Here is a 57,671-nt window from a genome sequence, read left to right as displayed (position 1 = left end):
CGCCGGTGATCGCGCCGGCGGGGCTGGTCGAGCAGAGGAGATCGGCCCATTCCGGGCGGCCGTTGCAGGTGCCGGTGCCGGTGGCGGACCAGTAGGCGGTTACTCGTGTGCTCGCGTCGGTGCCGGTGGCACCTGGGGGTATCTGCTTGGTGATGCGGCCCTGGCCGTCGTACTCGGTGGTCTCAGTGATCGCCAGCCCGCCTGGGTCCTTCACTGTCTGGGTCGGGACACCCTTGGCCCAGTCGTAGACGGTCTGGATTACTCGGTTCTCGCCCTGGATGCTGGGGTGTTCACGAACCTGGGCGCCTGTGGTGACTCGGGTGATCTGGTCCTTGACTTTCGCTGTGCCGTCGGTCGGGCGTCCTTGGTCGTACTCGTTGACCGTCCAAGTGCGGGCGGAGACCGACGTGCCGGCCGATACCAGGGTGGTGGCACCGGATTTGAGGTCGGCAGTCAGGTCGACACGGCGTAGTGGTCCGAATTCTTCTCGTTCACGGGTGCCGCTCTCGTTGTAGAGCGATGTGGTGGACAAGAGGTCCGCCCGTTCCCCAGTGGTCAGGGAGGCAATGCCGAGCTCTGCGCGGGTCGCGTTGTGGGCTGGGCTGGTCCCGAGGGCCAAGGCCCGGTTCGAAGCGGACAGTTCGCGGATGGTGTTGCCGAAACGGTCGTATTCGGTGGTGGTGATGTGCCCACCGGGTGTTGCCGTGTTGGCTGTGCGCCCCGATACGCCCAGGTAGGTGATGTCGGCGCGGGTGTATGCGGAGGCGGTCAGCGCGTCACCCGAGTGGCTCGCCGGGACTTCGTCCGCAGGGAAGACAGCTGTCGCGTCGGTCGGTGCTTCGGCCTGGCCCCACGTCTTTACTTGGGTAGTGCCCATGACGTAGGGGGCTTTGGCGCCGGTGAGCGGTACGTCGTAAACCACTGATGTGGCCGCGATACCTTGCTCCACGTCGGTGGTTCCCTGTTGGAGGCCTGGACGGGACGCCTTGAGGAGCATGCCAGGGCCGGCGGTGGCTGCGGCACCTGCCTGGCCGTAGGTGAGGGTCCAGGGCAATTCACCGGGAGGGGTGAGGGTGATGACCCGTCCGGCGGAGTCGTAGGTGTACTCGGTCTTCAACGCTGGGGTGATCAGGGGGTTCCATGTCTGGCGCAGGCGGCCGCTGTCGTCGTATGCGTATGTCTGCACGGTTTTGTGTGTCGCTGCGGTGGCGCCGGGCTCGGTGGACCACTGGCGGAGTTCCTTGACCTGCCCGGTGTAGTCGCCGAGGGTGGACCCGCTTGCGGTCGTGGAGGTCGCGTAGACGAATTCCAGTGCCCGGCAGCCCTTCGTCGTGGGCGTCGCGGTGCAAGTCGACGCGCTTGCGGCGGAGGTGGCCGCTATGACCCGCTTGGGACGGGCCAGTGTCTCGCTGCCCACGGTCACGGTCTCGGAGACCACGGTGGTGGTGGAGTTGGTCAGGCCGTCCAGCAAGCTGGTGGAGACCTGCCATGTTGTTACAGCCGGGTCCGGTTTGGTGAAGACCGTGACCGTGCCGCCGGTATCGGTGAGGGTGAACGATCCGGTGACGCTTCCGGTGAGGGTGAGGTCCTCAGCGCCGGGTTCAGGTATCCAGCTCGTCTGCGCGGCGTTCGCGGTGAAATGGATGGAGTCACCAGCGGCCATCACGACGTCGACCGCGGTGTTGGAGACCTTGCGGATGTGGGTGTACTCCGACTCGGTCGCCTCGGCAGCGGTACCTGATACCCACTCCTTGCCGAAGATCGCGGCCTGGCCTTCCTGGCCGCTGCCCTTCTGCGGCTCACGAGAGGAAGATGTGCGGGAGACCGACAGTCCCAAAGAAGAGACATCGGTGGCGGAGATGGAATGGTCGCCTGTCAGTAGGTTCACGGAACCGGGTCCCACCTCCTCGACCGCGGCTCCGCTGGCGTTGCGGTCGACGACCACCGCCAGCGGCTGGGTGGATCCTGTGGCGGAGCTCGGACCGGTGAAGTCGGCCTTGATCTGGATGGTGCCGTCCGGATTGACCGTGTCCGTGGTGTTCCATACCAGCGGTGCGTTCTTGCCACTGGTCATGGCGACCGGCCACGCAGTCAGCGCCGTACCGCCGGAGGTGACGTCCCCTGCGGGGATCTGCGTCCAGGAATCGGCTGCCGAACGGCGCCAGGAGAAGGAAACGGCATTGTAGGTACCGGCGTCGGCTTCGGCTACCAGCGGCAGCCGGCGGGCGGTGCGTTCACCGCTACTGGGCTGGATGAAACCGCCGGGGCCTGCGTGGAAGGTGTAGTCGACCGGCTCGGACTTGTTGTCAGCCTTGTCGACCGCTCTCACCTGCAGGGTGTGGCTACCGTCCTTGGGCGGAGTAATAGAGATCGCCTTCACACCGGAGGCGCCCCCGGTGCCGACCTTCGTCCAGGCAGCACCGTCCAAGGACCACTCGAGCCAGTTGTGATCCGCCGCTGGCGGAGTCACGTTGAACACCCCGGCCTGGCCCTCGCCCTTGACCCAGGCGTTCGACGGGTAGTCCGTGGAGGCAACAGCAGTGGGGGCAGACGGCGCCGCGGTGTCGACGACGAAGGTCTTCCAGGCCGACCAGCCCAGGTTGTAGTGCACTCCGTCGTACGGGTTCGTACGGAACTTGTAGGTCTTGCCATGGGTGAGCACCCCAGCGGGCACCGTGACCGAGGCGACCTTCCCGGACGGCACATACGGCGACACGATCACACTGCCGACCTGCGTATTGGTGACCGAGTCAAAGATCTGGAAAGTGCCGTTGACCTTGTCACCGTTTGCGTCGATGAAGGTGTCCCGCAGGGTGGGGGTGAGCGTGTTCACGGTGTATGCGCCACCGTAGGAGAAATACGGGGGGCCTGCCTCTTGCTTCGTGCCCGTACGTGGTCGGTAGTTGTACGTCACCGTAAGCTTCGGCGGATTCGAGGCGGCGTTGGCGGAGTTGATCCGCTTCCACTGCGCGGTGTCGGTCTCGCTGGTCGCCCTCAGACCCATATGACCGCGGGTGGCCAGCGCAGATGCCCATTCCTGCACCAACGTAGACACATCCGCGTTGATCCAGCCGTCCGGAGTGGACGTGCACGCCGCATTGCCACGGGTCTCGGACGAGGTGGCCTTCTTCGCCGTCCACGCCGGCTGCGCGGTCCAACGTGAAGCGGTCGACGAGGCACCCGCGGACCACACCTCCCACGGCTGGCTGGTGCAGGCAGTATTGCCGGAGTGGAAGTTCCACAGCGACAGCTGCGCGTTCGTCACCAATGCGTCCCGAATCGGGGCGGTGTTCCAGGAGATGAACGAACGGGCGGTACGCGGTGTCCCGTTCGGGTTCGTTGTCCCCGGATTACCCAGGTCCAGCTCGGTGTCCGCCGACCAGTCGACCGTCTCGCCCTGCTGCACATAGGTGTCGAACACGTTACCCAACGCCGAGGTGGACGGATCCACTGTCACCGGGTAGCTGGTCTTCGGGTCAGCGAGGAAAGCCGCGTCTGGAGTGACGACGAGATTGACGCCGCCCTTGACTGGGACCACTTTCATGTCGACCCTGGCGCGCCGGGTGTGTTCCCCTGACGCCTTGTCGACGGTGGCATCCCACATCACTGGTGCGGGCATCACCGCATGCGTCTTGTTCTTACCATCGGTGAACCGCACACTGCCGTCAGGCTGCTGCTTTACTTTCAAGCCCTTGGCCCGCAGCGGCATGGTGTACGTGTACCCAGAACCCGCAGGACGCTGCTTAATCTCGACAAACTGCTCGAACCCGGTTCGGGTAGCCTCCACCACGACGTCAGCACCGGGGACCGCATTCTCGTATTCGGCACGGGTACCACGCAGCTTCGGCGCGGGCAGTCCCCCCTTCCACTGCAACGTGATCTGGCGATCGCCCTCGCCGAGGGTCACGAGGTCAGCAGCCTTGGAGGACTGAGCAGCTCTGAGGGAAGCCGCCGGAACCCCGCTCCTGCCAGCTAACCGCAGACCTTGAGGGTGAGCTTTGGGTGCAACCGAACCATCAGAACCACCGACCAGGGCCAGATCGACATCCCGCCAGTCGTCACTGCCCTCCTCTCGGAACCGCACAGGCCCCGCGCTCAACTCAGTAGTAAGCGAGCCATTCTTGTTTACCCACGTCGTCGACGTCTCCGTACGCTCAGAGAGCGCCTCCACCCGCTTGCCTGACAGCCGCGCTGCTACTCGCGCCGATGGGATATCCGCTGCTTGCGTCACAGTTGGCTTCTTTGGTGCAGCAGCTGCCTGAGAGGGAGCCGCGACCGCGGAACTCGCGCCATCAAGCAAGGTGACACTCAAGGCCAAGGCAAGGCCGCCTGCTATATAGCGCAAGCTCCTGCCTGACCAGACCCGTCCGCGCTCCTCCGGCGCGGATAATTGGATCTTCATGAATCCTTAACCTCCTCGTTGCGTGTGCACCACAAGTGCAGGCACCACGCGAACGTACCCAGGAGGAAAAGAGACAGAATCTGCCCCAATCAGCCACACACCCCGGCGTACCTCACAGACAACACACAGGAGCTTGACCGTTTCGTAATCAACAGCCAACCCCCGTACCCGAGCTACGCACAATTCATGCGCACACCAACGCACCTGATGAAGCCCCCTCACACCCACACCGCACAACAAACAACCACTGAAGAGGTCTCCACTCCCGTGAACCCCGACGAGCCGAACACGGATGAGGCCGCTACGGGCACGAGAGAGCTGTCGACGCAACGGAACGCTGTTCTAGCGCTGTGCAGTAGCCGCCCGACAGTCGATCGTTTCGCAGCGCGAGGGCATGCAAGGCGCTGCGATGTCGCCAGGCCAGGGCATCTGTCTGGATCGAGGCACTGCCGGCCAAGGTCATGAACTGCGCTCCCAAGCGGTCGTGCCGACTTCCCTGCACCCCTTACTCATGGCCCACCGGATCCGATCACGAAGGCATCGACACTGTCGATGATCTCGACTTGTCGTTGCGGTTCGACAGGAACGAGGAGCCAAGGCCATTCCGACTTCGTGAACCCCTGCATCGTTGCTCATCCCAGTGGTTGTTTGTTGTGCGGTGTGGGTGTGAGGGGGCTTCATCAGGTGCGTTGGTGTGCGCATGAATTGTGCGTAGCTCGGGTACGGGGGTTGGCTGTTGATTACGAAACGGTCAAGCTCCTGTGTGTTGTCTGTGAGGTACGCCGGGGTGTGTGGCTGATTGGGGCAGATTCTGTCTCTTTTCCTCCTGGGTACGTTCGCGTGGTGCCTGCACTTGTGGTGCACACGCAACGAGGAGGTTAAGGATTCATGAAGATCCAATTATCCGCGCCGGAGGAGCGCGGACGGGTCTGGTCAGGCAGGAGCTTGCGCTATATAGCAGGCGGCCTTGCCTTGGCCTTGAGTGTCACCTTGCTTGATGGCGCGAGTTCCGCGGTCGCGGCTCCCTCTCAGGCAGCTGCTGCACCAAAGAAGCCAACTGTGACGCAAGCAGCGGATATCCCATCGGCGCGAGTAGCAGCGCGGCTGTCAGGCAAGCGGGTGGAGGCGCTCTCTGAGCGTACGGAGACGTCGACGACGTGGGTAAACAAGAATGGCTCGCTTACTACTGAGTTGAGCGCGGGGCCTGTGCGGTTCCGAGAGGAGGGCAGTGACGACTGGCGGGATGTCGATCTGGCCCTGGTCGGTGGTTCTGATGGTTCGGTTGCACCCAAAGCTCACCCTCAAGGTCTGCGGTTAGCTGGCAGGAGCGGGGTTCCGGCGGCTTCCCTCAGAGCTGCTCAGTCCTCCAAGGCTGCTGACCTCGTGACCCTCGGCGAGGGCGATCGCCAGATCACGTTGCAGTGGAAGGGGGGACTGCCCGCGCCGAAGCTGCGTGGTACCCGTGCCGAATACGAGAATGCGGTCCCCGGTGCTGACGTCGTGGTGGAGGCTACCCGAACCGGGTTCGAGCAGTTTGTCGAGATTAAGCAGCGTCCTGCGGGTTCTGGGTACACGTACACCATGCCGCTGCGGGCCAAGGGCTTGAAAGTAAAGCAGCAGCCTGACGGCAGTGTGCGGTTCACCGATGGTAAGAACAAGACGCATGCGGTGATGCCCGCACCAGTGATGTGGGATGCCACCGTCGACAAGGCGTCAGGGGAACACACCCGGCGCGCCAGGGTCGACATGAAAGTGGTCCCAGTCAAGGGCGGCGTCAATCTCGTCGTCACTCCAGACGCGGCTTTCCTCGCTGACCCGAAGACCAGCTACCCGGTGACAGTGGATCCGTCCACCTCGGCGTTGGGTAACGTGTTCGACACCTATGTGCAGCAGGGCGAGACGGTCGACTGGTCGGCGGACACCGAGCTGGACCTGGGTAATCCGGGGACAACGAACCCGAACGGGACACCGCGTACCGCCCGTTCGTTCATCTCCTGGAACACCGCCCCGATTCGGGACGCATTGGTGACGAACGCGCAGCTGTCGCTGTGGAACTTCCACTCCGGCAATACTGCCTGCACCAGCCAGCCGTGGGAGGTGTGGTCCGCGGGTGCCTCGTCGACCGCTTCACGTTGGACCGCGCAGCCGGCGTGGACGGCGAAGAAGGCCACCTCGTCCGAGACCCGTGGCAATGCGGCGTGCACGTCCACTCCGGACGGCTGGATCAACGCGGATGTGTCTACGTTGGTGCAGGAATGGGCATCTGCGCTGGCCACCCGCGGTCATATGGGTCTGAGGGCGACCAGCGAGACCGACACCGCGCAGTGGAAGCGGATCAACTCCGCCAACGCCGCCTCGAATCCGCCGAAGCTTACGGTGACGTACAACTACCGACCACGTACGGGCACGAAGCAAGAGGCAGGCCCCCCGTATTTCTCCTACGGTGGCGCATACACCGTGAACACGCTCACCCCCACCCTGCGGGACACCTTCATCGACGCAAACGGTGACAAGGTCAACGGCACTTTCCAGATCTTTGACTCGGTCACCAATACGCAGGTCGGCAGTGTGATCGTGTCGCCGTATGTGCCGTCCGGGAAGGTCGCCTCGGTCACGGTGCCCGCTGGGGTGCTCACCCATGGCAAGACCTACAAGTTCCGTACGAACCCGTACGACGGAGTGCACTACAACCTGGGCTGGTCGGCCTGGAAGACCTTCGTCGTCGACACCGCGGCGCCGTCTGCCCCCACTGCTGTTGCCTCCACGGACTACCCGTCGAACGCCTGGGTCAAGGGCGAGGGCCAGGCCGGGGTGTTCAACGTGACTCCGCCAGCGGCGGATCACAACTGGCTCGAGTGGTCCTTGGACGGTGCTGCCTGGACGAAGGTCGGCACCGGGGGCGCCTCCGGTGTGAAGGCGATCTCTATTACTCCGCCCAAGGACGGTAGCCACACCCTGCAGGTGAGAGCGGTCGACAAGGCTGACAACAAGTCCGAGCCGGTCGACTACACCTTCCACGCAGGCCCCGGCGGTTTCATCCAGCCCAGTAGCGGTGAACGCACCGCCCGCCGGCTGCCGCTGGTAGCCGAAGCCGACGCCGGTACCTACAATGCCGTTTCCTTCTCCTGGCGCCGTTCGGCAGCCGATTCCTGGACGCAGATCCCCGCAGGGGACGTCACCTCCGGCGGTACGGCGCTGACTGCGTGGCCGGTCGCCATGACCAGTGGCAAGAACGCACCGCTGGTATGGAACACCACGGACACGGTCAATCCGGACGGCACCATCCAGATCAAGGCCGACTTCACCGGTCCGAGCTCCGCCACAGGATCCACCCAGCCGCTGGCGGTGGTCGTCGACCGCAACGCCAGCGGAGCCGCGGTCGAGGAGGTGGGACCCGGTTCCGTGAACCTACTGACAGGCGACCATTCCATCTCCGCCACCGATGTCTCTTCTTTGGGACTGTCGGTCTCCCGCACATCTTCCTCTCGTGAGCCGCAGAAGGGCAGCGGCCAGGAAGGCCAGGCCGCGATCTTCGGCAAGGAGTGGGTATCAGGTACCGCTGCCGAGGCGACCGAGTCGGAGTACACCCACATCCGCAAGGTCTCCAACACCGCGGTCGACGTCGTGATGGCCGCTGGTGACTCCATCCATTTCACCGCGAACGCCGCGCAGACGAGCTGGATACCTGAACCCGGCGCTGAGGACCTCACCCTCACCGGAAGCGTCACCGGATCGTTCACCCTCACCGATACCGGCGGCACGGTCACGGTCTTCACCAAACCGGACCCGGCTGTAACAACATGGCAGGTCTCCACCAGCTTGCTGGACGGCCTGACCAACTCCACCACCACCGTGGTCTCCGAGACCGTGACCGTGGGCAGCGAGACACTGGCCCGTCCCAAGCGGGTCATAGCGGCCACCTCCGCCGCAAGCGCGTCGACTTGCACCGCGACGCCCACGACGAAGGGCTGCCGGGCACTGGAATTCGTCTACGCGACCTCCACGACCGCAAGCGGGTCCACCCTCGGCGACTACACCGGGCAGGTCAAGGAACTCCGCCAGTGGTCCACCGAGCCCGGCGCCACCGCAGCGACACACAAAACCGTGCAGACATACGCATACGACGACAGCGGCCGCCTGCGCCAGACATGGAACCCCCTGATCACCCCAGCGTTGAAGACCGAGTACACCTACGACTCCGCCGGACGGGTCATCACCCTCACCCCTCCCGGTGAATTGCCCTGGACCCTCACCTACGGCCAGGCAGGTGCCGCAGCCACCGCCGGCCCTGGCATGCTCCTCAAGGCGTCCCGTCCAGGCCTCCAACAGGGAACCACCGACGTGGAGCAAGGTATCGCGGCCACATCAGTGGTTTACGACGTACCGCTCACCGGCGCCAAAGCCCCCTACGTCATGGGCACTACCCAAGTAAAGACGTGGGGCCAGGCCGAAGCACCGACCGACGCGACAGCTGTCTTCCCTGCGGACGAAGTCCCGGCGAGCCACTCGGGTGACGCGCTGACCGCCTCCGCATACACCCGCGCCGACATCACCTACCTGGGCGTATCGGGGCGCACAGCCAACACGGCAACACCCGGTGGGCACATCACCACCACCGAATACGACCGTTTCGGCAACACCATCCGCGAACTGTCCGCTTCGAACCGGGCCTTGGCCCTCGGGACCAGCCCAGCCCACAACGCGACCCGCGCAGAGCTCGGCATTGCCTCCCTGACCACTGGGGAACGGGCGGACCTCTTGTCCACCACATCGCTCTACAACGAGAGCGGCACCCGTGAACGAGAAGAATTCGGACCACTACGCCGTGTCGACCTGACTGCCGACCTCAAATCCGGTGCCACCACCCTGGTATCGGCCGGCACGTCGGTCTCCGCCCGCACTTGGACGGTCAACGAGTACGACCAAGGACGCCCGACCGACGGCACAGCGAAAGTCAAGGACCAGATCACCCGAGTCACCACAGGCGCCCAGGTTCGTGAACACCCCAGCATCCAGGGCGAGAACCGAGTAATCCAGACCGTCTACGACTGGGCCAAGGGTGTCCCGACCCAGACAGTGAAGGACCCAGGCGGGCTGGCGATCACTGAGACCACCGAGTACGACGGCCAGGGCCGCATCACCAAGCAGATACCCCCAGGTGCCACCGGCACCGACGCGAGCACACGAGTAACCGCCTACTGGTCCGCCACCGGCACCGGCACCTGCAACGGCCGCCCGGAATGGGCCGATCTCCTCTGCTCGACCAGCCCCGCCGGCGCGATCACCGGCGGAGGATCCCACCCGGCGAACCTGCCCACCACCACGACCGAATACGACCGATGGGGCAACACAACCCAGGTCACCGAGACAGCCAACGGCACCACCCGGACCACCACCACCGCCCACGACACCGCCGGCCGCCAGACCACGTCCACCATCACCGGCGGCCTCGGCCAGGCAGTACCCACATCGACCACCGGATACGACCCCGCCACGGGCCAAGCGGTGACAGCGACCTCGCCCACCGGCGGAACCATCACCGAAGCATTCGACAAACTCGGCCGACAAATCTCCTACACCAACGCCGACGGCGGGACAACAACCACCGAGTACGACCTGCTCAACCGGCGGGTGAAAATCAGCGACAACGTCCCTTCCAGCGTGACGATCCACTACAACCACACCACCGAACCCCGCGGCCTCGCCACGAAGACCACCGACTCCATCGCCGGCGACTTCCAGGCCACCTACGACGCCGACGGCTCCGTCACCAGCGAGAAGCTACCCGGCGGCTACACCCTCACCACCACCGAGGACACCACCGGCGCAACAGTCGAGCGCACCTACACCCGCGACAGCGACAGCGCCATCGTCGTGTCCGACACAGCGACCGAGTCCATCCACGGCCAAGTCACCGCCCACGCCGGATGGTCCGACCAGAACTACCACTACGACGCAACCGGCCGACTGACCCTCACCGAAGACACCACCGACACCGTCTGCACCCGACGCACATACACCTTCGACAACCGCACCAACCGCACCAACCTGAACACCAACGCGGGTCCCCCAGGAACCGACTGCCCCACCACCGCAGGCACCACCACCAGCCACACCTACGACAGCGCCGACAGACTCACCGACACCGGCTACACCTACGACAACCTCGGCCGGACCACAACCCTCCCCGGCAGCACCATCGGCTACTACGCCAACGACCTCGTACACCAGCAAACCGCAGGCACCAACCGCCAAACCTGGCAACTCGACGCCAACCGACGCTTCCGATCCTTCACCACCGAAACCGGCAGCGGCTCCACCTGGACCCAAACCGCATCAAAGATCAACCACTACGCCAGCGACAACGACAACCCCCGCTGGATCACCGAGAACACCACCACCGGCACACTCACCCGCAACATCGAATCCACCACCGGAGACCTCGCCGCCACCACCAACAAAACCGGCGACACCACCCTCCACCTCACCACCATCCACGGCGACATCGCCCTCCAACTCCCCCTCGACACCAGCAAACCCCCCACAGCCCTCGACAATGACGAATACGGCAACCCCCGCACCAACCAACCCACCACCCGCTACAACTGGCTCGGCGCCAAACAACGCTCCACCGAAACCCCCACCAGCCTCACCCTCATGGGCGCCCGCCTCTACAACCCCCACACCGGACGCTTCCTCACCACCGACCCCATCCCCGGAGGCGGCGACAACCGCTACAGCTACCCCGGCGACCCCATCAACCAACACGACCTCGACGGACAACGATGGTGGAACCCGGCACACCAATGGAGAAAATGGCGCAAGTACAGGCAGCGTCACGCCAGTGCTGACATGCTTCACTCGACGGTCATGTTCGGCGCTGGGATATCCCCCATGGGGTGGGGCCGCAGTTCTATCCGGGGCGCACTCCGTCTACGTAATATCCGGCGGAACTGCAGAGGGTGGAGAGCCGCGAACTGTGCGTGGAACGCCACGGTCGTCGCCAGTGTGGCCGACACCTACTGGTACGGGCGCAACACCTATCGCCACGCCCGCCGCTTTGTTTCGAACGGACACGCGTACGTGTACAACTCAGTCACGCCGCGATGGTATCCGAGGTACGCGTATAGGCCATGGAGGGGGCGATTTTGATACCCCGAAACAAGGGTGAGGGAGCGCTGAGGCTACTGACTTGTTGGGGGCTAGTGGGAGCTATGGCGTGGGACAGCCCTGAGAAGCCTGGGATCGGGGCGCTAGCTCAAATGATGGTCTTCGTCGCGCTCTCCGGACTTGTTCTTCACGTTGTATGTCGCCTGATTCACAGGCGGTGCAGCAGCGCTGATCGCAAACCCAGCCCGTCTCGCTGACTGTGGCACAGCCTCCTGAGGTGATCATCACGACGAGCCGTCAGCTGGTCTCTTAAGAGAATCAGCCATCGAAGCGGTTCCAGCCGATGGCTGAAGAGGTCGGCCAGCGGGCCCAGGGCGCTTCGGTGGGTGGCACCTGCCCAGGCATCGAATGCTTCGCCGTCCTCGTTGCTGACATGCACGACGAGGCCGGGGGCCACATAGAAGTGGGTAGGTGCCCAGGGCCAGAAGGGCGCAGGGGCACAAGGTGCAGCGCTTCGGTGAGTTGCTCGACCTGCGGTGCAGTGAGTTTGCGGGGCAGGGCGAGGTATTCGGCGCCCATGGAGGCCTCGAAGAGGGAGAACTGGATCAGGAAGCCGCTGAGCGGTTCCTGTTCGGGGATCGGCTCCTCGTTGAATTCACGGAACCAGACCGTCGGACGGCTTCTGGTCTCTCCGGCGTCCACAGGAGAGACCAGAAGAAGCCTCCTTGGTTCTCGACGCCGAAATTGAGCGTCTCCCCGAGGCAGTCGGTGTGCAGCTCTGGCTCGGGCAGGATCCTGTTCTGGATTCCGAGGGCACCCGGCCGCTGCTTCGCGAGCCGGTACAGCTGTCTCAGTCCACCGGGAAGGCGTGACGCGGAGTCGCTGGTAGGCGATTCGGTGGCGTCTGCGGTCGGGTACCAGCCGGTGACGAACTGCTCAAGAGTTGCCGCACGGTCACCGTTCACATTCCCCAGCCACTCCAAGTCCGGCAAGTGCTCAGGTGGAAGTGGTGGGCGCACTCGGTTGAGGAGTTCTCTGCTCAAGGGTGCTTCAAAGCGCAGTTCGCAGTCGGTGAGAACGCCATCGGAGGTGCCAGCCTGGCTCACTTGGGCGGTGCCCAGGTACAAAACTTCGCCTCCGACGCGGACCGCGATGTGTATCGGCAACGAGTCTTCGTTCACCCCCCAGGGAGCCTCCATGAGTCGCGCTGTGACCGGTGCTGGTGCGGGCCCGATCAAGCGGACCTCCTCAGCGCTCCACACACCGCTTTTGGCGGGTTTTGGCGGGTGCGTCACTTGCTTCCGCGATGATCAGCATTCCGCCCGGGCCTATGACGACACTGGCACCCCCCACCGTGAAGCGCCCGGCTGCCACCGACCCGCCGACGAGCACGGGGACGTGCTCCCGATCGAACGCCGGCGTTCGAATCACGGCGGGAACCTGATCGTTCATTCCTGCATCATCTTCGACCACCACCGACACCACTCTTAGTGCCCATCGACTGCGACCGTGATCCAAACGAATGTGCCTGCGTGCCGCAGCGGGGCACGCTGGGTGACCGGAACGCCGGGCTAGATGTGACAGGTCGTCTGGAGCTGGGCGGTCATCAGAACTGAACCAGAGGAGAGAATCGGACAAATATCTCGCATTGCCTCAAAAGTGGCTGGCTAGAAGGTGGCATACGGGGCCGATCTCAAGAGCGCTGGTATGACGTGACCTTCCGGTTGCTGACAGGCCGCCAGAAGCCCGCACAGAAGATCTGGCCCCAATCAATGAGCTGTAGAGAGCCCCAAATGGGTGAAGGCCGGGTACCCAGTCGAGTTGCTCCACTCCCCCACGTTCACGACACCGCACCCTTCGGCTGCTTGGTGGCAGAGTCCCTCCCCACAACTCGTCTGCTCCGTCGCCAGCCTGATTGGCTCTTGCTGTCCCGGATGGGGGGAGTACATCTTGGCTCCGTACTAGCCCAAAGCGAGTTCTGTCCTGCCTCACCAACGTGACAGACGCTCCGTGCCGCCATGGCCTCCGTAGATTTGGAGAGGCTAAGGCGGTTGCGGTGGCCTCAGTACCCATCCCGACTGCGACGGATTGTCCTCCAGACCGCCTCACCGATTCGCGCCCGCCTCCACAGATCTCCCGTCGGCGCAATGTGTCCCGCGGAGCAATCAATCCGCACAGCTCGTACAGCCTGCGTTCAACCCGGCCCTTGTCGCCCACCACCGCTGCCCGCTACTGATCGGGCACTGCCTCCTCCAGCGGCACCGCCTTGGCCGCATCGAGCGGCATGCCCAGAAGTGCTCGCGGCTGGGGCAAGGTGTGGAGACGGTAGCGGCTGGCGCAGTGGAACCGGGAAGCCGCGGCCGCCCGGCCTTGACGTTGCTCGGCTCGACACTCCCGTAGGTGACGGACACCAGGCCGTTCCGCAGGCGGGTGTGCTCGTGCTCAGGGGCTTGCCGCGTCTGGGTCCAGATTCTGTTGCTGCGCTGATCGAACTGTGCGAGACGGGTCTGTCGACCCTGGACCGGGCCCGCTTCTACAGTGTGCTGTCCTCCAAAGTGCTTCCTGACTGACAGCCCAAGGGGTCTGGGACTGCTCTACGCCGGGGGCGTTTCGCTCCCCTAGAGACATGCGTCATCAACCGGTGCCCCAGCCTGGTGGGAGGACTGCGGTTTGGACTGCCGCCGACCGATTCTCCCCGGAACAGGCAAACGCACTCGCGGAGAAGGTTGAGATCGCCCATGGTGCAAGGGGTGCGTACATCGCTGCACACGTGGTCTCGGACGCGACCGCTGAGCAGCAAATCCGGCAGCTCCTCGCGCGCATCCTGCAGACAGGCCGGCTGGCCGTAAGGCAGTCAGGGTTCCGTGCCCGCAGTCATAAGGCAGATAGTGAAGGGGATAGCTCGTACACCTTCATCTTGGACCGCGGGTGTCAGCGGGTCGTCGGGTACTCCGGACCGCCCACCTCGTGGTTCGACCGGGAGACCCACATCCCGGTCGACGATTTGCTTGCGACGCTTGAAGAACGACGCCTCAAGGAACTCCAAACCCAGCGCCGCAACGAACAGCAGCGCGCGCAGCTCGAGGAGGCGGAGGCCACCCGTGCGGCGGCGATCCCCGCACCAACGTGGCCGCTGCTCCCCGCTGGTTAGGTGTACGACGGGAACGGTCAGGCCGTACCTCTGCCCACCGCCGGTCGTCCGATCAGGGACGAGACCACCATCCGTCGCGTTGGCCGCCGTCCCTACCTGCTGTTTCACGCAGACGCATTGAACTCACCCTTCTTTCGGAACATAGCTCCTGATCGGCGGCATGAGGCCATCCGCAGAGTCGTTGACAAGCTACTGCGGGCCCCGACCAAGGGGCAGGTGATGGTTGGCCCCGATTGCATCACCGTCACCGGGCAGCGGGTGACTTTCACTATGACCGCTGACTGCGCCATGGTCCGCAGCCTCAACCCACCGCAGCCGGGCGACCTGACGCCAGCCAGCTATCGAGCCGACCGCTGGAAGATCTCGCGTTCCGAAAAGGGAAGGTGACGGCGACACAAATGCAGGCGTGTGGGCTGTCGCGAGACTCACCTGGTGGCGTCTCCGATGCCGCGATCAGTTTGAGTGCATCACCTGATCCACCCCCAGCCTGTGACTGCTTTGAAGCCCAGGCTTCACGCAAAGCGGATCGGCTTCTCTCGCCCGGCTACCTAGTCCCGGTGAGGCGCACGAGGAGGGAAGTAGCATCCCTCGGCGCGCACCCCACGCCCGCGTTGCCCGTGGCTGCGCCGGGAACTTCGGTCACGACGAACCTGGGCTGGCACCATCAAGCCCCGCGGCCGCGTACATGCTTCCCCAGCGCCGCCTGGTTTTTGGTTGCTCCGGTTCGCTGACACTGACGGCTCCGGCGTCGGCAAGGTCTCTGACGAGGATGAGCGTGACGGTGAGCGGATAGTTCAGTTCCTTCGCAATCTCGATGATCGTTCTTGGTTCTCTGCAGAGACGACAGATGCGTTGCACGTCCGGAGGCAAGGTGGGAATCCTGCTGTCGTCGTCTGTAGTGGTGACGATGGAATCGACAGGTAGAAGGTCTGCGGTCAGCGGGGGGAAGACCTCTCGTGCCTCGGGCCCGTGCTTAAGCCGGGGGCGGCGAGGTAGGGGCGGTCTCTGCGTGAGGTGGGTTCCGAAGAGGGTGTCCGCGTCGGATTCCTCTCCCTCATGTTCGTCGTCGGACATTGCCGCGCTGGACCAGGATGCCGGGTCGGCTGGTTGGTTGGCCTCTTGGCTGCGTTGGTGAGCATCGGCGGTGTGGTGCAGAAGATGCTCGGTTGCTGTGCCCAGCGCCTTAAGGGCCCTATGCAGGTACGCGATGTCGTGGCGGGGGCGTTCCCTCAGGGCGATTTTGAGAATCCAGTCAGCGTCTTGGTGATTGGCTGCGGCCAAGATCGGCGGTACTTCGGCCAAGAGTCGGATACGTCCCACCGCCGCCAGTACCTGGTAGGCATCGGATTCGCTGCCTGCCTCGCGGAGCGAGGACACGACGAGCAGGACTTCGTCAGTGTCCCGTGAGCGCCCTACCGCTGTGATGAGCTGTCCCGCGTCGCCGTGGCGCTCGTCTGTCCGCAGCTGGGCTATGAGGAAGGGCATGTCAGTAGGACTGCGTACAGTCCCTGCGGCGATGAGAAGTAGGTCGGCTTCCGCATCGTGACCGACGTTCCGCAGCGCATCGACCGTGACCAGCACGTCCATAGGCCGCAGTTCGTGTGCGGTCTTGGACAGGAAGTCTGCAATGTCGACGCCCTCTGCCAGCCGGGACTCGATCTCTTCTACCGTCGCGCGGGCGACAGCCTCGTCCGAGTTGTTCGAGAAGTTCCCACTGGTGGAAGGGTTGTCCAGGTGTAGTTCATCAGCCAGTCGCTCCAGACGATCCGCACCATCGTCCAGATGCCGGGCAGCCTTGAGTAGGGCAACGTCGATGTCGTCGGCAGGAGTGTCGAAGACCTCTCGGTAGTGAGTGGGAGGCACCCCGGAAGCGCTGGCCCTCTTGCCCCGCAGCAGCTCGAGTTCTTGTGTCAGAGCGCGTACTTGCTCGGCTGCTGTCTCGGCGAGCCGGTCGGCTTTATGACGTTCGCTGCGAGCTCGCTCCAACTCGGACTCCGCAGTTGTCCGCTGTTGTTCACTACGCCTGAGGCGCTCTCGCATCTGCGCGGTCTGCTCCGGCACTGAGGTGCGCAAACGATCGCGCTCCCGCGTCAAAGCAGAGATATTCCTCTGCAGCCCGTCCACCATCGTCAGCAGCAACAACACCAAGTGGTTCGCACTACTTCGCTCCTGCTCCAACTCGGCGGCGCGCTCCATCGCGCGCATCAGCTTGTCCGACAGTTCCAGAGACCGCTGCTGCACCCGCACCAGCTCCGAGGCAGACTCCTCTCTCGCGGGCCCGCTGATGAACTCCCCCGATACGCATCGCTCCTTGAGATCCTTCACCTCCTGGAGGAGCTGCGCGCGGCCAGTGGCGTCGCGCGAGCATGCGTCGGCTACGGCCTCGATGAAGTCCTGGCGCAGACCCACTCCCGCCAACCGCTGAGACACCGTCGACTTCGCTGGTACGCGGCCATCGGTGAAATGGTCCGGCCCCCACAAATCCAAGAGATCGTCCACGCGCATGCCAGCCGCATCCAGCCAGCCGCGTAACAGCACCGCCAGATCGTTGGCCTGATCGTTCGGACCTTTGAGTGGCCCCCACGGACGCGTCCGTCGGCTTCCTCCGGACAACTCATCTCCCCACATCGAACAGACAACTGGCCGTTATCCAGGTTTGTTCAGACGAACCTCGAACAAGTGGACCGGGCCATCTCAACAGACGGAACGTGGTGAGCGCGGGCCGTTGCGACAACGAGCCCGGATGGCACCGTCACCGACGGCGTCCACCAGCACCAAACGTCAGGAGCATCCGATGCCCACTCCAATGCAAAGCGTCCTTGAACTGCTCGCCCGTGGCCTACTCACCGAACTTCCGGCGCAGCTCGTTGCTGCGGCACTAGTCGCTGCCAGTGCTGCCGCGCTTCGTGCCTGGCGACGACGTGCTGTGGAGAACCAGAAGAACACCGCGGACCGTTGACCACGTGGGCACCGGACCCGCAGCCCGGCCGGTGCCCAGCAGCGCGACCCCGACAGCTCTTAGGCCCGCTAAGGGACGGTCGCGCGCCCGCTCTCCTTCCGAGACGAGTGGGCATCCGCAGCGATACGCAGTCCCAACCCAGGGTCTGGTACTCCTGGAGCCTGAAGGCTTGGTTTTCCACTCCATTCCGGCTGGATCAGGATTTCGTACCAACCGACTCTGTTGTCCGCGGACAACAGGAAGCACTCCCCCACCCCACAGCCGAGCTTGTTGTCCGCGGACAACAAGCGGGGCCTCGCCCTCGCGCAAGCGCGAAAGCTGGGATTGGTTGGAGCCCTTCTCCTACTGGGCGACTGGACACAGCCGGTCCGATTCGCCGCTGTCCGTATCCTCGGCTTGGGCGTGGCGTTCAACGCATCGGCCGGAGCGTGGGCGGCAGGGTCTGTCACGGTGGACGAGGACGACCTGCGCGGTGTGCTTCCGGTCCTGAGCCGGCCAGCCACAGACACTCGTTGATGGTTGCGAACAGCACGGTCGCTTCGGAGCGGACGGCGAGCTTGTCGTATCTCGTCGCGACCGCGGGGTGGCGCTTGCAGCGATTGATGCGCAGTCCACCGCGCGGCGACCCTCAGGGTCCCCTGAGCCTCACTCGGTACATCGGCATCCACCTTCCGGAGACCCGCCGCACCGCCATCTGGCCCCGTCCCGGTGCCCCCGTCTCAGACATCGCCGCCGGTTTCCATTGAGCGATAGGCAGTCCCGAGAAGGATGAGGTTCCCAGACTTGGGTCAGGCGACCCCGGCCCTTGCGACCACTGACCGCTCTCTCAACGCTGGGACCCTGCCCAAGCAGGTCATCGGCGAGGCATGAAGGTCTTCTGGTTCACCCTCGAACCTCTCCTCGCCTACCTCGGGCGGGCGACTGTCGACACCACTGTCCCTAGGGCCGCCGCCAAGATCACCCGATGCGAACCCCTTCACCGACGCGGCCTACGCACGCCGGTTCGTGATCATCACCTCGAACTGGCAGAGGACTCGTCGCAGTCAGTAGCGCTCGGTCCTCGTGTCGGTGGTTCCTGTTGTCCGCGGACAACAGGAACCACTCCCCCACCCCCAGTTGAGCTGTTGTCCGCGGACAACAACCTGGAGCCTGTGGCCATGCGTGTACAGATGGCGGTGATCTCAAGTGCGGGAGCGCAGCCGTTTGGTCTATTTGATCTGCTTCTCGTGGGAGGGACTCGCGCCGTTGCCCCAGCCTGAGCGGTGGGAATGCGGTAGGGCTGGCTTGGGGAACTTACGGGCCAGTGCAGGTTGACGTCGACGGCTGTCAGGTCGATGGGGCGCTTCGATTGATCGGATGCGTCGCTTCTCTAGGGGTCGCCTGAGGTGATGTGTGACCGGCCTGTGCCTGCAGCTGACAGCCCGGCCCGCATTCAACAATGGCCTACAGGGTTGGGAGACTAGGTGAGCAGTCTGGCCAGTCGGGCGGCTTGACGTTCAGGTGTTCCTGGCGGATTGCGAGGATGCTGGGGGTCGTCGAAGGACACGAGGAACAGCCAGACGAGCGCCAGTAGTCTGCGGCATTCCGGTAGGCGTGCGCGTTCGGCGGGGTTCAGGTTGATCAGATCGAGGAGCGCCTCCACGTTGAGAGACGGGCCTTTCCAGCTGGCTATGTGCTCGGTGATCTCCGCTAGCTCGAAGGGCCGGTCACTGATGCCTGAGTCTTCGAAGTCGACGACCCTCACGCGGGTGCCGTCCCACAGATAGTTGGCAAGGTTGCCGTCCCCTGGACCGAAGACCATCGGAACATCTGGTGTCCCGATACGGTCCAGGCCGGAACAGGCCAGCCATTCAAGGCCGCTGTGCATGGCCTGACGTACCTCACCGCTGACGTGCCGGGGAATGAGCGGTACCCAGGCGTGGATCTGGTTGATGAGTCCCTGCTGCTGGCGAAGCCGGATGGGAATGTCAGCCAATGCATCGGCAGGAACGGCGGCATACAGCTCGCTCAATGCTGCGGCCAGAGCTTTGAGTTGCTGATCGCTGAGCGGCTGGCCCCGCAGCGGTCTACCCGGCAGGCGCGACATCACTGCTTCTGGATCCATCGCGTCAAGGTCAGCGCTGTAAGGCAGAGGGGCCAGGCCCGGTGCGTACTCCATGAGCAACTTCAGGGCACGCCACTCCCGCACGCACTCTTCCCGCTTCTCGCGCCGGAATTTCTTGATCACGGTGTCCGACCGGAGTTCGACAGCGTGGGTACTCCATGGAACGGAAGTCATAGGAGCGATCCTCCCCATGACCGGACTCACTTCTTCATGGCTGACAAGTTCGCCGTGCGCTTTGAGGCAGTACTCCGCGCTGGGCGACCCGTTCAGGGGAGGTGTTCGTAGTCGGCACGTTCGGTCTGTGTGCCAGCGGACGTTGTTGTCCGCGGACAACAGCTTGCGCTTGTGCCGGTTCGGGAAGGGGTGGGTGTTGTCCGCGGACAACACGGTGCACTCCCCCACTCCCTCAAGAGGTTGTTGTCCGCGGACAACAACCGAGAATCGAACTCGCGTCCTTGCAAGCGTTTGGCCTGGGCGGTGGGCTGAGTGAGCAGCAGTTGGTTCTGGAAGCCAGTCGGAGACTGGCGGCTGGCACGGCGGAGAAGGTGGTCTTCGCGTAGCTGGCGGCGAGTACCGGTGAATGGGGTGTTGCCGCTTTCGACGTATGCCTGGCTTTATGGAGTGCCCCGGGCGGACGCTGGCACGAATCCGAGAGATTCAGCCTCTCTTCAAGGGTTCGTCGCGTGCGAGTAGGCCCCTCGTTGTCGTCCTTCTCGCTTCTGGGCTTCCCGCCGGGGAACTGCTTGCGGACGGCTGGGACCGAGCAGAGGTGCTGCTGGCCGTGCTGGAACACTGGCGCGCTCAGGATGCCGTGGCCAAGGGGTACACCACACCGTGACTGGTTGGCTTGAGCCCTGGGCTGAGGCGTCTTCGAAGGCTTGGAACGTGGGCCGGCTACTGGCCGCGTGAGAGGCATCAGATGCGGTGTGCTCGGGCTCCCGTCCTGCCAGGGTCCGACAAGGGGAAGCTGGATCTTGGGCCGGAGTTTCAGGGCCTCGGCCGCTGTACGAACCACACATCGGCGGCGTCGGAGTTCCAGGGCCACTCCCCTGCCTCCGGTGGGTCACCTGGACGTTTCGTACGAGGTCGCCTGCTGGTTCATGGACCAGGGTGAGAATGAGGTCCGCGTCTGCCGGGCGTGGATGCGGCTGCGTCCCGGGCCTGGCGTGGCTATCCACCACCCATTGCGTCAGAGCCACCTGGACGCCATCGATGGCGATGAGTTCCCTCAGGTCCAGGAGGAGGGGCGCGCCGTCCTCTATCGAGGCCGACCTCTGCCCCGTTGCTGGCAGTCGCCGCTGGACGGGAGCCTGACGGAACCACCCCGAGTCATCGACGAGCCCCCTGTTCTGCAGATGATCAAGGAGGGCAGGGCTCTTGTTTGGCGGAGACCGAAGCCAGAGACAGTCGGTTGGAGGGACCACCCGTAGTCCGGGGAAGGCGCTGATCTGTTGTCCGCGGACAACAGGTACTACTTCCCCACCACTCACGGTCGGGTTGTTGTCCGCGGACAACAACCCGACCGTGTTTTGGGTTTGTGCTGCCGCATGGTGGTGGTCTCAAGCAGCGAGCGGTTGGGTTCACTGAGCTGTGCCAGTGTGCGGCGGCTTGCGTCAGAGCTCCCAGCCGTGAGCGATGGGGGGTGCAGCGCTGGTTCTGGAGATTCGCAGTTCGGTGTCTTCTGCGGGTAGGACCGCGTGGGGTGTTCGCGGAGTTGGTCGGTGCGTCCGTAAGCAGAGAAGGTAGATGCGTGTTAATTGCATCCAGTTTCTTGCGGATCGTAGATACTGACGCCCCTCATTCACCAGGCGTGTCCGTCTGGGAGAGCTCCGGTGGGGGAGTGGTCCTCTCCGCGCTAAAAGGGCCGCCTGCGGCGTGGGGGTCCCGGACGAGTGCGCTGGACGGGTCCAAGGAAGGCAGGCGAACCGCAGCCAACGCCTGCACGGGGTGGGGGTGGTTCATGGGCGTCGACGTACCAAAGCCCCGTGGACAACGCTCGCGGGCGTCAGGCACGGGGCTTCGGAATGCGCTGCTGAATGTGGCTTCGGGCTCGTGGGGGCGCCTGTCGCGGACCTGCTGTGTCCGACGAGGCGGGAGCCCCTGGGCAATCGGAGAGTCAGACGTCCTTGTCCCCATTCACCGCTACCGAGTCGGCTTCCTCTGTGTTGTAGCGGAAGAGCAAGGCTGTCAGACGCCGCCGGTGAGCGCTCGTCATCTTCGCCACGATGTGCTGGCAAGCGCGCTCTGGATCACCCCACAGATCCTCTGTCTCAGCTTCCTCCGCGGGCCGGTGGGCAATGCTCGACGCACGCCCCTCCTTTGCCTCGCGGGTCTTTCCCGACGACGGTGCTGGAGCTGAGAGGGCCAGGGCCGGGGGAGTGGCCGGCTTGGAGGAAGCGGCAGGAGTGTTGTCCGCGGACAACGTCTCGGCTTCTTTGGCGGGGGAATGGCTCTTGTTGTCCGCGGACAACACCTCGGTAGCCGGAAGCTGAGCGGGCAGCGGGATGGTCGTGTTGTCCGCGGACAACACGACCGGGGGGCTACTGTCAGCGGCGCCCCGGTTCTTGGCGGCCTTCAGTATGGCCTTTGCTTCTTCCCGCTCCCGGGCCTCCGCGGCACGGACCTCCTTGAGGTGGGCTAGCAGAGTCGCGGAGTCTGCGTCGGGCATCTCCTTCTGGCGCCGGGCCAGAAGCCGACCATCGCGCTCCGGGACGTCACCACTGCTGAGCATCGACTGGATCTCGTCCGGCAGCTGCAGCAAGGCCAACTGATTGGTCACCCACGAACGGTCACGACCGAGCCGCTTGGCCGCCTGTGTACGCGCTCCTGACTCCGACTGCTCTGCACAGACCCGGACCAGTTCGCGTACACCTCGCGCCCGCTCGATGACGTCGAAGTCCTCGCGCTCCAGGTTCTCCTTCAGGAGATGGTTGACGAAGTCTTCACGCGTCGACGCGAGATCGTTCCGGACGACGAAGTCCAGTGACTCCAGACCGACATGCCTCGCACTGCGGAACCGGCGCTCACCATTGACCAGTACGTGCTCAGCGTCTCCGATACCCGTTGCGTGATCGGGCCAGAGCGCGAGATAGGCGTCTCGTGAGACGACCACGCACGCTGCCAACTGTGCTTGGCGCAGTTCCTCTCCGAACCGAGTCATCTCCTCCTCGGATCCGAAGTTCCGCCGCGGGTTCAACGGGGTCGGGCACACCTGGTCCAGCAAGAGCCGGACCAACTCGTAGGCCGGTACGTCGCCCTGGGCCACGGCCTTGGCGCGACCCCGAGCGCTGAGCCCCGATGCTCGTGACGCACGGCCGAACGAAGTACCGCTGCCCAGGCGGTCGCCAACAGTGCTCACGATGCGATCCTCCGTGCTACCTCGCGCATGGCGTCAGCCTGCTCGCAATCGGGTGCGTAGTGCAGTAGGGGTTGCTTGAGTCGCACTGCTTCTCTCTGGTGCTTGAGTTCGGGAATGATGGTGATGACCGGGGGATCGCCGATGCTCTTCCACTGGTCGAGAGAGGACGTCGCCACGTAGCCTTTGCGGCTGTCGTACATGTTGACGATGAAGCCGAGGAGGCTGATCTCGACGGCGAGGTCGGTGGTGAGGTCCTCGATCTGATCCAGCAGCATGTCGAACGCGTCGGCCGAGGAGTCCTCAGCCAGGACGGGGATCAAGATGCCTGAACTGCCCGCAGGTTCGTTCTCCCGCAGACGGCAGTAATAGAGGGCTGTGTCCATGGCGTAGCCGAGGCTGGGCGGGCAGTCGACGACGATGTAGTCGAAGACGCTCTCCAGGCTTTCCAGCGCCTTCTCCAGGGCTGTTTCCTTGATGCGTACATGGCGGGTGGTGGCCAGCTTCGCGTCCAGGAGGAAGGCGTCGCGGCACGCTGGAAGAAGGAAGAGCCTGCCGCCGAAGACGCCTTCCTCTATCGGGACGAGAAGGTCACCGATCTTGCCCGTTGCTTCACCCAGCATGTGCTTGGCGAGGCTGGGGGCTTCGATGTCGAACATGTCGTAGCCGAGTTGCCGGGTCAGATGGCCCTGAGGGTCGAAGTCGATCAGGCAGACCCTGTGCCCTCGTTCGGCCAGCGCTTGGGCGACGCCCGCCGATACGGCCGTCTTCCCCACCCCGCCCTTCTGGTTCCCCATGATGATGCGCCGCGCACCGAGGGACCGGGGGACCGGGTTGGGGATGGCGTGAGTGTCCAGCCACAGCCGGATGGACTGCGCGAGGCCCTGGTTGTAGGAGAGATTGCGCTTCTTGCAGTCATCCTTGAAGCCGGCATAGGTGCCGGTCGGCAGGTAGGTGGAGAAGCTCGTACCGCCGGCTGTGTCGACAGCGGGAAGCGCGCTCTCCGTCGTGCGCCATGCAGCGATGCCCTCGGTGACGGCGTCTTTGATATCGACGCCCAACTGGGCACAGCGGACCTTGAGTTCCTGCCGAATGGGAGCCGGGAGCTTAGCTACTACCTTTTCCCTGTCCTGGGGTGAGTACGGGACGGTCATGGAGGTACCTTACTAACCCGCGCTGCTGAGGCAAGTACCACCCGCCACGCGCCCACCCATCAGCTACGCATGGAGCAGTCCCCGCCTCTCGGCCCTCCTGTTCGCTTGGGCCGTCAGCAACTCCGCTCGCCATGACACCCTTCCACCCTGCCAACAGCCCTCAAGCACCCAGGCCACTGTCCGCCCGAGCCGCTTGGCACCTTCCCGACTTCTAGAGCCTGTGGGCTCCTCCAGACCGTTAAGGGTCAGCAGGCAGAGATCTTCCTGATGGCAGCCGTTGATGGCGGGCGTTGTCCCACCATGGGTAAACAGCCTCTGGGATGGGGAGTTGTACCGCTGGCAACCTGCTGATTCGCGGGAGGGGCGATGGGGACGGGCACAGCAGTACTGGTGGCGTTAGCCGTCGTGGGTGTGGCTGCGGTGGTCGGTTTCCTGGTCCGGGCCGGACGCCGGGAGGCTGAGGCGGAGCAGGCCCGGCTGGCGGAGCAGGCACGAGCCCAAGCCCTGCGGTCGATGGAAGCGGTCTGGGCGATGAACCCGCTGGAGTTCGAGGAGCACGTCGCGGAACTCTGCCGCCGAGACGGATGCACTGAGGTGCGCCGGGTCGGCGCCGCGAACGACCTGGGCGCCGACGTGGTGGGCCGCCTTTCGGACGGTCGAAAGCTAGTGGTGCAGTGCAAGCGCTACGCGAAGCACCGCACCGTCGGTAGTCCCGACCTGCAGCGGTTCAACGGCACTGTCCGCAGCGAACACGGAGCGGATGTCCCTCTCTTCGTCGCATCCTGCAAATTCACCAAACAAGCTCGTGCCTTCGCTACCCGCCACGATCTGGTCCTCGTCGACGTCGACCTCCTCGGCTTCTGGCACAGCGGCACCAGCCTGGCTGCACTCCTTGACCTGGACATCGGCCGGTCCGGGACGAACCGAAAGCTGACTCCGGACAACTGAGCGCTCCGGCCCCCATCCGCGCTCGCCCGTCGACTGATGGACCGGATCCGCCGGCCAGGGCAATTCGTGCGGGTACTGAAGGGCTGTTTCTGGCTCAAGTGGAGCGGTTCTCGGCGTTCTCGATCCCTGCTGGTGTTCGTTCAGAGGCGGATGCGGGCGGCCACGGGTAGGTGGTCGCTGGGGGTAGGTGAGAGCGACCAGATGCGTGTGGCGATGGTTGCGCGGGTCATGATCTGGTCGATGCGCGCGAGAGGGAATGAGGCGGGCCAGCTGAACGCGATGCCTGTGCGGGGTGGGTCCAGTTGTGAGGTGAGCGGGTGGAGGCCACGATCGTCCACGGTGCTGTTGAGGTCGCCGAGGAGGATCACCTTCTCCACCTGTTCGTTGGCTATTGCCGCCCCCAGGCGGGAGGCGCTTTCGTCTCGCCAGGCCGAGCGGAATCCGTCGCTCACGCTGAGTCGGAGGGAGGGCAGGTGGGCGACGTACACGGCTATGTCACCGTGCTCTGAGCCGGCGGTGGCACGCAAACCGCGATCCCAACCGGTCTCGACGGCCTTGGGCTTGATGTCCACTGGTTGCACGTTGGTGAGAGGGAGCTTCGACCAGAGCCCGACCGTTCCCACGGCCGCATGATGCGGATAGTCCGGTGCCAAGACGGCTGCGATCGTCGGGAACGACGAGGGAGTCACCTCGACAAGGGCGATGAGGTCGGCCTGGACCTTGAGCAGCTTCCGTGCCGTGCCTGAGGGATCCGGATTCTCGTCGCTGACATTGTGGTGCAGGACCGTGATGTCGTATCCCGCGCCCGATTGCGGTAGCAGCAGACCGCCGAACTGGACGAGCCACGCCACCACGGGCAGCAGCAGTGCGCACCACACGACAGCCGATCTCCACCAGCAAGCCAAACCCCCCAACACCAGGACCACCAGGACCAGCCAGGGCAGAAACGTCTCCAACAAACTACCCAGGCGAAGGCCGGTGTTAGGAACGGAGGAAGGGAAGGCCAGCAAGCCGGCCACGGCTACGGAACAAGCGACAAGGAGCCTGCCCCCTCGGCTTCGACACCGCCGGCGCCAAGGGGATCGTGTCAGAGAACCCATCTCCGCCGCCGCAGCGTCGCCTTCCGTCACCAAATCGTCCATCTCCTTTTCCTCGAGGCGTCACGTACATCAGACAGGTTCACGTGCCGTGCTTGCACTCCTGGACGACGATGAGCCACCCCGAGACTGCACGCCCCCGACGCGGTGGCCGGTGTGGCCTACCTCCATAACGCCGATACCACCGGCGTGGCCGACCTGCTCGCCCTTGAACCCGACCACCACGGGCGTCTTTTCACGCACAGCACCCGCGATCAGCTGATCACCTATCTACAGTCGCGCCTCTCACCCGCCCACGGCACCGCAGCCGCCGACGAACTCCTCGACAGCCCCCTCGCATCCAGCCGTCCCCTGCTGCGCGCGACCGCGGAAGAGCTCCTGCACACCGACCGGTTCGTCCTGCTCGACCAACAGCAGGTCGCTGTCTCCCTGGTCCGTCGCACGGTCAAGAAGGCCCGCGAAGCGGACAGCAAAGAAGTCCTCATCGTCACCGGCGGCCCCGGCTCCGGCAAAAGCGTCATCGCCCTACACCTGATGCACCACCTCGCCCACGACCACCACACCGTGGTCCACGCCACCGGATCCAAGTCCTTCACCCGCACCCTCCACCACGCCATCGGCACCGACAACCCCCGCGTCCGCAAGCTCTTCGCCTACTTCATGAACTTCGCCGACACCCCCAAGAACGGACTGGACGCGCTGATCTGCGACGAGGCCCACCGCATCCGAGCCCACTCCGTCCGCCACCGCGGGGTACGCCAGATCGACGAACTCCTCGACGCGGCCGGCGTCCCTGTCTTTCTCCTGGACGGCCACCAAGTCGTACGCCCCGGCGAGATGGGCAGCCGCAAAGTGATCGACCAGGCCGCCGCCGCCCGAGGCCTGCGCCCACGCCACATCGACCTCAACGGCCAGTTTCGCAACGGCGGCAGCCGCGCCTACGAACAGTGGGTCCTGCGCCTGCTGCAGCTCACCGACGAGCCCGCCACCGAGTGGGCCGACGAGCGGACCTTCCACGTCCGAGTAGTCGACTCTCCCCAGCAGATGGAAGACCTCTTGCAGGCCAAGGAAGCGCAGCACCTCACCGCCCGGGCCGCAAGCACACCCTGCCGGTTTTGCTTGGTGGGGGCGTCTGGAGAGTCGGTGTTCAGACGCCGGAGATGAGTCTGTCGATTGTTCGGAAGGCCGCCCACAGCAGCTGCTGCGTTGGTTTGAGGACCACCGCCTTACCAGTGAACTGCAGCGCATACAGGCTCAGCTTCACAAGCCGGGTGCCCCAGATCGAACAGATGCGGTCCTCCAATTGGTCTGCGATCTCGTTGAGCGAGGTTCTGTTCAGCACGTCGATCAGGGCCAGGTGGTAATCAAGCGGCTGAGAGCGGACGACGTGGTTCAGGAGCCGCGCCGCGACCCGAGTGGACTGGCCGCTGCTGGAATTGTGAAGGCGTTGGAAGTTCTTCAGCAGCACAGCTACGTGCGTGGGTGGCTGCTCGGAGCTGGCGGCTTCGAGTACGGCGTCGAGATGCGTGCTGAGATGCGCTGCGTGGAGGGCGAGGCTGAGGTTGACCACGCTTGAGGCGGAGTCTGTGCTGGCCTGTGCTGCGAGGCCAGAAGGAGTCAGGTAGTTGGGGCGGGCTGTGTGCAGTCTGAGCAGTCCGGCGCTGGCATGTCCTGTGGGGCGGTCTTGTGTGGTGCAGGTATAGACAGCGCTGGCGTGGTCGTGTAAGTCGCCGTCGAGGAGGGCGACGAGCATGTCAGCCGCGTGTTCGGGACTGCAGAGGGTGGCTGCCTCGGTTACCAGAGCGAGGGAGTCCATGCCGGGGTGCATCTGGTTCAAGTAGTGCATCAAGAGGTGGGTGTCGTCCTGCGTGCGCTCACGCACACAGGACGACAGGGCGTCGGAGGCGTCCTTGTGACGGCCTGCGACGTTGAGGTCGATGATCAACTGGGCGAGCTCGGGTGCTGGGCGAGTGTGGAGCGCATGCGAGAGCACGTTTGAGGCGGCGTCGTGCATGTCTGCGGTGTGCAGGGCGGACACGAGCGACACGAGATGGCCTGTGGTGCGCTGCTGGGTCTGGGAGAAGACGGCGGCCGCAGCTGTGAAGAGTTCCGCCCGGCACAAGGCGCCGATCAGTTCCGCCACGTCGGTGGCCACACGGCTACGTGCCATCGCGCTCTGCAGAGCATCGGCGAGGGATCCGAAGCTGGAAGTGTGTAAGGCGATGACCAATTCGGCGAGTTCACCACACGGGCGATCCTGAGCGGGGCAGGCAACGGCCCGCACCAAGGTGTCGTCGAAGGCGGGAACCGCCAGCAGGCCAAAGACAGCCAGGATCACTGGCACGTCACGGTAGGCCACCACGGCACTGAGTAGGACCAGCACCGCGTCGTGATGCCCCAGGCGGTGGAGAATCGTTGCCAGTTCAGCGAGGCCCTCAGGATTGTGCAGTTCCACGGACGCCTGCAGAAGCGCGGCAGCAGGTTCTTGAAGACCGGCACTCAGAAGCTCCCCGGTGAGATCTGCCGTGTCACCGACCGGCCGCATGGCCACCATGGCCGGCAGTGCTGCTTCGGCGTGTTTGTGTAGTCCTGCTCCGTAGAGAGCACCGAGCAGGGCCTGAACCTCGGCCACGGGGCGGCATCGACTCACCGAAGTGACGAGTTCACTTGCGATGGCTCCACGCGGGCCAGTGGCAAGCCCGCCGACTAGCTGCACCAGTTCTGGCACGGAAGCCGTCCGGTCCGCGGCTTCGAGGACCTCCATGAGGGACGCCCCGGAAATGCCCTCGTTGAGTAGCTCTTCGGCAGCATCAAGCTGGTCCTCCAGCAGATGGCAGCGCTTCTCGGCCGTCCGCAGCTCCACTCTGGTGTCCGCCAGCTGACGGCGCAGATCGGTAACCTCGTCCTGCAGAGTACTGCTGGCTCGCATCAGGGTGCCGCAGCGCTCCTGCCACATCTCGAGGGCTGTGGCGTACGTGTGCCGCTGCTCGTCGAGCTCAGCCTGTAGTTCCGACTGTCCCACAGACCGGCGTGCCAGCTGCTGCTGCCGGTCGTCAATGGCTTCCAGCAGGGCGCGCTCCCGTAGCCGGAGCTGGCGCACTACTTCATCCTGCGCATGAAAGCGGTCCTGCAGACGTTGCAGGTCTGTGCCTGGATGACGGGCCGCACTGACCGCATCGTGCAGCCTTCGGAGCCCCGCGATCGCATCCGCAGTGACCGGCGACCCACAGTGCTCTGTCACATCAGAGAGCAGGGTGTTGACGAAAGGCCAAGGCGTGCGCCGGCTGCCGTTGAGGTACCGGCTTACTGTCCCCGGATCCATGTGCCGACGCCCCGCGTACGCACGGACGCTGATGTCCAGGCGGGCGAAGTATGTACGTAGATCAGTGACGAATGCTCTCACCGCTGGGGATAGGTCGGGGCTGAGCGCAGCCAGCCCCGTGGTCCTCGTTTGGGCGTCCATGTTTCCCGTCCCGTTGTTCTGTGAGCGTTGCCACCAAAGGCACAACTATGGCGAGCGGGTGCGGCGTTCGGACACTTTCGGGTGTTTCCAGGCTCATCGGCAACAGCCCGTCTGTAGCCAGAACAACTGGCTGCTGTTGCAGCCTGCCTGGCAACACCCCTGGCGCAGCAGGATCAGCAACAGCCAGTCCGGCAAGCCTGGGCCAGCTGATGGCCCATTGCCCGTGCTCAACAGGAGAAGTCATGTCGCTCAGCAACAACGCCGCTCGCCCCACTGTCCCGCCAGCTACGGCGCCTCCACGTGCCGGCCGCTGTGACCTGCCCAGGCAGCAAGAGTCTGGTCGGGTGATTCTCGAAGTACGGGCGCCTGTGTGGGGCAGCACAACTGGCATCGCCGCGGTTCTCAGCAACAGTTTGCTCGTCACAGCTCTGATCAGCGGCCAGATCCCACCCACCCCCGGACTCATATGGCCGCTCGTGTCCCTGAGCGTCGCCAGCATGGCCTACGACCTCGGCCGCAAGGCGATCACAGACGACCGACGGTGAAACCAAAACTGTAGGCACGTCAGGTGCGCGACGAGTGGCCCCCGCACGTACCTTTGACCCGTGCGCGTGTCCGTAGTGACCGGACCTGGGTATAGACCCGGCACCCCCTCGCCTGAGAGCGTCCGCTCGAGGCATGGCCGTTCATGGGCCGGTGAGGGTGTCGCGGGTGCCGATGCGTCGCCAGATGATGGGGCGTCGGGGGCTGCCGTATTGCCACGTTGCGCGTCCGGCGAGGCCAGTGCCCATGGACCAGGTGAGCTCGTAGACGCCGCTCCGTGCGCACTTTGCCCATTTCACGTGCAGGCCCGGGCGGAAGCCCCGGCCGGTGCGGATGTCGTGGACAAAGGTACGCATGATGCGGCGGAAGCACCGGTGTCGTTCGGTGGTGAAGCGGGGGAGGGCCTCGTACGTGGACACGGTGTCCTTCGGGCAGCACGACGAAGCCCGGTCTTGACTTCTGGTGGTCGTCGCAACATCCCAGCTCAGGAGATGCGATGAACTCCAAAATCCGGAAGAACCGGGGGAGCGGTACATGAAGGTGCGCTGGATACCGCTGGAGTCGGCTCCTTGGCGCTTCGAGGAGGGCGGGGACTGACTTCGCGCAGCGTTTGCGGGGCCCCTGAGGTGTTCGCCTGGCTCGGCCATCCCCGCGGCTCGACGACTTGTGGGTAGCGATGCGCACGAACTGAGCCACCTTCGGTGGAACGCTCTCGAGCGTAGAGATCCCAGGGTTAGCATCCGCAGGTTCTGCACTGGGGGGAAGGTGGACGGATGCGGCGGTTGCATGCCTGGCTGGAGCTATGGGGAGCGAGGGTCTTCGATTTCATCAGTGGTGAAGACAAGTCGGAGATCTACCATCGGTGCGTGAGGGCCGCGCTCGACGCACCCGAGACGGAGCGACTGTTCGGAAAACGCGACGGAGTAGACCGTGGCGCTGTCATGGAGGCTATGAGGACGGCGAGATACCGCCGGTACACCACCATCCGGTGCCCAGCGCCCCTGTTCGACAGAGCGGTTGCGGAACTGGCCGAAGCCCGGGACAGGCACGAGAGAGCGGCACGCGAGACGGAGTGGAACTGGCGAGTCGTCTGCTCCATGATCGTTATCGGCTCCCTGGCACTGTTGATACTCGGTGGCCTACTCGCCCTGCTCATAGCGGTCCTGGTGACAGCAGCCACGATGATCACGCTGTTCATATGGCGCGGGTCTTCGGCGTGGCCCAACCTGAGGCAGTGCCTGAAAGCCGCCAGCCTGGCGGCTGCCTGGCTCGTCCAGCGCATAGAGGTAGGAGCATGCGCCGCACGCTGGGGCGAAGACCTACAGGAGAGAGGCACCGGGCCCGTGGTGGCCGATCTGGTCCACCACATGCTCGGTGACGACCCCGACTCCCTCTTCATCCCCGACGACTTCGAATGGGGCCTGCGCGCGCCTCGAGCCCCGGGCTACATCGTCGAGAACGGCGCCAGGCGTCAACTGGAGCGCAAGCTCACGCAACTTGAGGACGGCACCATCGCCGTCTGCGGCCCACGTGGTGCAGGCAAAACGACGCTGCTGGAGCAGTGCGTCAAGAAGGCCGGTTTCGGTGTGATCGTCCAAGCGCCAGCCACCTATGCTCCGCATGACTTCTTGCTGTCGCTGTCGGTGCGGCTGTGCGAGAAGTACATGCGCGACCTGGGCTATGAACCCACAGGCTTCGCGCGGCTGTCGCCCACGCGCAGACTACTGCGGAGAGTGAAGAACCAGGCCAAGCGATTGATTCGGTGGAGTTCCTTCGCGGTGCCCGCCGCCGCCCTGGTGGTGCTAGGCCTGTCAACCTCGGTGCGGTCCCTGTACGAGCGGTACGCCACGTCCCTATTCGACGTCGCACGCACGTACACCAACGCAGTACGCGACGACATGGCGACAATCTGGCAAGGCCACACCGTCGTCGCAAGCCTGACCGTCACGATCGGCGGGATCGCCTGGTGGCAGTCCAGGGACGCTGCCTGGCTACCACGCATGCTGGGACGCCTGTGGATGCGCGGCATCAGACCCATCGGGCTCCTCCTGGCCTGGGCATCCGCTGCCACGGTCCTTTTGGATGAACAGATCCGCCAGCAGGCCCGGCACCTCCACAACGCCCAGACCGAGGCCCTCTACCAGGCCGTCGGCTACGCAGGAGCGCTGCTGGTCGTGTGGTGGGTCTTACGCCTCGCCCGTGATTCCGGAGTCGAGCTCCCCCTCGGAAGGTGGCGCATCCACCTGGAGAGAATCTTCCGCCCGATCGCCGCCGCCGCCGGGATATACCTGCTCCTGTTTCTCATCACCAACCCGCAGATGCGTTCCTTCCTGGCGGACCCGGACAACCCACTGCGGCTGGCAGGCATCATCGCCGGAGTCCTGGTATCGAAAGCGGGGGACTGGCACCCACAGCCAGAGGAACCCGAGTTAGTCACGCGGTGCCAGAGCCACCTCTACCGTCTTCAGACGATCCAGCAGACCACCCACGGCCTGACCACCGGAGGCACAGCCCAGATACTGAGTCTGGGCACCAACCACTCCGCTTCCGTGTCCACAGTCCCCCCGAACTACCCGGAACTGGTCGAAGAATTCCGCGAACTGCTCAAGCACATCGCCATCGAAAGAACTGGAGCGGGCAAGACCGTCGTGATCGCCATCGACGAAGTGGACCGCCTGGGCGCGGACACCGATGCGCTCGCGTTCCTCCGCGAGATCAAGGCCATCCTCGGCGTTCCCCTGGTCCACTACCTGATCTCGGTTGCCGAGGACGTCGGAGCCGCCTTCGTCCGCAGAGGCCTGCCACACCGGGACGCCACCGACAGCTCCCTGGACGACATCATCCACGTCCAACCCAGCACCCTCAGAGACTCACGCGCCATCCTCGCCAAGCGCTCCCAGAGACTGAAAGACCCCCACATCCTGCTCGCCCACGCTCTATCAGGCGGCATCCTGCGCGACCTGCTCCGCTACGGACTGCAGCTCCGCGAGACACAGGACAAAACCCAATCCTACGAACTCACAGACATCTCCCGGCACCTCATCCTGGAAGAACTCGCGGAAACCTTCGCCGGCTTCCGCACCCTGCTGAGCAAACAGCAGTGGACGCACGACACCAACAACGTCCTCGCTTCCCTCCGCACGCTCAGCAGCTACCTGCGCGACCCCTGCCCATGCGTAGAAACGGACGTGCTGCGCACACTCGACCACTTCGCCTTTCACGCCGACGCCCCCCGACCCCACCCCGCGACCGCCGACGACCCATCACACAGACCACCAGACGATCCGGATCTCAGCAGCGACGCACGCCAACTCATCGACGAAGCGTCTACATACGCCTACTTCTCACTCACCCTGCTCGACATCTTCAGCACCGAAGGACTCGAGCGCCGTACGCAACTCGCAGCCGAGCACGGCCAGGACGGCGATCCTGAACGGCTGGCCGATGCACGACAGGAACTCGGGATATCGCCCTACAGCGCCCGCCCTCTGATCGACACCATCCGCAAAGCGTGGTCACTGCCTCTCGGGCCGACCCCTGATCCTCGTGTCCCGCCATCAGACGTGAGGTGCTCCCGCCACAGGAGCCGCCAGGACACCCCCTGAGGTCGAATGCGACGGTCTCGGTCGGACGGCCGCTGCACAGCATTTGCCTGGCTCCGGTCGTGTTCGTCGGGGCGGGTTGACTCGCCACGGGTGCCGTGGAAGTAGCGAATGCCGTGGGTGCGGTGGTAGGTGGCCGGCAACCGGTTTGGCTTCTTCTCTCTGGCCCGAGAGGAGCTGTGGCAGGGACGGATCGACATGGTCGAAGGTCAAGCGTTGGTCCGGGAAATGCCTAGTCACGTGCCCGGTGGGCACGGCGGTCTCCTCCCGGACGCATGAAGCCCCCGGCCGGAGTCCTTCCGTTCTAGTGGTCGTGTGGAAGGGCGTCGGTGACGCGGTGCGCTTAGCGGTGGTGGACGGTCGGGAACATGGTCCCGGGTCATGATGCTGCTCTTTTGAGCCGAGAGATTGGGGACAGCGGACACCTGGGGCGATGTCGTCCGCGTGGGGGTCGTGAGCGGCTCGCGGTCGGGGTCCTGCTGCGGCGCTCCGCCTGGCATCTCGTCGGGGGCTGGGGAGGAGAAATATCTCGATCTGCCCGTACCTGGACGCTCTGTCCTTCATCCTCAGACCCATGACATCCAGCGATCCCGCTTCGGCACACCCGCAGCCATCGATCACGACGGTGACGCGGCACGACATCTTCGACTACCTGCGCGGGATATCGAGCCCCTGGTGGGGGAAGCTGGACGAGGTCACGTTCCTGGAGGACCTCTACGACCTGGACCAACCCACGGCTGAGAACAGCCAACTCCCGACCGTACGCGCTGACATCCAGCAGCACCGGATCAACAACTAAGATCTGGACGATGACTGGATCTTCGAGGATTCCCGGTTGGAGCTCGCAGACGGACCGGATCCGCGAAATCCATGGTGAACACTGCGGGAACTACGGCGCGCTCCGGGTCCACGCCGAGCTGCGCGGCTTCGGACACGGTCAACCGCAAACGGGTCGCCAGGCTGATGCGCAAGCACGGCATCATCGGCCGCCACCTGCGGAAGAAAAAGCGCACCACTGTCCCAGACCTCCTCGCGCCGCCAGTGCCAGACCTGGTCCAGCGGAAATTCGCGGCCGGCACGCTGGACGAGAAATGGTGCGGCGACATCACATACGTGCAGGTCGGAGCCGCGTGGATCTACCTCGCCTGCGTCATCGACATCCGCTCCCGCCGGGTCCTCGGCTACTCGATGGCCCCGCACATGCGGGCCGAGCTCGTCATCGACGCGCTCCATGCCGCGGTCGCGGCACGCGGCGGGCAAGCCGACGGAGTGATCTTCCACGCGGACCGCGGATCGCAATACACGTCCGCCGCGTTCGCCCAAGTCTGCCACCAGCATGGCATCCGCAGGAGCATGGGCAAGGTCGGCTCGAGCTATGACAACGCCCTGGCCGAGAGCCTCTGGCAGGGACTGAAGCGAGAAACGATGCACGGGAAGCTGTTCTCGACGATGAGGCAGGCGAGGCTGGAGATCTTCCAGTGGCTCACCTACTACAACACCCACCGACGCCACAGCGCGCTGGGCTACCACTCACCGCTGGAGTTCGAACACAAGCACCGTAAGACAGCTAAACTCCAACTCGCAGCATGAACCGCTGTGTCCACACTCCGGGGATCACCTCACTTTCACGCGACCCCGCCTCATGTCACGCTGGACCATCTCCAAACGCTTTTTCCGAAAGGCTCCCCCGGTGCCACTGCGCATCCCCCAGGAAGACCTTCAGTGGATCACCACACATTGTGGGCAAGAGGTCGTCGACGGTCTCCTGCGTCAGGCTCAGGACACTGGTTGGTCCGATCTGCACCTGCGACGGCCGGTGTGGACTTCGCCGGGCACGAGCTACAACGGCGCCGTCCTGTTCATCGCCCTTGTCGCGCCCCCGCGCCAGCAACTCGTCGTCAAGGTGATCTGCGCTGGACCGCCCGGAAGGGAGGTATCCGCTCATACGGAAGCCTTGAAAGCCTCCGGCACGTTCACACAGCAGCACCTGGTCGATCAGCCTCATCCGTCACTGGACCTTCCGGACGGCAGGGCGGTGATGTTCCAGGAAGTCGCCGGCGACAGACTGACCGATGTGTTCCCGGCAGGGGCCCTCCCCCACGAAGAACGGAAAACGGTCGTCAAGGCGGTTGTCCAGGGATTGCTCTCCGAGTGGAACGAAAACGTACTGGAGAGCGCCGGTCTCGAGCGAATGACGGTGTCCGAGTTCCTTCGCCGTGAACTCAACGATGTGTGGACAGGCGGCGGTTCCCTCCAGGCGTTTGGTCAGGAGCTGCGCGTCCTGGATCCCTCACGTCCCTGGCTGTACAGCGATGGAATGCGGCTGCCGAATCCGTATTTGCTCGTCGAGGGAAGGCATTCGGCGCTCACGGATCCGTTGATTACGATCCTGCGGGGACTCGGCCACGGTGACCTTCACCTCGACAACATTCTCGTACCCCGAGAGGAAAAGCTGGTGCAGCCACAGGCGTACCGGCTCATCGATCTGTGTACCTTCAACATGAGCGCGGATCTCGGTCGCGACGTGGCCACCCTACTGCTGTCCGCTCTGGTGCCGTACTTAGATCACGAGCAGGAGCTGCCGCACGATCAGCGTCATGCTCTCCTGCGATTCATCGTGGACCCGGATGCCGCCCATCGCGCGCGGATTGTCCCCGAGACGGCCGAACTGGTGGCGACAGTCCGCCACGCCGCTCGTGAAGCGATGACGGGCTGGGGCGACCCGTGGGAACGGCAGTTCCTGCTCTCGCTCATGGCGACGGCCCTGCGCTTCACGACGTACACGAAGATCAGCGAAGCCGGCCGAACCTGGTTCGCCCGTCTCGCGGCGCACGCGGGCGGGGAGGTGCTGTTCCGGAGCGCTGAGAAGGGCATCGGGGCCAGGCCCTGGCCGCTGGAACTTGGCAAGGACTCCTTCTCCTTGGCTGCCAGCTTCGCAAAGGTGAACCAGGCCGCACGAGAAAGGGCAGCGGAGTTCGTTCCGGACGTGGTGCCTCGGCGGCGGTTGTGGGATACACACACGGGGGCGCCGGACGCCCTGGCTGTGGTCGGATTCGGCCCCGATGACACGGTGATGGCCATTGACAGCGAGGGAGGTGTGCGCCGCTGGACCGTTGCTGGGGGCGAACTGCCCGGCACCACGGGGCGCGCCCCACGCCTACAGCTAGGCCATCAATCACTGGTTGCGTCCCTGACGCACACTGTCTTGGTTGCTCGCCCGAAGCAACTGGAGATCACACACTTTCCGCAGGGCAGCGGGGCGATCCCCCGGCCCCCGGTCCCCCTCGGCAATGGTGAGCATTTCCTGGTGACCAGCGGCGGGGACGTGTTCGCCACCCACAACCGACACGAGCTGACCGTACGGAACTTCGAGGACGGGACGCCGATCGAGACCCTGTCGTGCCCGCCTTCGATGGCGGCGAGCGCGGTCAGTGTCGACGCCTCGGTCGTCGCCATGGCCAGTTCACGCGAGGTGTACATCTACCCCCGTGGCCAGGAGCCCCTTCGACGGAGTGTGGCCAATAGCCTAGTGTTTCTGCCCAAGTTCATGCAGAAGGCGACCCCTGATCCCGGCCTGCAGCTCGCGGTCTCGCCTTCAGGCAGCCTCGTCGGTTGCGTCACCTTCGAGGAGGTCGTCGTATGGCGCACCAGCGACGGGTCGGAGGTGTACAGCCGCAAGCTCACCAATCGGGAGAGCAAAGAAGCCTTGGGAGCGAAGGGCATGCGTCTGGTCTGCACCGAGACGGGAACACTGTTCTGGCTCAGGAGAGGACGGCTGTCCATCCCGACCATGGACGGCGGCACCCAGCTCGAACAGTCCGGCACCGGCGCCGATGTCGCCCTGTCCCGCGATGGCAGGCTGATCGCACTGCTCAGCACGGACGGGCGGTTGGAGGTACGGGCTCTCTGAACTCCGTCCTGCTGCGTCCCCGCAGCGCTGGGCCATTGTCCCGAGATACTGCAGACGCGGCCTTTTGACGCATGCGGGTGGCACCGTCTGGGCATGACTCCTCTCGCGGTCGGTACGCCGCCGGGCCGACCGCCATGGGCCCGCGGCGCCGCATCAACACATCGGGGGACATACCTTGGCAGCACTGGGAACGTCGATTCTCCAGCGGCAGAACGACCCCGACCTGCTGGTCTTACTCAAGGCGGCATCCGTCTCACACAGCCGGGCCAAGCGGCTTGCCTTGGCGCGTATCTGGCTCTCGCTGCTCCTGGCGGCGACCGGCGTGGCAGGTGTATTCGTACCAGTCCTGGAGACACCGGGCACGCTGCTGGGTCTGTTGTGGGCCCTCGCCTACACGGCGGGCGCGCGGTTTCGGGGCATTGCGGAGATACGGCGGGCGGCCCTGCTTCAGGAAATGTTCGATGTACGGCTGCTCGGGCTCCCCTGGAACACCGTTCTCGGGGGTGGCTCGGCGCTCCCCGCCCAGGAGGTGGGCCGCGTGGCGCGTGGGTTCAGAGCGTCGGAGGAACGGCTGCACGACTACTTCTATGAAGCCACCGCATTGCAGCGCCCGTTGGACGTTCTCGCCTGCCAGTTGCAGACCCTCGGCTGGGGCGCCCGGGTGCGTCGACGATACGCAACGGCCATCACGTACGCACTGCTGGTCTGGTGCCTGGGTGGCGTGGTGACAGGGCTGGCAGGCTCGATGACGGTGTCCGACCTGCTGCTCCACTGGTTCGTGCCTTCCCTTGGACTTCTCCTGCTCGGGGTGGAGACCGCCGCTGCGCAGTGGGACACTGCCGGGGCGCGTGAACACGCACAGGCGGTGGCCATGGATGCCATGCGTGTACACGTTTCGCGCGGGTGTCCCGCAGAGAATGTGCCTGAGCTGCTCCACCTGGCCCGGCAGGTCCAGGATGTGCTCCTCCAGACTCGGCTGCAACAGGTCCGGGTGCCTGACTGGTTCTTCCGTCGGTTCCAGAACAATGACCGAGAGGACTTCGTCCAGGCGATGCGGGAACTGGATCGCCTGGCCGCCGACCCGACGGCCTGACGGGCGCGAGCCGCGCACAGAGTCAGGGATGAAGGCTCCCTTGATCGGGCAGGACCTACATCCGGGGCAGTCCTTCCCGTCCACTTTCGACGCCTCGAATGGTGAAGAGGGGCGCGCCAGTGCGGTGATTCAGGCCCACTCGGCGAGCAGCGCCAACACCTGCGCCGGCAGCGGGCGTTCACCGTCCGCGAGTAGGGAGGGCTTAAGCCGGCGCAGCAGCGGCGCGTACTCCCATCCCGTCGGCTCGGACGCCAGCGCCAGGGCCCGGGCGCGGTGTCGTTCCGCCGCGTCTGGGCGGCCTAGGTCGCGCAGGATCTCCCCGCGCGTCGCGTGGGCCTCGGCGGTGAACCAACGGTACTCGCCCTCCCCACGGTGGTCGAAGCCCTCGGCCAGCAGGCGCAGCGCCCGCTGTGGGTCGCTGGGCGCATACGCACGGGCCAGCGCGACACGGATCGGCAGTTCCTCTTGGACCAGGACGAACTGCCGGGTGCGGCTCAATGCCTGCTCCAGCAGCGGCAGAGCATCGCTCCGTCGTCCGACCTCGACCAGGCACTGTCCGGTGAGGCGGGCGGCCTCGATGAGCGGGGCGATGTAACCGTTGCGACGGGTGTTCGCCAGAGTGAGGGACCGCTTTCCCAAACGCAGTGCCCGCTCGGGCTCACCCACCCACCGTGCCAGATCGCCGTCCCGCAGGGCGAGCCACTCCGGTGTCGGGTAGGCACTGCCAAGACGGTCTCGCAACCGCAGGACCCCCTCCACCGGACGCCCGCTCTGTGCCAGGACCAGGGCAAGGTAGGTCAGGGGCACCGAGGTATCCGCAGAATTGGCCAGCGCGTGACGCACCGCGGTCACCGCGGCGTCGCCGGCCTCTTCCAGAGCGTCGGTGTAGAGCAGAACGGAAGCAAGGTTGCTCCACGCCGTGGGGTCGGCGCCGCGACCGGGGGTGTGCAATGCCTCCCGGAGTAGCTGGGCGGCGCGGGTGTTGTGTCCCAGCCACTGATAGGTCATGGCGGCAGCGTTGTGCACACCGGTCCGGATCTGGGGGATGCGCAACGGGCTGTCGCTCCGTATGCCGCGCGGCCACAGACGGTTGAGCAGAGTCATCCGTTCCTGGTGCTCGCGGATCGAGAAGGTGAGGGGCGTGTGCAGTGCGCGGAGGTAGTGCGACCCGGCCTCGTCGTAGACGCCGGGGAGCGCAGGGTCGGCGTCGGCCCGGTCGCACAGCGCGTGGAAGAACTCGAGCGGGCCACGCAGGTCCCCCAGTCCGCGCACGCGCGGCGGCGTCACGTCCGCGCCCTTGGCCCGCAGTTCGGTGAGAACGGCCAGGGAGACCGATCCGGCATCACCCTCGCGTGCCAGCGCCGCCTTGACGACCGGATGCATCGACCAGCGGTCGGGAGCATAGCCGTCAGTGACCCTTCCCATCAGCCCTAGGCCGAACAGCCGGGAAAGCGTGTGCTCCGTCGCGTCGGTGCTCTCGGCCGCGTAGCCGAGCCGACGCAGCATGGCGTGCACCTCAGCGGTCGTCCAGGCGTAGGCGGCGGAGGCTGCCACGTGAGCCGTTCGGCGTTCCCGGTCCGACAGGGCGGTGACCACCATGTCGAGGACCGCCGCACTGGCCACGGCGACCTCGTCGGTGACGTGCTCCGGGATGCTGCTGTGGGCGACGGCCGTGGCCAGTTCGCTCGGAGCGACGAGGCGGGCGCCCAACGCACGGCAGACGATCTGCGTCAGGAGTGGGTGACCACCGGTCAGCCGCTCGATCTCCGTGGCCAGCACCGGGTCGCCGGATACCCCGAACCGTCCGCTGAGCAGGCTGCTCTCCGCGGTGTCCAGAGGCCCGAGATCGAGGTGGGCGACCTTCCGTGACTCCTCGAGCAGCGGCGGCACCAGCCGGGTGGTGACCAGGAGCCTGGATTCGCCCCCGTCGAGCACACTCCGGATCAGGGCGACGATCCGCTCGTCGACGATACCGAGGCCGAGGCCACCCTCACCGGTTCCGCTGCCGGCCCCGGCGTCTTCCTCGCCGGCTCCGGCCGACCGCCCGATTGCATCGGGCCGACTCCGTGCTTGGCCGCTCTGATAGACCGGCAACTGCCGTTCGAGAGCGTCGAGGACCAGCAGACAGCGACGGTTCTGCACCACAGACAGTGCACGGGACAGCTCGGAGTCCGTCCGAGCGTTCGAAGTCGGGCCGCCGAGCGTGGCGAGGGAGCGGACGAGGGCCCCTGCCTCGCCGCCGAGGTCAGAGAAGGACCACCACACCCCTATGTCGAAAGCGCTGTGCTCCTGCCGCTGCACTTCGGTGAGGCCGGTCTGGAGAAAGCTCCACACCAGGGCCGACTTGCCCATGCCGCCCACCGCCCGCACCACCAGCGCCCCGGGGGTGTCCGGGCCGGAGCCGGACACGAAGGCTCGGACGGCATCCGTCTCCCTCTGTCGCCCGACCAGCCCTCCGGGGGCCGTCAGCAGTCCGTACGCGGTCGTCGACAGCCAGTGGATCGGCCGGGGCGCCGCCTCGGCGGGCTTCTTCGAATGTGCCGTGCCGGGAACGAAGCGGCAGATCAGGGGTGGGCGCCAGGGGTTGGCCGGGAGTCGGGCATTCGGGCGCAGTGCCCGAAATACCGCGTGCGCCGCCCGCGCGGCCAGCCGGAAGAACCACCAGCGGCCCCACTCGCCGTGCTTCACATAGGACAGGTGGACCAGGGCGCCGGCGAGGACCGACAGCAGGTACTGCAGATGCCAGTACTCGCGATGGCTCGGCGGCAGGATGTCGTGGCAGGTGCGGTGGACGGCCCGGACCGAGGCGTCCAGGCTCTGGGGCAGCAGCCCGGAGGATTCCTCCCGCCACGGGTCGAGGACGAGTTCGATCAGGTCCTCAGCCCCCTCGCCGCGCCGGGTTCCGTGCTCCAAGGACGACAGGTGGTCGCCGCACAGGGACAGCACCAGCGCGACGACATCGCGACTCAGGGGAGCATCGGACGCATAGTGCGAGAGGTCGATGAGGCGGAGCGCGGCACGTCCGTCAGCCTGCGAGAGCCGGCCCCGCAGCGGGACGAGCACATTGCCTTGGTGCAGGTCCCCGTGGGTGTGGCCGATCAGGTTCTCGACCGTGGCGGACCCGAGTGCCGAGTCCGGGCGCAGGGCCGTCACCGGGTTGGGCAACAGCCGTGGCTCCGGCTCGTCAGGCATCTCGACACAGTCGTCGTCGGGCGACAGGAGATGGCGGGAGTCTGCCCATGTGTACGCCGTCCGGCCGGGGGACAACGCGTCGCGCAGTTCGTCGCGCAGATACTGGGCGACCGTGGGCGCGGGCCTCCGCAGAACCTGTCGGCCGTCGGCCCCATTCCAGTCCACGAGCAGCAGCCGGACCAGGGCCGCACAAGCCCCGGGCAGGTCGCTGGTCCGTATCTTGTCCAGAGTGTCAGTGTTCGAAAGATCCTCCTCCACCGACTGGAACATGATGCGACGTCCGTCGGGCAGGTCCAGCGGCGGAAAGGGCTGAAGCACCATGTGTCGGTCGGCGAAGTCCGGGGCCAACGCCCGTGCGCGGTTGTGCCGGTCGGGTTCACCGGCCTCCTCGGCGGTCGGCAGCACCTTGAGGATCAGGTGGTCGTCGCCACCGTCTGGCCGGGTGTACAGGACTCGCGAGAGCACGGCGCCGCTGTAGCCTACGCGCTGCCAGCGCATGTAGGGCTGTCGCAGTCGGTCACCGAACGTCGTGCGCAGGGCTGCGACAACGGCGGTGTCGAACAGTCCGGCGAGCGCGTTGCCGGACGGATCATCGCCATGGGTGCCGGCCGTCATACACGCTCCGGACACGCCGCTTGCCGACCGTCATGGCGCGGGTCGTCGGGCCGAGCCCTCCCGTGGTACCTGCCACGCGCTGACGCGCGCCGATCGTCACGCCCGTCCACCGGGCACGGTAGTCCGGGCCCGGCGCCGTCAACTCTAGCGACAGGAAGAGGATGTTCGTTCGCGGTGCTGTGGAGTGCGTGCGCTCGCTCGCCGGGGCCGCATGCCAAGCGGCCCGGGTCGTACGTCAGGCCACGTGCTCCGTGGGTCTGTCCGTCAAGTCCCTTCTCCCGGCGCGACCTTCCGCACCCCAGTTCGCCTGAGGGCGGGTGCGGGACTGTCCACGCGCCTCGCAGCGGCAACGCCGACGGTGTCCATGCGCCCATGCTCCCCCTGACCGCCGGACGATACTCGTGGCCTCCGTCACCTACCGCGTCCGGACTCCGGGGACATGCCCCGGAGTCGTGCGCCGTAAGCCTTGCGGCACGCAGGTCCGGCTGTCAGTCCCGCGACACCGCCACGGTTTCGCCCCTGCCAGCGACAGAGCGCAACTTGCCGATCGTGTGCGCTTCTTCTTCCGCAGGTGGCGGCCGATGATGCCGTGCTTGCGCATCAGTCTGGCGACCCGTTTGCGGTTGACCGTGTGGCCGAAGCCGCGCGTTCGGCGTGGACCCGGAGCGCGCCGTAGTTCCCCGCGGTGTTCACCATGGATTTCGCGGATCTCCTCGACCAGGGCGTCCTCGGCGGCCTGGCGCTCCGCCCGCGCCGGGGCGCCGGCGATCCAGCGGTAGTAGCCCGAGCGGGAGACTTCCAGTACCCGGCATGTCCGCTTGATGCCGAACATCTCGGCGTGGGCGGGGACGAAGTCCCAAGCGGCGGTTTTCACTTCATCTCCCGCGCGACACAGGCGGCTGCCCGTCGCAGGATCTCCCGCTCGAGTTGCCATTCCTTTTCCGCCTTGGCCAGCCTGGTGTTCTCCGCCCGCAGCCGGGCCAGTTCGGCCTCAGTGTCCTGGGACGCGCTGGAGACGGCCGGACGGCCGCCGGCGTCACGCACCCAGGTCCGCAGCGTCTCGGGGTTGGCGTTCAGATCAGCCGCGACGTCCCGATACGTCCGCCTGCCGGCCGAAGCCCGCCACAAAGCGAGCGCGTCGGACCGGAACTTCGCACTGCATTCCGAGGGCCTTGCCACGTGGATCTACACCTTCCAGGATCAACAAGTCCATTGTCAGGTGTGACCACACCCCGGGGATCACCTCACACCCCGCCTACCCCACTTGTGACCACACCGACGAACAACCACCCGCCCACCGACGAGCGCTGGCAGCCTGCCGTGAGGACCGGTTTCCCCGACCTGATCGACCCCGCCCCTGCGCGAGGCCCACGTCCCGCCCGCCTGGCTGGACATGACCGCCTTCCTCCGGGAGGCCCTCAACTGGTTCGGCCCCGGCTGCGGGGGATTCTGGAGTATCGGGTTCCGGGGTGTTCGCGATCCCCTGCGCTATGTCTTCTCTGCCTCCATCACGTCCGCGCCGGTTACGCCGTACCACTCGTCCCACTGTCCGGGCCGGCATGCCCGGCTCCAGGGAGAGCCGTTCCGGGGAGGCCGCCCCGGAACGCAGGCCGATGCGGTCCCGCCGGTCCCGCCAGGATCGGCGGGCTTGGACTGGGCGCGGCGGGTCGAGTTGATGTCGGTCCTGCTGGCCTCTGTCGTCGCGGTCGCGGGCTTGTGGTACTCGGCTGACCAGACGCGTCATGCGAACGAGCATGCCCGGCAGGAGCGGGCCTTGACGAAGGAAGGACAGATCACCGACCGGTACACCGCGGCTGTGGAGAACCTCGGCGCCGACAAGTTGGACACACGCCTCGGCGGCATCTACGCCTTTCAGCGGATCATGAAGGACTCTCCTCGCGACCATCCGACCATCTGTAACGTCCTGAACGCCTATGTCCGCAGCCACACCGCTGAGAAGGAGTCCTACTCGGTCTCTGACGTCTCCTGGCCGATCAAAGGCCAGGACGTCCCGGCCAATGTGCGCGCGGCCCTGACCGTCCTGGCCTTCCGTGACTCCGCACACGACAGGGACTTCGGCCTGGACATGTGCGGCACTCGGCTCGACAGTGTCGAGCTTGTCACGTCGGGCCCGCCGCACAGGGCCGTCTTGCGGGGCGCGGAGCTCTCCGGCATGACCCTGATCCACGCGAACCTGACCAACGCGGATCTGTCTGGAGCGAACCTGCACGGTTCGACCTTGTCCGGGGCGGAGCTGACCGGCGTGGAAATGACTCGCATCAACCTAACCGGCGCGGACCCGAGCGGGACAGACTTGTCCGACGCGAACCTGAAGGATGCGGACCTTCGGGGCGCGGACCTGTCCGGCGTCAAGAACCTGACGAGAGAGCAGGCCAGCTCTGCTCATACCGACGGGACGACGCAACTACCGGCCGGGCTTTCCTGAATCGGCACGCGGTTCTGCGCGACCCCGACGGAGCTATCGAAACGGCACTTCCGCTCGACCATGCACTGAACGAGCGCCTCGTCAACGGTGGCAGGGTCAACTCCGACACGCTCGTCATCGCGGGACGCTTGGAACCAGCAGAGGTGGGTTGTCCGCCAGCGTGGTCCCCCCTCAGGTACGAGGACCATGCCTTCGAGTACCCCCACATGCCAGGCTCGAATCCATCGAATGGGATGTCTTAGGCATGCGAACCGCGCGACAGGACCAGATGGAGTAGCGCCGGTCACGTAGAACTGTCGAGCGTCCGGGGGTATCCACATCGATGACTTTCCTCTCGTCAGACAGCCCAGGGAGAACGCCGCCAACGGACGGTCTAGCCCTCTTGAGCGACGGCGAAGCGACCACATATCTGGGCAACTACCTGAAGACCCCGCACAGACCGATTGGTTCTCCCAGGCACTGCTCCAGCCTGGTGGAACGCTCGGTCGGCCTCGCGCAGTCGGGCTGCATGCATCCGCGCGGTGGCTAGCGGGCTCGACCACGCCCGACTGAGCGATCAGTGTGGTGCCTATCCTGCCGGGATCGAGCGGCCGGTCTGGGTGCCCGATCCGGAACCTCTGCTACCACCAATCGTGGCCACACTCGACCCCAACGCACCTTTAGCATCGGGCCAGTTGGTCGCAGTACAAGCGTGCGGAGGCGGGAGCCATGACCATGGTCGAGAGCTACTGGAACAAGACCGACCACGAGTTGTACGCCCTGCTGGGAGCGGAAACTCTGGGGGATGGACTCGGTGAGTCTCCCGAGGACGAGGCGCTGCACTTGACCGAGCCCGTCCACTGAATCTGGTGCTAGGGAAGAGTTGCTGCCGCCTCGTGCGGCGTGGTCGTGTCTCTTCGTACACGATCCGTGAACTGGCGCCTCCTTTAAGCCTCTTGAGGCCCCTTTGCATTGCGCGCTCTGGGACGAGAGGGGCGGTTCTCGGTCGCTTTGCACTCTTCCGACTTAGTGTGTTGTCTCATACGTAAGCGTCGACGGAGTCCTTCCCGCCTGACGTGAGCAGGTACGGCTACAAGGGGTGGAATGGATCTCAGCAAGAAGCAGCCGGAGCGTTCACGGTGGCAGCTCGGGCCGCGGTGGGTGGAGTTGACGGTGGTGTTCGTCGCGACCGTGGTGACGGGGTTCGTCGGGGGACGCGTGACCGATGCTGGCACATCGTCTTCTGAACGGGCCGCCGAGCCGGCGGTAACGACCACCGTCACGGCGACGCAGACCGTCACAGCGTCCGCCGAGGCGACGCCCAGCCCTTCGCCTTCGGGGGATATCAGCGAGCCCAGCGCTTGGCCGACGAGCGGCGGGGAGACCAGTGGAGCGTCACAGCCTTCGCAGGTCTACTTGGCCGATCTCTCTCGGGTTAGTGACCGCGGCTATGTGGACACAACGCCGGTGACCATGCTCGGCACCAACTACCCCAAAAGTATCCGGCTCGGCTGCAACACATCCAGTGGGGACGAGGCGGTGTACAACGTCAGCGGCTACAAGCGGCTGACGGCCACGGTGGGTATTCCGGCCGACACCGACAACGCCATCGGCTCGATCGGCTCGATCAAGGTCTTCAACTCGGCCGGCAATCAGATCGGCAAGCCCGTGAGTATCCGATCTAGTGCTACCACCGAATTATCGGTGGATATCGCCGGGCAGGACCAAGTAAAGATCACCTGCGCTCTGGTCAAGTCGGGAACCCCGAAGAGACGCAGCGCAGTCGGCGGCTTGGGGGACGCGATCCTGTCGGCATCCTGAGAGGCACGACGTTTTCAAGGCCCAGCCCCCAGGGACGTGATGCCCGTCGGGCACCGACTCCTCGCGTGGAGATGCGGTGGAAGATGCTCGAGGTCGGTCGCCACATGTGGGGACCTCCTCAGCAGCGGCTTCGGCCCAGGCTGGTATCACCGGGTCACGCTTCAGTACCCATCGGTTGGGCTGGGCTCCAACGCACCACCTGGTTGCGCAAGCGGTCAGCGGCTCCACCTGAAAGGGGACGCACAGGTTTGACGCGGGGCCGCTGACGCAGCCCATTCGTCTACCCAAGAACCTCGTACGCGGCATTGTCGGCTCCTGGCAAGGCAAGTGCCCCGCCCGTCCAAGCCGGCAGGGAAACACAAGGATTCTGACGCTGGGTGGGTGGTTTGTTGGTGTACGGCGAGGCGGTTGGCCTGGGGTGTTTCCGAGCCAGGGGCCACGCCAACGGGCCGGACTGCGCAGCTCCGGACCCGCTGCCTCGCTCACCGCCGAGGGCCCAATCCACTGGCGCGGGCGATGCCATCCAGCGTCGCGTCTTCGGCTTCCCGCTGCGCCCACCAGGTGTTGAGCTTGGTTCGGACGGCGGCGAGTTGTTCGGGGTCGTTGGCGATGTCGGCTTGGACCATGGCTCCGCCGAACGTTCCGTTCGGGCCGGGCATGTCGATGTAGTGGTGGTCGGCGCGGCCGGTGGCGAGCATAGTGATGACGGTCATGAGTTCCCGGTGGATGCCTGGGGTGAACTCGGTGTCATCGATCTCGAAGGAGCCGTTACCGCCCCTGGGGATCAGGCGGCAGAACTCGTTGACCGCTGTGGCGAGTGTCTTGTATTCCGCGGGTGCCATGCGGGCGCGGAGGGTTTGCATGTAGAGGCCGACGAATGCGGCTGGGCCGACGCCGGAGTCCTTGCTTCCGTTCTCGTCGTTCATCCCGCGAGTCTTGACCCGCTTCCTCCCCAAGTCCAGGGGTATGCACCGCCTTCCTGCCGCCGATCCTGAACAGGGCAAGCCCTGTGAGAGGGAAGGGGCTGGAGAGGCCTAGCTAGTGGTTTGTCATGCAGCCTTGGCCGGGTAATCGACCTGCTGCCCGTCGGCCAGCAGACTGTCCCCAGGGACTGATCTTGGAGGTGGTCATGGGGCGTCGACCGAGTGTGTTCGTCCGGCCGGTGAAGCTGCAGCGGATCAGCCACCTGGCCGACGAAGGCACCGGCACTCGCCGCCCTGGACCGGGCCCTGCGCCCGCAGGACTGGGACCGCGACCCCGATAGCTGGCCCCTGAAGGACTGAAGCGATCCGGGGCCGGGCCATCGGCACAGTGTCGTGGTCCGGCCATTCAGGCGGCCGGAAACCGCCATCCCGCCCCGAGATTGATACATGCCGGGACGTAATTCGCGGCATCCGTCCGCCGACGCACAAGGGGATTCAGCACGCCATGGACGCCGCACACTCCGAAATCCTCTCCACCGCCACGCTCGGCAGCATGGAGGACGCCGAGACCTACATACAGCGGAAAGCGAGCGACCGGGCCTACACGCTGCTGCACCTGAGCACCGCCCTCGGCGCGATGACGGACACCATCGTCCTCGACCCCGAGACCCGTACCATCTGGTGGGCGTACCACGACACCGTCGACGACCACTGCACAGTGGAGCATCTGACCCCTGTGGCCGCCGCAGCGCGGGCGAGCGAATCCGCCCACTGGTTACTGGACCGCATGGACCACATCACCGGCGCCGACTTCGGGTACCGCCGCCACCTCCGCCTCTACGACCCCGAGGTTCCCGAGTACCTCACCTACTACGCCGACCTCGAAGGGGACCAGAAGGCTCTCGACGAGTACGCCGACATCCTCCTGCTGACGGTGCCGAGCGATCCGTTCTCCCGCCACGGCGATCTGCGTGCCGCCCGCGCCGAGATCCGGCGGCACCGCCGCCGGACCGCCCGCCAGGAAGGGCTTTGGCTGCGCGCCGAAGCCCGGCTCGTCGGGAAGCTGGTCCAGCGCGGCGACGCCTCCTCGGCTGTCGCCGCGCTCGGGATCGGCACCGCGGAGATCGAGGCGATCCTCACCGAGGACGCCGTCCAGCGCGGCACAGTCAGGGAGGCGCTGCACCGCGCCCGGACGCCCGTAGTGGAGGAGCACCACATCCGCCGACTCCTGGACTGCCCGGACAAGAACCCCGTGCTGTACGTCAGACACGGCGAGGACAAGCACGGCCCGTTCGCACTGGACGTGTCCGGACGGGGGAGCGGCGCCCCGGGCATCATCGTCGCCCACGCCCGCACCGTCGCCCGCCTCGGCGACCCCCCCGATCCCGATGCCCTCGAACGGGTGCTGCGCAAAGTCCGGAAGGAGGTGGCGAGAGCCGTCAGAGACCACTACTGGGACTACCTATGAACCGCCATCCTTGCGGCCACGCGCCCCAGCGCGCACTGAGCTGCGCCGAGTTTCGTAGAGTCCGATGGACTTCCCGTCTCCTGCCGGGGTGTCCGGAACACTGGCTCGCCAGCATGCAAGCCGCGCAACCCGCCTGTGTGAGAGGTGTCACGTAGACGCGGACTGAAGCCGCGCTGCCAGACGCGGGAATGAGGCCGTGTCAGATCCATCGGGGATGCGTCGAAGTACAACTCACCCTCAAAATTCACCTCTTAAAAGGTGCGTTTTGAGGGTGGCGCAGCCGTGATCACCGAAGCCGTCGTCATCCCCGAGCCTGCGCCCGCCCCGTTCCTGAAGGTCGTGCCCGACCTGCCCGACAAGGTGACGGTCGCCAAGACCGCTGCTGAACAGGGTGAACCGGCCAGGGGCCCGCGCCCCTTCCTGGGCCCGGACGCCGTCGAAGACGACGAGGACAACGACTGAACCGGCCCGCGACGTACGGTGAAGTGAGTGCCCACCTGGCGCTACACGATGGGAGCAGGCAGGTCCCAGTGCTGGTTGGGGAGTGTGGCGTCACATCACTTGGCGGCCGGAGGGGTGCCGCCGGGGTCGTCGACGAGGGCGATGGCAGTTTCGTGGTGGGTAGGGCTCGTATGGTGGGGGCGCAGTATTCGCACGGTCGGGTTCAGGGCTTATGGCGGGCGTTCATGATGTCCGCCCATTCCTGTTTCCTGATTGGATCGGCGGCCTCGCAGTGGTCGCAGTGGTACCGGTCGAACCAGACGCGGACCGGGCGGTTCTGCTGTCCTGAGGGGCGGGTGCTGCGGAACTCTGGGCGGAGCGGTCGGGAGCACAGGGGGCAGAGGTCTGCGGAGAACGGTTCGTTGTTCATGCGCGGGATGGTGCACACGCCTGCGGTCTACTGTCGCGTGCTGCCGTAGCGGCCCGTCTGGCGGGAGCTGCGGTAAAGAGTTGGTGATGGCCTCCCGCCTGGCGGGAAGGACCCGGGATCGTGCTTTTGCGCTGGTCATGGGCGGGGTTTCCTGGGTGGGTGATCAGCATGGCGGGGGTTCGTCCGGGGGATGGGTGGCGCTATCTGTTCCGGGGTGTGATGGTCGGTGACGGCCGCCGCCGGGCGGGCACGCCGTTGCGTGCCGCTCAGGATGAGGCGGGTCTCCCGCCCGGTGTGTGGAGGGGCCGGGGCCTGGCCGCGCTCGGGCTCAAGGCCGGGGATGTGGTGACGGAGCGGCAGGCTGAACTGCTGCTGGGGGAGGGGCGGCACCCGGACGCCGACCGGATCGAGCGCCAACTCCTAGTAGGGCTTGGTCATGTTGGTGCGGGGTCCGGCATGTCGCGGTGACAGGTGGGGCAGGCGCCGGTCCAGGTCGCGAGGAGTATCTGCAGTTCGCGAATGACTCGGTAGAGGCTCAGGCCGACGCCGTCTCTTTTGGGGATCGGCTCAGTCGCTGCAGGGTGCAGAAGGCGTGGGCGACCGAGACGAGGGTGACGTGGTGGTGCCAGCCTGGCCAGGTTCGGCCCTCGAAGTGGGCCAGACCGAGGGCCTGTTTCATCTCGCGGTAGTCGTTCTCGATGCGCCAGCGGAGCTTCGCGGTGCGCACGAGGACGGGCAGCGGGGTGGTTGCGGGCAGGTTGGAGAGCCAGAACTGCACGGGCTCGTCCTGGTCGGCGGGCCATTCGGCCAGCAGCCAACGGACCGGAAGCCCGGCGGTGGCCGTTGTCTTGCGGATCTCGCGTCCGGCGGGCCGGATCCGCAGGGCCACGAAGCGCGAGTACATGCGCTTGAATCCGCTGCGGCCGCTGCCCGGCCGCGATCCTTTTCTCCACTGCACCGGCCGTGCGGAAGATTTACCGGCCGCGATGACCAGGCTCTTCACCTTCTGGGCCGGCTCGGGGTAGGCCGGAACCGGATGGGGACCGCGGCCGGAGTAGGCCGGGGTGCGCGGCTGTGCGTCCTCGGGTTGCGCGGTGGTCGTGGTCGAGATGCCCACCACGTAATCGAGACCTCGTTCTTCCAGGCCGAGCCGGAAAGCGGCGGTGTCCCCGTAGCCGCCGTCGGCGATGACCTGGGGCACCTCGATGCCCCAGGACCGCGTCTCGTCGATCATGTCGAGGGCCAGCTGCCACTTCTCGACATGCCCCACCTGGGCAGGGGGTGGCGCACGTGTCACGGCGGGCCACCTCGGCCCGGTCGGCCTTCGGCGAGGCGGGATCCCAGCGCCCGGGCAGGAACAGACGCCAGTTCACGGCCGTGGACGCTCCGTTGGAAGCCAGGTGCAGCGAGACTCCGGCCTGGCAGTTGGTGACCTTGCCCGCGGTGCCGGTGTACTGCCGGGTCACGCACGCCGACGCGTCCCCGTCCTTGAGGAACCCGGTGTCATCAATGATCAACGCGGTGGGCTTGACGACCGGCTGCATGCGCCAGGCCAGCCGGGCCCGCACATGCGCCGCATCCCACGGGCTGGAGGTGACGAAGTGAGCCAGGGCCTGCCGGTTACCGTCCTCGCCCAGGCGGGCGGCCATCGGCTCCACCGACTTGCGACCGCCGTCCAGCAGCAGACCACGCAGATAGACCCCGCCCCACCGACGCTGATCCGCCCGCGCGAACGGCTCGAACATCTCCGCAGCGAAGTCCTCCAGATCACACCGGACCGCAGCCAACTCCTCACTCAGCACACCCGGTCAACGACACGACCGATCAAGAAGACACGCCGCCACAGACCGCACATGACCAAGCCCTACTAGGGGGTGGTGTCCGAACGTCCGTTTCCAGGTAGCGGTCGCGTCCTGCTTCTCGCAGTGCGCCAGCACCAGTACCCCGTCGATGTCCACGATCACCTGTCCGCTCGCGTCGGGGGCATCGGCTCCGGCGAGCTTCCAGACCCGTTCGCGGGTCTCGGCCCTGGCTCGGCGAATTGCGGTCAGCGCGCGGGGCCCGGCCATGGCCAGGGTCTCCACCAGGCGTGAGACGGTGGGGTCGCAGGCCACCGGCCCGAACACCTGCGGTTCGGCCCGCAGCACGGCCACGCCCGACAGGCAGTCCCCGCCCAGCGCTACCGCCAGGGTGAGGTCAAGCAGCACCCCGCCGGCCTGCGAGACCACCGCACCACCGTCGCCCTGGACGCGGACGCGCGGGTAGGACCCGATAAGCTTCTTCACCTGGAGGGTGCTTCTTTCCTTGCAGCGGACAGGACCCTAGACAAGTCCCATCGTTGCAGTTCAGAAGCACTCTCGGCCTATCCGATCAAGACCCGCACAAACCCACTCGTGAAAGCCCGAGGCTAGGCCGAGGCACGATAGCCGCCGCCCTCGCGGTGACGCAGAAGCCCGGACGCTCATTCCCCTGAGCGGCTGGGCTTTCGCGTGTCCGGGCTACTGGATGGGGCCCGGGTCGTACCGTTGCTGTGTCCACGTGCATGCTGGCTGCTGTGCTGACGCGAAGGCGCCCCGCTCTCTGGAACCGAGCGGGGCGCCTTCGCGTGTGGGTGAGGGTCTCGTCGAAGCACCGTGGAGAGGCGTGCGAGGCGTGCGCGCTCGGGGAGTGCGCCCCCTGGGGGCTTCACGCGCTGACTGGTGGGACCGTGTGGGCAGGTCACCGCGCTCCTACGATGCCGGGGCAAGGGGGGACGTATCGATGGTATGGAGTCAAATGCCGCAGCCAGCACATCACTTGACTATGCATATGACGGGCGGTCCGGTGGCGGTGCCTGCCACGATCCGCGGCGTCCGCGAGGCACTGTCAGAGGAGGAGCGCGCGAAGTTCATCGACGAGATCGAGAACACCCCTGCGGGCGACCTCGCGACGGTGCTGATCCGGTGGGCGATGAGCATCCCGACCGAGCACGACGATGAGGAACGGGCCCTTGTGGAACGGGTCCGGGCCGGAGACTTCACGGGTGTCACGTTCGTCGAGGACTTGGGCGATGACGAGTACCGGAGTGCCGGATGAGCCGCTACCGCGTGGCCTACGCCGACCCGGCCGCCGTAGGGCGGAACGCGCTCCCGGCCGACGCGCGTAAACGCTTCGACGCTGGCATCGCCGCCCTCGCCCGAGACCCGTACGGCTGCCGCTCCAGTTCGGTGAAGGGCTCCCGGGACCGACGCGACGCCGCGATCGGCGGCGTTGCGCTCATTCGGTACGAGGTCAGCTCCGGCGTCCTGATCGTCACCGTGCTGCGCGTCGTGGGCCTCTGACGTCGCGGTAGCGAGCCGGTGATGCGCTGGACGGCCCGGTGCGGAAGGAGGCCCTGGCCTGCTCTCCGCATGGCTTTGCCGAACACGCAGGATGCAGTTCTGAGTACGGTTTTGAGTATCGACGTCAGAACGGAGCGTAAGCATGTCCTCTCAGTCATCAGGCATAGGAGATCCCCTGCGATCACATCGCCTCGTTGCAGGGTGGAGTCAGGAACAGCTAGCCGATGAGGCTGGCGTTTCGGTATCCGTGGTCCGGAAGTTGGAGAAGGGAGGCCGCGCGAGGGTCGAGCCCCTGCGCCGCCTTGCCCGTGCTCTTGGGGTCACCACTGCACAACTGTTCGCTGCGGGCGCCCCGGCTCCGGTCGTAGGGGATGAGTCCACCCGGCAGGCGTTGATGTCGCTTCGGCAGGTGCTTATGCCACCTGTAGGGGTGGAGAAGACGCTGATAGATCCGGGTGAGGCGGGGGTGGCCACGGATCTGTGGCAGCAGATCGACGACGGCCAGGCGCTCTATCACGCCGATCGGTATGAGTCGGTCTCCAGAATGCTGCCCGACCTCTTACGGGCCGCTGAAGCTGCCGTCTCCGTGGCGGAAGACGAGTTGGAGCGGCATGAGGCGGCAGCTATGCGTTCACGGGCTCTGCTGCTCTCCGGGAAGTATTTGACCCAGGTGCGGCAGTACGACATGGCCTATCACGCGCTGGCGGAGGGCATCCGGGTTGCGCGAGACATCGACGACAAGGCCGGGGCCGCAACAGGGGTGGTCGGCATGTGCTGGCTGCTCCTTCGTCAAGATCGCTTCGACGATGCAGAGAAGCTCGCGACCGTGACAGCAAGTCAGGTCGAGCCGCGGTTCTCCTCCGCGAGTGCCGGCGAACTAGCCCTGTGGGGCGAGTTGTCGCTGCGGATCGCGGCAGCGGCGGTGCGCAACAACCGGCCGGACGTGTCCAGCGATGCAAGGCGGATGGCCGCGACGGCGGCGAGCGCGCTGAACCAAGAGCACACCGACTACCGGCAGCACTGGTCACGGTTCGGGCCGGTCACAGCCGAGCTTAAGGCCGTGGAGGACCTGGGGCTGGCGGAGGACTACAGGGGTGTTCTGAGGCGGGCAGATGACGGCATTCTCGCCTCGCGTGCCCTGGAGGAGTTTGGGACGCCGTCCAGCATCAATTGGAACAGGCACCGTCTAGATGTGGCGCAGGCCCATGTGCGCTTGGGGTCCACCCAAGACGCGATGGACGAGCTGTCCCGCATCAAGCGCACTGCTGGGAACTGGATCAAGCACCAGCCGATGGCGCGAGACATCATGGAGGACGTCCTCAAGGGCCGTAAGCGCAGCTTGACTATGGAGATGCGCTCCATGGCAGCCCACATCGGCGTCCACTCGTAGGCGTCCCGTTGGGTGGGACAGTGGTGCTCAGGCTCGTAGTCCGCGCCCGGTGACCTCGTGGTGGCACTGCACCGTCACCGGGCCGCAGGTTCGATCAGTCGGACCGTACCTGACGCATCATCGACGCGAAGACGGGAGAGTCGGGGAATGGTTTTTGTTCGCCGATCTTCCGGTACCCCCAGGCTTCGTAGACGGCTTGTACGGCTCCGTCGCCTGCGGCGGGATTCACCAGGAGTGTGACTCGGTCCTCGGTTCGGGTGGACAGCCATGCCTCGTGTATTTGCCAGGCCACACCCCTGCCGCGCCACGGCTTGCGCACCACGATTTCGTTGAGTGCAAGGGTTCTCTTGCCGTCCTCGCGCAGGTACTCCCTGGGTAGGGGCTCGGTCATGGCGGACCACCATTTGGTGTCGGCCCCGAGCGGCATCCCGAAGCAGAAGCCGACCGGCTCGTCGTCCTCGTATCCGATCACGGCCGTCCAACCGGGCCGGGACGCGTAGACCGACAGTCGTTCGTCGAAGCGCGCCACGTCGTAGAAAGGCCCGGTCAGCCCGAAGTCACGCAGACGAACCTCTGCGTGGATGTCGAGGATCGACTGACGGATGACGGGCAAGTGCTCAGAGGTGATCTGGCGAAACTCGATAGTCACGTTCGTCGCCCCACTCGTTCTGTGTAGCGCTCCGTCCATTCGGCGGCAGATGTGGGCCTCCGTTTGGTCTCGACGATGCGGTCGAAGCGCGCGAAAAGCCGGTCCGTTCGCCCAGTAAGTGAATCACCGTCGCGGTCGGGCAGGACAGTCAGGGCGGTGGCACACGCTTGATCGACGGCGCCTTGACGGATCTGAGCGAGGGCAAGGTGGACGGTGTAGTACGTCCTATTGCGCCGGTACTGGGGGCGCAGCCGAGCGAGGGCGCGATGGAACTGTGCCTCGGCCTCGCTGTGCCGACCGACTTCCGTAGTGATCAACCCTGAGAGGCCATGGAGTTCGGCCTCATCAAAGAAGGCTATCCATGCTGGGCGAGGCAGGTCGAGGTCGGCACGGTCGAAGGCTGCGCGCGCTTGGTCAAGAGTTCGCAGTGCGATCCTCTCCTCGCCGGATTGAGAATGAACGCCGGCCAAACGGGCAGCAGCGAGCGAGGCGTACAAGGGATCGCGACGGCAGGCTGGAGAGCTTCGGGCTACCTGAGCTGCGGCGGACGCCTCGGACGCGCCCCCTGGCCGCTGCGTAGCCAACAGCGATGCATGACTCCACAGCCGTAGCTTGACGTCCTCGTTCCCGGAGAGCCCGGCAAGGGTGAGCGCGCGCTCCAAGTGGCGCTGCGCCCGGTCCAGGCGCCGGTCATCCACTGCCGCCCACAGCGCGGTGCCAGTGAACGCTGCGGCAAGGCGGTACAGATGGGACCGGACTCGATCCGTCGCGGAGCCAACGGTCTGCCGCTCCAGGGCATGTTGGGCGAACGCTAGAGCGCGGGTCTCCAGCTTGATCGTGCCACCGTGTGAATTGTCTGCGGCAACGAGCTGGCCGAACGCCGCTTCGAGTTCCCTGACGTCACGCATACCCACGCGTGGCCGAGCCACGGCCATGGGGGCGGGCAGCATGGCTGCTGTCAGAGAGGCAGTGGCGGTTGTGAAGGTACGGCGCTTCACTGGGTCCTCCGATGCTGGCGTACAGGGGCCCCCCTCACTCGTGCTGCCCGACGAGCGGGGCACGAATCCCAGGTCCAGGATGGGGACTCCGAACTCTGCCTCCAAAGCGAGCCTCAGCCGCTCTTGTGGCCATCGAGTTTTTCCGGTCAGCCAGTTGCGGATGTGCCGGTCTGTGACGTTGGCAGGCTTGCCCGTTAACCGCTCGCCGTGGACGTTCAGACGCTGCGCCAACTCGCATTGCGTCAACCCTGCTGCTGACATGTGAGCTGCAAGAAGGACGTTCTCCGTCATCTACCTAACGTAGCGCTGCGACCGCTTTGGGTAGACCTCTCCAGGTAAAAATTACCGGTTGCCTGCGCTGGCTTGGGGCGGGAATTGCCTGTCTCGTGAAGGGGTCTGAACGGTTTTCTGCTTGTGGACGACCGTGACTTCGAGGCCAGGACCACTACCTCAACCTGCTTTTCGGTCACGGGGATGCCAGCCCTTCAGTGCTCGCCCAGACCTGATGGAGAGACAGCCTCATGTCGCTCTCAGCGCCTAGTCAGACCATGCGTGTCGGCCCCGTCGTTCAGTTCTCATCGGAGAGCGCGGTCGATCTCGATACACACCCCACCGTCCAGCCCATCCGTCCCTTGCCAGCCGAGGGCAGCGGAATGCGGCGAGCAGGCAGCGCCCCGACCCCGAGCGTCCGAGCCCGCAAGACGGTTTCGCCGGGCGGCATCTCATGATTGGGGGAGCCGCCCCCTCCGCGGCGACGACAGGCTCGGAACGGCAGGCCGTCGGTCGGCCCTGGCTCCTGGCTGCTGCCCCGTCGGAGCCGCAAGCGGTCCGGGAGTGGCAGGGAAGCGGGGCGGCGTGGCTGCGGCCGGGCCTCGTGTTCACCGCGGTATCGGTGGCCGCGAGTCTCGTGCACGCCGCCGTGAACGTGCCCGGCCCGGAGGACGTTGGTGCCCCGCTCGGACTGGTCCTGGACGGGCCGGTGTTCTACCGAGAGCAGATCTTCGGGCGGGAGGCCGGGTACACGGTGTTACTCCTTCCAAGCGCGGGGGAGATCTGGCGGGTGGCGGGCTCGGTGGTGGAGTCCCCTCGGGCGCTCCTGCTGGTGCCC

At 65.6% G+C, this 57,671-nt stretch carries 36 protein-coding genes and 3 pseudogenes (2 of these 39 running past the window's edge); 20 read left to right on the top strand and 19 right to left on the bottom strand.

What is annotated here, in order from left to right; genetic code table 11:
• Positions 1–4,312, bottom strand: partial view of an RHS repeat-associated core domain-containing protein gene (locus OID54_RS38280; RefSeq protein ID WP_329028456.1) — the 5' portion only. The gene continues 1,826 nt to the left of window position 1, outside the view; 4,312 of the gene's 6,138 nt are visible here — the first part of the coding sequence; the start codon lies at positions 4,310–4,312; the stop codon falls past the left edge of the window.
• A gap of 1,068 nt (positions 4,313–5,380) precedes the next feature.
• On the opposite strand from OID54_RS38280, the gene OID54_RS38275 reads away from it, so the two are divergent.
• Positions 5,381–11,554: an RHS repeat-associated core domain-containing protein gene (locus tag OID54_RS38275; protein ID WP_329028454.1), complete on the top strand. Its 6,174-nt coding sequence runs from the start codon at positions 5,381–5,383 to the stop codon at positions 11,552–11,554.
• Positions 11,555–11,830: 276 nt separating this feature from the next.
• Here the strand turns inward: OID54_RS38275 and OID54_RS38270 are convergent, their stop codons facing one another.
• The gene (locus tag OID54_RS38270; protein ID WP_329028195.1) at positions 11,831–12,214 is read right to left on the bottom strand and encodes a hypothetical protein; all 384 of its coding nucleotides are present in this window, start codon (positions 12,212–12,214) and stop codon (positions 11,831–11,833) included.
• Between the two features lie 546 nt (positions 12,215–12,760).
• On the bottom strand, positions 12,761–12,964 hold the full coding sequence (locus OID54_RS38265; RefSeq protein ID WP_329028193.1) for a hypothetical protein: 204 nt from the start codon (positions 12,962–12,964) through the stop codon (positions 12,761–12,763).
• Between the two features lie 1,174 nt (positions 12,965–14,138).
• Here OID54_RS38265 and OID54_RS38260 point away from each other — a divergent pair.
• Positions 14,139–14,663, top strand: coding sequence for a hypothetical protein (locus OID54_RS38260; RefSeq protein WP_329028191.1), 525 nt, complete (start codon positions 14,139–14,141; stop codon positions 14,661–14,663).
• 639 nt (positions 14,664–15,302) lie between these two features.
• On the opposite strand, the gene OID54_RS38255 is transcribed toward OID54_RS38260, so the two are convergent.
• Positions 15,303–17,201 carry a DUF742 domain-containing protein gene (locus tag OID54_RS38255; RefSeq protein ID WP_329028189.1) on the bottom strand — a complete coding sequence of 633 codons (1,899 nt, stop codon included), beginning with the start codon at positions 17,199–17,201 and terminating at the stop codon, positions 15,303–15,305.
• 256 nt (positions 17,202–17,457) lie between these two features.
• Between OID54_RS38255 and OID54_RS38250 the strand changes: the two genes are divergently transcribed.
• The gene (locus OID54_RS38250; protein ID WP_329028188.1) at positions 17,458–17,622 is read left to right on the top strand and encodes a hypothetical protein; all 165 of its coding nucleotides are present in this window, start codon (positions 17,458–17,460) and stop codon (positions 17,620–17,622) included.
• 1,459 nt (positions 17,623–19,081) lie between these two features.
• On the opposite strand, the gene OID54_RS38245 is transcribed toward OID54_RS38250, so the two are convergent.
• From OID54_RS38245 to OID54_RS38235, 3 genes are all read right to left on the bottom strand, one after another.
• Positions 19,082–19,900, bottom strand: coding sequence for a phosphotransferase (locus OID54_RS38245; protein ID WP_329028452.1), 819 nt, complete (start codon positions 19,898–19,900; stop codon positions 19,082–19,084).
• Positions 19,901–21,842: 1,942 nt separating this feature from the next.
• Positions 21,843–23,084: a ParB/RepB/Spo0J family partition protein gene (locus tag OID54_RS38240; protein ID WP_329028187.1), complete on the bottom strand. Its 1,242-nt coding sequence runs from the start codon at positions 23,082–23,084 to the stop codon at positions 21,843–21,845.
• Positions 23,081–24,235 (bottom strand): ParA family protein, encoded by a 1,155-nt coding sequence (locus tag OID54_RS38235; RefSeq protein ID WP_329028185.1) that lies wholly within the window; start codon positions 24,233–24,235, stop codon positions 23,081–23,083. Before OID54_RS38235 ends, OID54_RS38240 begins: the two co-directional genes overlap by 4 nt.
• Positions 24,236–24,601: 366 nt before the next feature.
• On the opposite strand from OID54_RS38235, the gene OID54_RS38230 reads away from it, so the two are divergent.
• Positions 24,602–25,183 (top strand): restriction endonuclease, encoded by a 582-nt coding sequence (locus OID54_RS38230; protein ID WP_329028183.1) that lies wholly within the window; start codon positions 24,602–24,604, stop codon positions 25,181–25,183.
• A gap of 140 nt (positions 25,184–25,323) precedes the next feature.
• Here the strand turns inward: OID54_RS38230 and OID54_RS38225 are convergent, their stop codons facing one another.
• Complete coding sequence (locus tag OID54_RS38225; RefSeq protein ID WP_443055833.1) at positions 25,324–26,283, bottom strand: endonuclease/exonuclease/phosphatase family protein; 960 nt, start codon at positions 26,281–26,283, stop codon at positions 25,324–25,326.
• A 153-nt stretch (positions 26,284–26,436) separates the two neighbouring features.
• Between OID54_RS38225 and OID54_RS38220 the strand changes: the two genes are divergently transcribed.
• Positions 26,437–27,444 carry a DNA/RNA helicase domain-containing protein gene (locus OID54_RS38220; RefSeq protein ID WP_329028179.1) on the top strand — a complete coding sequence of 336 codons (1,008 nt, stop codon included), beginning with the start codon at positions 26,437–26,439 and terminating at the stop codon, positions 27,442–27,444.
• On the opposite strand, the gene OID54_RS38215 is transcribed toward OID54_RS38220, so the two are convergent.
• Positions 27,428–29,602 (bottom strand): hypothetical protein, encoded by a 2,175-nt coding sequence (locus OID54_RS38215; protein WP_329028177.1) that lies wholly within the window; start codon positions 29,600–29,602, stop codon positions 27,428–27,430. The genes OID54_RS38220 and OID54_RS38215 overlap by 17 nt on opposite strands.
• An 827-nt stretch (positions 29,603–30,429) precedes the next feature.
• Positions 30,430–30,705, bottom strand: a complete 276-nt coding sequence (locus OID54_RS38210; RefSeq protein ID WP_329028176.1) for a hypothetical protein — start codon at positions 30,703–30,705, stop codon at positions 30,430–30,432.
• Between the two features lie 531 nt (positions 30,706–31,236).
• Between OID54_RS38210 and OID54_RS38205 the strand changes: the two genes are divergently transcribed.
• The 5 genes and pseudogenes from OID54_RS38205 to OID54_RS38185 all read left to right on the top strand — a co-directional run bounded on the left by OID54_RS38205 (position 31,237) and on the right by OID54_RS38185 (position 38,891).
• Positions 31,237–33,891, top strand: a complete 2,655-nt coding sequence (locus OID54_RS38205) for a hypothetical protein (RefSeq protein WP_329028174.1) — start codon at positions 31,237–31,239, stop codon at positions 33,889–33,891.
• Between the two features lie 571 nt (positions 33,892–34,462).
• A complete protein-coding gene (locus tag OID54_RS38200) occupies positions 34,463–34,687 on the top strand; it encodes a hypothetical protein (RefSeq protein ID WP_329028172.1) in 225 nt (74 codons plus the stop codon).
• Between the two features lie 58 nt (positions 34,688–34,745).
• Positions 34,746–35,478 (top strand): annotated as a pseudogene (locus OID54_RS38195) (IS3 family transposase); the annotation flags it as partial.
• A 100-nt stretch (positions 35,479–35,578) separates the two neighbouring features.
• A complete protein-coding gene (locus OID54_RS38190; RefSeq protein WP_329028169.1) occupies positions 35,579–37,798 on the top strand; it encodes a hypothetical protein in 2,220 nt (739 codons plus the stop codon).
• 175 nt (positions 37,799–37,973) lie between these two features.
• Entirely contained in the window at positions 37,974–38,891 is a 918-nt protein-coding gene (locus OID54_RS38185; protein ID WP_329028167.1) for an S-4TM family putative pore-forming effector, read from the top strand.
• 129 nt (positions 38,892–39,020) lie between these two features.
• Here OID54_RS38185 and OID54_RS38180 read toward each other — a convergent pair whose 3' ends face one another.
• The 3 genes from OID54_RS38180 to OID54_RS38170 form a co-directional block, all read right to left on the bottom strand.
• Positions 39,021–42,698 (bottom strand): tetratricopeptide repeat protein, encoded by a 3,678-nt coding sequence (locus OID54_RS38180; RefSeq protein ID WP_329028165.1) that lies wholly within the window; start codon positions 42,696–42,698, stop codon positions 39,021–39,023.
• A 415-nt stretch (positions 42,699–43,113) separates the two neighbouring features.
• Positions 43,114–43,572 carry an IS3 family transposase gene (locus tag OID54_RS38175; protein ID WP_329028163.1) on the bottom strand — a complete coding sequence of 153 codons (459 nt, stop codon included), beginning with the start codon at positions 43,570–43,572 and terminating at the stop codon, positions 43,114–43,116.
• Complete coding sequence (locus tag OID54_RS38170) at positions 43,569–43,877, bottom strand: transposase (protein WP_329028161.1); 309 nt, start codon at positions 43,875–43,877, stop codon at positions 43,569–43,571. The genes OID54_RS38175 and OID54_RS38170 overlap by 4 nt, the downstream gene beginning before the upstream one ends.
• 496 nt (positions 43,878–44,373) lie before the next feature.
• Between OID54_RS38170 and OID54_RS38165 the strand changes: the two genes are divergently transcribed.
• From OID54_RS38165 to OID54_RS38155, 3 genes are all read left to right on the top strand, one after another.
• Positions 44,374–45,144 carry a pentapeptide repeat-containing protein gene (locus tag OID54_RS38165; protein WP_329028159.1) on the top strand — a complete coding sequence of 257 codons (771 nt, stop codon included), beginning with the start codon at positions 44,374–44,376 and terminating at the stop codon, positions 45,142–45,144.
• A 708-nt stretch (positions 45,145–45,852) separates the two neighbouring features.
• Complete coding sequence (locus OID54_RS38160) at positions 45,853–45,987, top strand: hypothetical protein (RefSeq protein WP_329028157.1); 135 nt, start codon at positions 45,853–45,855, stop codon at positions 45,985–45,987.
• Between the two features lie 240 nt (positions 45,988–46,227).
• Entirely contained in the window at positions 46,228–46,944 is a 717-nt protein-coding gene (locus OID54_RS38155; protein ID WP_329028155.1) for a hypothetical protein, read from the top strand.
• Positions 46,945–47,426: 482 nt separating this feature from the next.
• On the opposite strand, the gene OID54_RS38150 is transcribed toward OID54_RS38155, so the two are convergent.
• Positions 47,427–47,870, bottom strand: a complete 444-nt coding sequence (locus OID54_RS38150) for a hypothetical protein (protein ID WP_329028153.1) — start codon at positions 47,868–47,870, stop codon at positions 47,427–47,429.
• A gap of 502 nt (positions 47,871–48,372) precedes the next feature.
• Between OID54_RS38150 and OID54_RS38145 the strand changes: the two genes are divergently transcribed.
• Both OID54_RS38145 and OID54_RS38140 read left to right on the top strand, forming a co-directional pair.
• On the top strand, positions 48,373–49,335 hold the full coding sequence (locus OID54_RS38145; RefSeq protein ID WP_329028152.1) for a hypothetical protein: 963 nt from the start codon (positions 48,373–48,375) through the stop codon (positions 49,333–49,335).
• Positions 49,336–49,617: 282 nt separating this feature from the next.
• Positions 49,618–49,797, top strand: coding sequence for a hypothetical protein (locus tag OID54_RS38140; RefSeq protein ID WP_329028150.1), 180 nt, complete (start codon positions 49,618–49,620; stop codon positions 49,795–49,797).
• A gap of 202 nt (positions 49,798–49,999) precedes the next feature.
• Here OID54_RS38140 and OID54_RS38135 read toward each other — a convergent pair whose 3' ends face one another.
• Entirely contained in the window at positions 50,000–50,206 is a 207-nt protein-coding gene (locus OID54_RS38135) for a hypothetical protein (protein ID WP_329028148.1), read from the bottom strand.
• 219 nt (positions 50,207–50,425) lie between these two features.
• Here OID54_RS38135 and OID54_RS38130 point away from each other — a divergent pair.
• Positions 50,426–50,629 (top strand): annotated as a pseudogene (locus OID54_RS38130) (relaxase domain-containing protein); the annotation flags it as partial.
• Between the two features lie 112 nt (positions 50,630–50,741).
• Here OID54_RS38130 and OID54_RS38125 read toward each other — a convergent pair.
• Both OID54_RS38125 and OID54_RS38120 read right to left on the bottom strand, forming a co-directional pair.
• Positions 50,742–52,008, bottom strand: a pseudogene (locus tag OID54_RS38125) (IS701 family transposase).
• A gap of 6 nt (positions 52,009–52,014) precedes the next feature.
• A complete protein-coding gene (locus tag OID54_RS38120) occupies positions 52,015–52,491 on the bottom strand; it encodes a transposase (RefSeq protein WP_443055831.1) in 477 nt (158 codons plus the stop codon).
• Between the two features lie 523 nt (positions 52,492–53,014).
• Here OID54_RS38120 and OID54_RS38115 point away from each other — a divergent pair.
• The 3 genes from OID54_RS38115 to OID54_RS38105 all read left to right on the top strand — a co-directional run bounded on the left by OID54_RS38115 (position 53,015) and on the right by OID54_RS38105 (position 54,916).
• Positions 53,015–53,281, top strand: coding sequence for a hypothetical protein (locus OID54_RS38115; RefSeq protein WP_329028146.1), 267 nt, complete (start codon positions 53,015–53,017; stop codon positions 53,279–53,281).
• Entirely contained in the window at positions 53,278–53,526 is a 249-nt protein-coding gene (locus OID54_RS38110) for a hypothetical protein (protein WP_329028145.1), read from the top strand. The genes OID54_RS38115 and OID54_RS38110 overlap by 4 nt, the downstream gene beginning before the upstream one ends.
• A 142-nt stretch (positions 53,527–53,668) precedes the next feature.
• The gene (locus OID54_RS38105; RefSeq protein ID WP_329028143.1) at positions 53,669–54,916 is read left to right on the top strand and encodes a helix-turn-helix domain-containing protein; all 1,248 of its coding nucleotides are present in this window, start codon (positions 53,669–53,671) and stop codon (positions 54,914–54,916) included.
• 94 nt (positions 54,917–55,010) lie between these two features.
• Here the strand turns inward: OID54_RS38105 and OID54_RS38100 are convergent, their stop codons facing one another.
• Both OID54_RS38100 and OID54_RS38095 read right to left on the bottom strand, forming a co-directional pair.
• Positions 55,011–55,565 (bottom strand): GNAT family N-acetyltransferase, encoded by a 555-nt coding sequence (locus tag OID54_RS38100; RefSeq protein ID WP_329028141.1) that lies wholly within the window; start codon positions 55,563–55,565, stop codon positions 55,011–55,013.
• A complete protein-coding gene (locus OID54_RS38095; protein WP_329028140.1) occupies positions 55,562–56,563 on the bottom strand; it encodes a hypothetical protein in 1,002 nt (333 codons plus the stop codon). The genes OID54_RS38100 and OID54_RS38095 overlap by 4 nt, the downstream gene beginning before the upstream one ends.
• A gap of 724 nt (positions 56,564–57,287) precedes the next feature.
• On the opposite strand from OID54_RS38095, the gene OID54_RS38090 reads away from it, so the two are divergent.
• Positions 57,288–57,671 carry the 5' portion of a hypothetical protein gene (locus OID54_RS38090; RefSeq protein WP_329028138.1) on the top strand. Its footprint extends 147 nt past the window's final position, so only the first 384 of its 531 coding nucleotides appear in the window; the start codon lies at positions 57,288–57,290; its stop codon lies off the right edge, out of view.

The organism is Streptomyces sp. NBC_00690 (genome assembly GCF_036226685.1).
Lineage (GTDB): Bacteria > Actinomycetota > Actinomycetes > Streptomycetales > Streptomycetaceae > Streptomyces.
The sequence above is the reverse complement of the archived record's forward strand: the minus strand, read 5'-3'. Positions and strand labels throughout refer to the sequence as shown.

Coding starts and splice junctions, on each gene's coding strand:
- OID54_RS38265 (WP_329028193.1), bottom strand. CDS start 12,964: ATGAACGATCAGGTTCCCGCCGTGATTCGAACGCCGGCGTTCGATCGG.
- OID54_RS38260 (WP_329028191.1), top strand. CDS start 14,139: ATGCGTCATCAACCGGTGCCCCAGCCTGGTGGGAGGACTGCGGTTTGG.
- OID54_RS38250 (WP_329028188.1), top strand. CDS start 17,458: ATGCCCACTCCAATGCAAAGCGTCCTTGAACTGCTCGCCCGTGGCCTA.
- OID54_RS38245 (WP_329028452.1), bottom strand. CDS start 19,900: ATGACTTCCGTTCCATGGAGTACCCACGCTGTCGAACTCCGGTCGGAC.
- OID54_RS38235 (WP_329028185.1), bottom strand. CDS start 24,235: ATGACCGTCCCGTACTCACCCCAGGACAGGGAAAAGGTAGTAGCTAAG.
- OID54_RS38230 (WP_329028183.1), top strand. CDS start 24,602: ATGGGGACGGGCACAGCAGTACTGGTGGCGTTAGCCGTCGTGGGTGTG.
- OID54_RS38225 (WP_443055833.1), bottom strand. CDS start 26,283: ATGGGTTCTCTGACACGATCCCCTTGGCGCCGGCGGTGTCGAAGCCGA.
- OID54_RS38215 (WP_329028177.1), bottom strand. CDS start 29,602: ATGGATCCGGGGACAGTAAGCCGGTACCTCAACGGCAGCCGGCGCACG.
- OID54_RS38205 (WP_329028174.1), top strand. CDS start 31,237: ATGAGGACGGCGAGATACCGCCGGTACACCACCATCCGGTGCCCAGCG.
- OID54_RS38200 (WP_329028172.1), top strand. CDS start 34,463: ATGACATCCAGCGATCCCGCTTCGGCACACCCGCAGCCATCGATCACG.
- OID54_RS38180 (WP_329028165.1), bottom strand. CDS start 42,698: ATGACGGCCGGCACCCATGGCGATGATCCGTCCGGCAACGCGCTCGCC.
- OID54_RS38165 (WP_329028159.1), top strand. CDS start 44,374: ATGTCGGTCCTGCTGGCCTCTGTCGTCGCGGTCGCGGGCTTGTGGTAC.
- OID54_RS38160 (WP_329028157.1), top strand. CDS start 45,853: ATGACCATGGTCGAGAGCTACTGGAACAAGACCGACCACGAGTTGTAC.
- OID54_RS38155 (WP_329028155.1), top strand. CDS start 46,228: ATGGATCTCAGCAAGAAGCAGCCGGAGCGTTCACGGTGGCAGCTCGGG.
- OID54_RS38150 (WP_329028153.1), bottom strand. CDS start 47,870: ATGAACGACGAGAACGGAAGCAAGGACTCCGGCGTCGGCCCAGCCGCA.
- OID54_RS38145 (WP_329028152.1), top strand. CDS start 48,373: ATGGACGCCGCACACTCCGAAATCCTCTCCACCGCCACGCTCGGCAGC.
- OID54_RS38135 (WP_329028148.1), bottom strand. CDS start 50,206: ATGAACAACGAACCGTTCTCCGCAGACCTCTGCCCCCTGTGCTCCCGA.
- OID54_RS38115 (WP_329028146.1), top strand. CDS start 53,015: ATGACGGGCGGTCCGGTGGCGGTGCCTGCCACGATCCGCGGCGTCCGC.
- OID54_RS38110 (WP_329028145.1), top strand. CDS start 53,278: ATGAGCCGCTACCGCGTGGCCTACGCCGACCCGGCCGCCGTAGGGCGG.
- OID54_RS38105 (WP_329028143.1), top strand. CDS start 53,669: ATGTCCTCTCAGTCATCAGGCATAGGAGATCCCCTGCGATCACATCGC.